The sequence below is a fragment of the Paracoccus lutimaris genome, assembly GCF_003337565.1.
GTDB lineage: Bacteria > Pseudomonadota > Alphaproteobacteria > Rhodobacterales > Rhodobacteraceae > Paracoccus > Paracoccus lutimaris.
This window is the reverse complement of sequence record NZ_QPJL01000010.1, coordinates 112,647-154,968: the sequence shown is the minus strand read 5'-3', so window position 1 is coordinate 154,968 and position 42,322 is coordinate 112,647. Positions and strand designations below refer to the sequence as shown.

Here is a 42,322-nt window from a genome sequence, read left to right as displayed (position 1 = left end):
GACATCAGGTCTCGTGCCAATCTGGTCTCCATTGCAGGTACCAGCTTGAATCACGATCAGGCCACCCTGTGAATCCCTTTTGTCAACACCACCTAGAGTGCCTACTGCACACGCACAAGGGAGTTTGTTGATTCTGTAAACACTCGCGGGTTGAGCGACTCCGGAGAGATATGAAGAGATGAGCCGGGGCCTACCCCCGAACTTCCGCCCCATGTCGGCAACCGGCGGGGGGAGGCACGCGCAAGACAGGCGGAATATAACTTTTTCTGCTGGTTGTGATGTGATAACATAACACTATGTTATGAGTGCTGTGTTTTACGAGTGACCCGCTATGCCGATCCCTGCTGCCCTTGTCCGGGCGCATCTGAACTTTCTGCCCGATGAAACTGCCGACGACACGATCCTGACCCATTATGGCAACGTCGCCGAGGCGTGGGTGGCGTCCTATACCGGCCTGCCGTTTGACGCGGGCAACGTGCTGATGGTGCAAGCCGTGCTGCTGTTGGTGGCGCATCAGTATGAGGCGCGCGAGGCCGTCACCTTCGCCAGCGCCTACCAGCTTCCGTTCGGCGTGACCGACCTGCTGTCTGGCGTGAAGCGGCAGGTTGTCGGCTATGTGCCCGAGCATGAGGCCGCGCCCAATGGCTGATCTGGTGCAAGGCTCCAAGGAACTGACCCGGAAACTGCAAGCGATGCGCGATGCCGCAGCGCCTATCCTGCGCCCGGAACTGGTGAAGGCTGGGAACGAGATCGCCGCCGACATGCGGGTGCTGGCCGAGGCATCGCGGCGCACGGGCGATCTGATCGAAAGCATTCACGTCACCGGCCCCGGCGAAACCACCCCGCCGCATTCCACCGATGGCGGGCAGCGCGTGGCAGGCGAGTTCGAGGTGCTGGTGACGGCGGGCGATAGCGATGCCCGTCACGCGCATCTGGTCGAGGGCGGCACCGCACCCCGGATGCACAAGGACGGCACCACCACCGGCACCATGCCCGCCGCGCCATTCTTCAACCCAGCATGGCGCTTGAACCGAAAACGCCTCGAACAGCGCATGAACCGGCTGCTGCGCCGCGCGATCCGCGAGGCCAGCCAATGACCCCCGACATGGAATTGCAACGCGCCGTGCGGCTGGCACTGATCGCGACGCCGGATGTTGTCCAGCATGTCGCGCCCGAGCGCATCCGCACCGGCCTTGCCCGTCCCGAGATCATGCCCTGCATCATCATGTCGTCAGCCGAGGTGCATACGGCGATGCTGCCGACCAGCTTCGTCGCCTGTCGGGCGAACTGGACGCGGCGCAACAGGGATTCCGCGACGGCACCATGACCGGCGAGGATTTTGCCGCCAAGCTGGGCGAGATCGAGACCGGCGCGCAGGATGCTTTCGCCAGCCTGTCGGACGTGGATCGCGCGCAGTTCTCGGGCATCATGTCGCAGCTTGGACGCCTCGGGGGCGTGATCGCATCCGTCACCGCGCAGGCATCGGCGCTGGTTGGTGAACTGGCGAAGGCTGCGCAGATCGACCCCGGCACCAAGCGGCTTGAAGCCCTGCGCCAGCAACATGCCGCGCAATCCGCCAGCATGAGCAGTCTCGACGCCATGCGCGCGGCCAATGACCGTTTCGTCGCCAGCGAGAATGCCCGGAACGCCGCCACCAGTGAAAGCCTGAAACTGGACCGCGAGAAGGCCGAGGTGCGCAAGCGCGCATCCGAGGCAGGCGCGACCCTGACCGATGCCGAGATCACCACCGCCGCGCAGGCGGCGCTGGACGGTGATGCGGCCCGTTCCGCCGCCGATGCCGCCGCGCGATCCTCGGGTGGCTCTGGCGGGCGTTCTGGCGGTGCCGGTGGTGCGGCGGCGCTGGACGAATTTGCCCGCGAGGCGCAGGCGATCCGTGACCGGACGCGGGAACTGGAATTTGAATCCGCTGCCCTGATCGCGGGCGCGGCGGCTGGCAAGAGCTATGGCGATGCCGTCGCCCTCGCAGCCGAGAAGGCCAAGCTGCTGCATGCCGCGCAACAGGCCGGGAAGGCGATCACACCCGAACTGACCGCCGAGATCGACAAGCTGGCGCAGAGCTATGCCGATGCCGCGAGCAAGGCCGATCAGGCCGCCGACAAGATGAAGAAGGTCGAGGACGCGGGCCAGAAAGGCGCGCAGGCGCTGTCCGACTTGTTCGGCGGCATCCTGTCTGGTTCCATGTCGGCGGGCGAGGCGCTGGCCGGGCTGCTGCGGCAGATCGCCGCAGCACAATTTCATCGCGTGTTCATGGGCATGTTCGGACAGGGCGGCATGTTTGCCGGTGCCGGGCAATGGCTGGGCGGCCTGCTGGGCTTTGCCGAGGGCGGCTATACCGGCCACGGCGGCAAGCATCAGCCTGCCGGTATCGTTCACGCGGGCGAGTATGTGTTCAGCGCCGAGACGGTCAAGCGCATCGGCGCGGGCAATCTCGAACGGATGCACCGGAGCGCCCGCAGGGGCTATGCCGAGGGCGGGCTGGTCGGTGCTGCCGGAAAGGTCGCGAGGGCCGTCAGCGACTCGCCCAGCGGCTCTGCGAAGGTGTCAGCCCCCGTGATCAACATCACCGGCGGCGCGGTGACGGTGAATGCGACCGGTGGAACGCCCGAGCAGAACAGCGAGCTTGCCAAGCAGATCGCCCGCGAGTCCGAAGCCGCAATGCGCGTGATGGTGCAATCCGAGATGATCCGCCAGATGAGGCCCGGCGGGATGCTGCGCTAGTGCTTCGGGATTTGAGGCTTGCGCATACACTCCATTGATTCCATGCAACTAACCGGTTGCGCGCAGGAACTGATATGCTATGTTGCAAGCAAGTTATCCTTATGAAGTGCTAGGCGAGCGTCTTGTCGCAGACCCTACCCATGAGATCGCATGACACTCGGCTGCACCTAATCAATGCAGCCTTGTTCGATCCTAGCCTTCGGCAAAGATCCCGCAGAACGCCGAATACGAGACGGTGCGCGGAGACGGGTTAGCTAGGAACCCGCAGGTTTGATCGCCCCAGATCGCACCCCGGTGGAGAACATCGGACGCACTGGGACGGTTGCTTCCCGCACATTAGCGAATAGCGCCACAAAAGATTGCGGCTCTGTCAGTGATGACAACCGCTGGATACAGGTCTGGTTGTAGGTAAGCCGCCTGTGTCGCGCAGCCTTCGGGCTGCAACCGCATGGCCGAAAGGCCGGATGCGCCGAATATCGCCGGGACAATGGATGCCGCCCGGTCGCCTTGATCAGCAGGTTCGGTTCACCACTTCGACTGAAAGATTTAGTCGATCAATCCCCCTGACGGATACACAACTAGCCAGAACATCGGTTCTGGCTGAACTATGGCTGTGTATCCGTCAGGGGGAATAGTCATCTCCTGAAAGGGGATTACACAAACAGATGACAATCTTCCGGTCATGATAAAGAGAAACGTCAATCGAGCGCGAAGCGCGAGATGGCAAGGAGCGAAGCGACGCGCAGGGAGGCGCGAAGCGCCGAGTGTCTCGCGTATTCCTAGACACGCGGCGCGCAGATCATAAACGCAGACATGGTTCGCCTTCGGCTTCGACGTCACCTGCGTTGTGGCCGGAACCGGAAGGGTTGGGGGAGCACACATTCCGGTTAAGACCGGCAGTTTTTTATTGAGAATCATTCTCATCTGATGTAGATAGTCTCTACCGGGAGTGATTACCCGGCTTACCAGACCCGCGCGCAACTCGTTCCTGCGCGCGGGTTTTTCTTTTGCTTTCAAGCCCAGCACATAAGTAAGCACTTACTTACCTTTTATATAATAAAATCATATAGTTGCGAAAGTTTCCTCTTGCACACGGATTCCGTGTCGTCCTAGATTCTGGTTATCCAAATCAGCAACGAGCAATACCATGACCACCTTCATTCCCGATTCTGCCTATGAAACTCTGATCGACGATCTGGCGGACGCGTTCATGGCCGCTGCGACCGGCATGGGCGACCTGCGCGGCAAACTGGCCGAGGCGCTGGTCGTCGCTGGTGTGCTGCCGGAAGCCTGCCGCGAGGATGCAGGGGCGGCGCTGGCTGCGTAATCACGAATTTGTGAGGAATGCATTTGTCAGTTGCATTACTATATACACAGTAATAGTAATGATCGGGAAGGAGACGCAGACATGCCAAATGCAAACGCAGAAGCGCAGCGCCGTTGGAGGCAGCGCCAGAAGGAAAAGAAGCAAGAGGAGCTTGTGCAGGCCGTAGCGCCGGCAGGTGTCTTCCGCAAACCGTTCTTTGAGGTGTTCACACCCGACGATCAGGTGGGTTCGCAATATTGTCAGGCGCTTGAATTGACCGGAATTGCAGCGCCACTGTTTGAGGACGACAGAGGCCCGGAAGCATTCACGCTAGACGATTTGCAGGACCACAATCCCTTTGGTGAGGATTCCAGCACGTCGCTAGGCCGTGCCGAGGTGATGATAGGCTGCCTGATCAAAGCAGCGCAGGGCTTGGCCGATGAGGTGAATGCATACAAGCGCACCGAGATCAAAGCCCGCCTTGCCGAAGTCGAGGCTTCCGACCTGTCGGATCCGGCCAAGAAAAAGGCGGCGCTGAAAGAGGCCGCGCGCCTCAACAAGATGCTGGACCAGCTTGATAAGCAGGTCCGCTGGACCTTCCCGGCGTGGAAGGTGACGGGCTGAGCCGACAATCTGCGCCCGGTTCAGATGCAACAAAGGCGGTTGATGTTCCACGACCACCGCCCTTGTCACCTAGCAGTAATATTTGGAGATACCTACCAATGAAGAGCAGTGTCAAGACCACCCCGGTGGCGGCAAGCGTCACCGGTCGCGATGGCTACATCGTCGTTAAGGCGCTTATATATGCAATCGCACGCATCCAGTCTCTGCCCGAGGACCGGCAGGAATACAGCGACATGCTGGATATGTGCACAGTCTTGCACGACCTGGATTTTCCGCAGTCGATGCTTGACATGATCCATTCCGATGTTGAGCACCACATGCAGCGTGAGGTCGATCTATATCCCGGTGAAGGAATGGAGGCCGAACGGAAGGCGACACGCGCCCGGATCGACGCCGAGCGCGCCCGGATCGACGCCATGAAGTCGGATCATGCTGAGGCGCTACGGTGCTTCAACGAGAGCGACGAGGCTGTGTAATGTTGTCATCCATGCATTCGATGCAGCGTCAGCATGTTTTGGCCTATCTTGAAGCGAACTATACCCCGAGCAAACAGGCAGTCACATACCGGTTACATGCCGACATGGTATCGTCAGTGTTCAGGCAGAAGCAGAAGGAACTTCATGCCGCAGAACGGAGCCTTGCCGATCTCAGGTTGAGGTATGAGCGCATGAAAATGAAGGTGATGCATCTGCGCGAGGAAGTCGAAAACGCAGAGAAAGCGCGCTTGAACTATAGCCTCAACTTGGACGAGGCGGATTGGATGCGGCGACAAGAAGAACTTTCGACGTTTACCCCCTGATCCCATGAGACAGATCACCGCGCCAGCCGTAAGGACAATGTATAGGGCTGGCGCGGCCCGGTGGACTTACTCCACCACCGAATGCGCTGCGATTAGACGGTGAGTGCGCGGCCTGCATTAGCCAAACCCCGTCATGGTGCGGCGACCCACTCCTTTTGGTCGCGCGGCACCGGGCGCGACCAATCCGCGCCCCACAGCCTGAATTGTGGTGAAAAATTGAAAGGGCGGGGGGCGATCCCCGCCCTTTCTGCTGGGCGGATGACGTGGGTTCGTGCTTGCCTTTCGGACCTATCTAACGCAACGTCATTTAGGTCATTTTTAGGGGCGTCACATTGTTACAAAACTTCTCATAAGGTATTGATTTACAATGAGTCATTCACGGTTCGAGTCCCTCACCGCCCACCATTTCCCCAGTCAATCGGACCCCTGTCCATGACCGGCGCGCTTGCCTCGCTGCGCGTGGTCGAGATCGCCGGGCTTGGCCCGACACCCTTTGCGGCGATGTGGCTTGCCGATCACGGCGCCCGCGTGATCCGCATTGCCCGGCCCGGCGCGCGCCATGTGCTGGGATTGGAGCGCGACGTTCTGGATCGCGGCCGCGACTGGCTGGAGCTGGACCTGAAATCGCCCGAGGGGCAGGCCACCGCCCGCGCCCTGATCGGCCAGGCCGATGCGCTGATCGAGGGCATGCGCCCCGGCGTGATGGAGCGGCTGGGCCTTGGCCCCGACGACTTTCCCGGGAACCCGCGTCTGGTCTATGGCCGCATGACCGGTTGGGGGCAGGCGGGGCCATTGGCGCATTCGGCGGGCCATGACCTGACCTATCTGGCGATCACCGGCGCCCTGCATGCCATCGGTCCGGCCGATCACCCCTTGCCGCCCATGAACCTGCTGGGCGATTTTGCCGGGGGCTCGATGTATCTGGTCGCGGGCATGCTCGCCGCGGTCCTGAAGGCGCGCGAAAGCGGGCAGGGGCAGGTGGTCGATGCGGCGATCAGCGACGGGGTCGCGCATCTGATGGCGATGATCTCGGGGATGCGGATGGCCGGAGCGTGGCAGGACCGGCGGCAGGCCAATATCCTTGATGGCGCGGCGCCCTATTACGGCTGCTATGAATGCGCCTGTGGCGGGCATCTGGCCATCGGCGCCATCGAGCCGCAATTCTGGGCCGAGCTGCTGATGCGGATCGGGCTTGATGCCATGGGCCTGCCCGACCGCCGCGATCCCGCGCAATGGCCGGCACTGCGCGCAATTCTTGCGGCGCATTTCAGGACCCGCAGCCGCGACGACTGGGCGCGTCTTCTGGAAGGCAGCGATGCCTGCGCAGCGCCCGTCCTTTCGATTGACGAGGCCCCGGCACATGCCCATAACCGGGCGCGCTGGGTCCATGGCGATAACGGACCCAATCCGGCGCCACTGTTGTCGCGCACGCCCGGAGTGCTGCGGCCGGGGCGGAAACTGCAACCGGCCGAGGCGCTGGAAATCTGGTGCGCGCAGCCCTGACTGCGGGGCCAATCGGTGCGGTCAATCCGGTTGACTTCATGGCGCGAATCCGCGATATAGCCGCGACCGGCCGGGTTTCTGCCCGTTGCCGGTGCGTTATTTTGAACCTCACCCATATCCAGGGTGCGCTGTCCGAAGGCGGGGCCAACCCACAAACACCTGCGATCGCAGGGGCCAAAGGACGCGGCAGAACAAGGAAAGACGGAATGTTCGCAGTTCTCAAGACGGGCGGCAAGCAATACCGGGTTCAGGCCGGTGATGTGCTGCGCGTCGAAAAACTGAACGCCGAAGCCGGCGACAAGGTCCAGTTCAACGACGTGCTGATGATCGGTGCGACTGTCGGTGCGCCGCTGGTTGCCGGTGCCGCCGTGCAGGCCGAAGTCATCGACACGATCAAGGCCGACAAGGTCATCACCTATGTCAAGCGTCGCCGCAAGCACAGCTCGCAGCGCACCCGTGGCCATCGCCAGCAGCTGACCCTGCTGCGCGTGACCGAGCTTCTGGAAAAGGGCGGCGACAAGACCGACGTGAAGGCTGCCGTCGGCGCCCGCACCAAGGTCGAGGCGGCCCCCACGAAACCGGCGAAAGCCACGAAAGCCAAGGCCGCAGCTGCGGCTGAAGCCGCCAGCGAATAAGGAGACTGACCCATGGCACATAAGAAAGCAGGCGGTTCGTCCCGCAACGGTCGCGACTCGGCCGGTCGTCGTCTTGGCGTCAAGCTGTTCGGTGGCCAGTCGGCCGTCGCCGGCAACATCATCGTGCGTCAGCGCGGTACCACCTGGTGGCCGGGCCAGAACGTCGGCATGGGCCGCGATCACACGCTGTTCGCGCTGACCGACGGTCACGTGACCTTCCGCAAGGGCCTCAAGGGCCGCACCTATATTTCGGTGCTGCCTGCCAATCTCGAGGCTGCCGAGTAAGCCGATTCTTAACACTCGGGTGCTAAAGGGGGATCGGCCAAGGCCGGTCCCCTTCGCATTTCCAAGGACCGCACCCATATCTATTGCGAGCAAGACGGGGAGAAGAGCATGACGACCGGATCCATGGCTTCGGAGCTGGCGCGGCAAGAGGAGATCGTCGCCGAACGGCTGGTGCTGCGACCGCTGCGCCTGTCGGATGCGGGGCTGATTGCGCATTACACCGCCGACCGCCGCGTGGCCGAAGGGACGCGGTCCATTCCGCATCCCTTGCCGCCGGGCGCGGCCGAGGCCTATGTCAAGCGCGCCATGTCCTCGGATCGTGACGAGGATGTCTGGGCCATCGACGGCTCGGACAACAAGCTGGCCGAACTGCTGGGCGTGGTCTCGCTGACCCGGATGGAGGCAGAGCAGTCCGAACTGGGTTTCTGGATCGGGGCGGGGTTCTGGAATACCGGCTTCGCGACCGAGGCTGTCGCTGCGCTGGTCGCTGCCAATCCGCATGGCTCGCGCACGCTTTTCGCCGAGGCGTTTCAGGACAATCCCGGCTCGGCCCGGGTGCTGACCAATAGCGGCTTCGAATATCTGGGCGATGCGGAAAGCTGGTCGGTGGCCCGCAATGCCCGCGTGCCGACCTGGACCTATCTGCGCAAGATGGGCTGAACCCGTCGGGAACACGTTAAGAATGAAAAAGGGCGCCCTGATGGCGCCCTTTGCATATCTGGCCTGGCCGGTTCAGGGGCGAAGCGTGACGGCATTGCCGGCGCCGGTGATCACCACCTCGCGCAGGTTGGCCATGCTGGCATGGGACAGCGTCATGCCGACGGTGATCGTGTCGCTGGCCGGGTTCGGCGGGTTTGCCGCCGCGAATGTGTCGGGCGGCGGCGGATAGCCGACCAGGCGCAGGCGCAGCACGCCGTTCTCGTCGGGGCGGATGCGGCCCTTGGGCATCGGCACCTCGGTCACCAGCGCCACGTCCCACCAGCCTTTGGTCTGCGCAAGGCCGGTCACCACCAGCAGCCGGCCCTCGTAAAGCGGATCCCATTTGGCGCTGACAACACGGGCCAGCGGCGCGCGGCCATCCGTCTGCGTGGTCGGATAACCTCCCTCGGGTGCCAGCGTCTGCGGCTCGGACGAGCCGCCATCGAACCATCCCAGCGGGCTCCATCCGCTGCCCGGCCCGCCGCATCCGGCCAATACGAGCATCGCACAGCCGAAAAGGGCCAATGTTCTTGTCCGCATGGGTTGCTGTCCCTGTTTTCCTTGTTCCTGCGGCAGTGATAGGGCAAGTCGTGCGGGGGCGAAAGCCTCTTTGACCGCGCGGGCTTGCCGCGCTATGCCAAGCCCGCCCGCAGGCCCGCGGGAGTGAAAGGATGCCCATGGCCACGCCCGCTTTTGAAGAGATCGCCGAAACCTTCGATTTCCTCGATGACTGGGAGGACCGCTATCGCCATGTCATCGAACTGGGCAAGGCCATGCCGCCGATGGATGCGGCCCTGCAAGTGCCCGCGACCAAGGTCGAAGGCTGCGCCAGCCAGGTCTGGATCATGCCCCGGATCGCCGAAGGGCGCTTTGACTTTCAGGGTGACAGCGACGCGCTGATCGTGCGCGGGCTGATCGCCATCCTGCATGCGCTTTATTCCGGCGTGCCCGTGGCCGAGGTCGGCAAGATCAATGCCCCGGCCGAGCTGGGGCGGCTGGGCCTGCAGGAGCATCTGTCCTCGCAGCGCTCGAACGGTTTGCGGGCCATGGTGGAGCGCATCCGGCTGCTGGCGGCCGCCGCCTGAACTCAGCCGCCGCGGCGGTGCGAGATCCAGCCGCCGCCCAGCACCCGCGTGCCTTCGGTCGCGTAAAAGACGCAGGCCTGCCCGGGGCTGACGCCCTCTTCGGGGTCGAGAAGTTCGATCTCGGCGCGGCGGTCGCCGGTGGCGCGCAGGATCGCCGGGCGCGGCGGCCGGGTCGAGCGGATGCGGGCATTGATTGCGATCTCACCCTCAAAGGGTTGATCTCCCAGCCAATTCACCTCGGTCACTGGCACGATTTTCGTAGCCAGCGCCTGTTTCGGGCCGACGATGACGCGGCGGTTGTCGGGATCAAGGCGCACAACATAAAGCGGATCGCCCAAGCCGCCGATGCCCAGCCCGCGCCGCTGGCCGATGGTGTAATGAATGACGCCGCGATGCTCACCCAGCACGTTGCCGTCCAGATCGACGATTTCGCCCGGATCGGCCGAGCCGGGGCGCAGCTTTTCGATGACGCTGGCGTAATTCCCGTTCGGCACGAAGCAGATGTCCTGGCTGTCGGGCTTGTCGGCGACCGCCAGCCCGTATTGCGCGGCCAGTGCCCGCGTCTCGGCCTTGCTGGCAAGCCCGCCCAGAGGAAAGCGCAGGAATTCAAGCTGTTCGCGCGTGGTCGAGAACAGGAAATAGCTTTGATCGCGGTTCGGGTCGGCAGCCATATGCAGCTCGGCCCCCGCCTTGCCGTCATGGCGGCGGATGTAATGGCCGGTCGCCATGCAATCGGCGTCCAGCTCACGCGCGGTTTCAAGCAGATCGCGGAACTTCACCCGCTCATTGCAACGGATGCAAGGTACGGGGGTTGCGCCGGCCAGATAGGCATCGGCGAATTCCTCGATCACGGATTCGCGGAACTTGTTTTCATAATCAAGGACGTAATGCGGGAATCCAATGCGCTCGGCGACGCGACGCGCATCATGGATATCCTGCCCGGCACAGCAGGCACCCTTTTTCGCCAGCGCCGCGCCATGATCGTAAAGTTGCAAGGTGACGCCGATGACATCATAGCCCTGTTCCGCCAGCATTGCCGCCACGACCGAGCTGTCGACACCGCCCGACATGGCAACGACCACGCGCGTCTGCGCCGGCGGCTTTGGAAAGCCCAGCGAATTCACAGGCATGTCTTGCGCGGTCTTGCGCAGGTCGGTTCCGGGCATTGTCATGGATCGTCCTTTCGCGGCGCCGATCCGGGGCGCTGCATTTCCAGACATTTATAGGAAAAATCCACGAATTCTCAAGGGGCGCGCGGCAAAAATGCAGCTAGACTTCACCTCGGCTTAAGAACTCTGTGACAGAAACGACGCAAGAAAGACAGGAACTTGCCGATGTTTTTGAAGAAAACTCCGGGACCGCGCACGGTCATTTTGTCAGATGGCACCATTCTGACGCTGGCCGATCTGCCCGATCCGGCGACGCGATGGGTCGCCAGCCGCAAGGCGGTGGTGGTCGATGCGGTGAACCACGGCCTGATCACCCGCAACGACGCGATTCTTCGCTATGGCCTGACCGAGGAGGAGTTCGACGCCTGGGCCAGCGCGGTGCGCAAGCACGGACGGAATGGGCTGAAGATCACGCAATTGCAAAAATTTAGACAATTTTAAGTTGTGCAATGTCTGTGATTTCTCCGGTAACGTGATATTAACCTTTCGCTGACATCATCGTCGCGATACCGGTTAGCAAGGGGAAATGACATGCGAATCCTTCTTGTGGAGGATGATCCTACCACGGCACGCAGCATCGAGATGATGCTGACCCATGCCAGTTACAACGTTTACCGGACGGATATGGGCGAGGAAGGGATCGACCTTGCCAAGCTCTATGACTACGATCTGATCCTGCTGGATTTGGACCTGCCGGACATGCACGGGATGGAGGTTTTGCGCCAGATCCGCATGTCCCGTGTCGATACGCCGATCCTGATCCTGACCGGCTCGGACGATACCGAAAGCAAGCTGCGCGGTTTCGGCTTCGGCGCCGATGACTACATGACCAAACCCTTCAACCGTGATGAGCTGATTGCCCGCATTCAGGCGATCATCCGGCGGTCGAAAGGTCACAGCCAGTCGGTGATCCGCACCGGCGAGATGGTGGTCAATCTGGACGCGCGTTCGGTCGAGGTGGCCGGACGCACGATCAATCTGACCGGAAAGGAATACCAGATCCTGGAGCTGCTCAGCCTGCGCAAGGGCACGACGCTGACCAAGGAAATGTTCCTGAACCACCTTTACGGCGGCATGGATGAGCCGGAGCTGAAAATCATCGACGTTTTCGTCTGCAAGCTGCGCAAGAAACTTGCGGCGGCCATGGATGGCGAAAGCCATATCGAGACGGTCTGGGGGCGGGGCTATGTGCTGCGCGATCCGGTCGGTCCGGCCCAGAATGCCGAGCGTATGGCGCTGCGCGCCTGATCCGCGGCGATTGCCGGTGCTGGACAACCAAGCCCCGGCGCCGCTATCACCATTCTCCTGATTGCGGCCGGTTCGGGCCGGCTGCTGACGGAGGGCATGATGAGTACAGACGGCCGAAAGGACGTGTCGGAAACCGGGTCAGGACCGCGTGGGAATGGTGCGAATTTCCCCGATCTCCAAGCTGTATCGGCCGAAGCGGCACAGCTGGCCGAGGAGCTTTCGCGCGCCAATCTTGCCTATCACAACGACGATGCGCCCTTTCTCAGCGACGCGGAATATGATGCGAAAAAGCGCCGCCTGGAGGAAATCGAGACGCACCACCCCGAGCTTGCCCGGGGCGACAGCCCGACAGGCCAGGTCGGCGCGGCTCCAGACGGGCGGTTCGCCAAGGTTGCCCATCGCCAACCGATGCTGTCGCTTGAGAACGGGTTTTCGCGCGACGATGTCGAGGCATTCGTTCAGCGTGTGCGCTCATTCCTGAATCTGGCTCCGCAGGCGCCGCTTGATTTCACAGCCGAGCCCAAAATCGATGGCTTGTCTCTGGCCTTGCGCTATGAAGGCGGCGAGTTGGTTCTCGCCTCGACGCGGGGTGATGGCGCGGTGGGCGAAAACGTGACCGCCAATGCGCGCACCATTTCGGATATCCCGCAAAAGCTTTCGGGCAGGGATTTCCCCGAGGTGCTTGAAATCCGCGGCGAATGCTACATGTCGCATCAGGATTTCGAGGCGCTGAACCAGTTGGAGACCGGCCGGGTCTTCGCCAATCCACGCAATGCGGCCGCCGGATCCTTGCGCCAGCTTGATCCCGCGGTGACGGCGTCGCGGCCCCTGCGATTTTTCGCCTATGCCTGGGGTGAGGTCAGCACCAGTTTCGCGGCCACCCAGTCCGAGGCGGTGGCGCGGATGCACGATTTGGGCTTCCAGACCAATCCGCTGATGCGACTTTGCACCTCCCCCGATGAGATGATCGCGGTCTGGGAGCAGGTCGAGCAGATGCGCGCGACGCTGGGCTATGACATCGACGGCGTGGTCTACAAGGTCAACGATCTGGCCTATCAGGTGCGCCTTGGCATGCGTTCGACGACGCCGCGTTGGGCGCTGGCGCATAAATTTCCGGCCGAACGCGCCTGGACCCGGCTTGAGGCCATCGACATTCAGGTCGGGCGCACCGGCGCGCTCAGCCCGGTGGCGCGGCTGCATCCGGTGACGGTGGGCGGGGTCGTCGTCTCGAACGCGACCCTGCACAATGAGGATTATATCGCCGGACGCGGGGCCGATGGTCAGGACATTCGCGGCGGCAAGGATATCCGCGTCGGCGACTGGGTCGAGATCTATCGCGCCGGCGACGTTATCCCCAAGGTGGCCGATGTCGATCTGGCCAAGCGCCCGGAGGGTTCGCAGCCCTATGCCTTTCCGACTGTCTGCCCGGAATGCGGCTCGCCCGCCATCCGCGACGAGGGGGATTCGGCGCGGCGTTGCACCGGCGGGCTGATCTGTCCTGCGCAGGCGGTCGAGAAACTGCGCCATTTCGTCTCGCGCGCGGCATTCGACATCGAGGGGCTGGGCACCAAGCTGGTCGAGGAGCTGTTCCATGACGGCTGGATCCGCGAGCCGGCCGATATCTTCACCCTGCAGGAACGCTATGGCCCCGGCCAGATCCAGCAATTGAAGAACCGCGACGGCTGGGGCGAGAAAAGCGCTGAAAGCCTGTTTCTGGCCATCGACCGGCGCCGGGATATCGCGCTGGCGCGGCTTTTGTTCGCTCTGGGGATCCGCCATGTCGGCGAGGTCGCGGCACAGGACTTGGCGCGGCATTTCCAGAACTGGCAGGCGCTGGAACATGCGCTGGATATCGGCCGCCCGGCGGCGCTGGCGCATCGCGCGGCCGATGATGCGGCGCAAGCCGAACGCGCATTGGCCGCGAGCGAGGGGCGTCGCGCCCGGATTGCCGAGGCCCGCGCAGCGGCCATTACCAATACCAGCCCGCCGCACGCTGCCTCTGATGCCTGGTCGGACCTGATCGCTGCGGACGGGATCGGGCCGGTCATGGCGCTGTCGCTTTCGGACGCCTTTGCCAACCCGCCCGAGCGCGCGGCGATCGACCGGGTCTTTGCGCAATTGCGAACCGTCATCCCGCCCGAGGCGCGTGCCACCGACAGCGCCATCGCGGGCAAGACTCTGGTTTTTACCGGCACACTGGAAAAGATGACCCGGGCCGAGGCCAAGGCGCGGGCCGAGGCGCTGGGGGCGAATGTGGCGGGCTCGGTCTCTGCCAAAACCGACCTGCTGATCGCGGGGCCGGGCGCGGGCTCCAAGGCGAAAAAGGCCGCCGAACTGGGCATCGAGGTCATCGATGAGGACCAATGGCTGGCGCTGGCGCAGGGATGACGCCGGGCCGTCCGCCGGCACTGTTTCCGCTGTTTGCGGGGCTTGAAACCCTGCCCGGCATCGGTCCGCGTGCGGCCGAGGCCTTTGAGCAGATGGGCGTCACCCGGCCACGCGACCTGATCCTGACCCTGCCGCATTCCGGCGTTCGTCGGCGCCCGATCACGCGGCTGGCCGAGGCGCAGCCCCCCGAAATCGTCACCGTCACGGTGACCGTCCAGCGCCACACCCCGCCCACCGCAAAGGGGCGGCCGTGGCGGGTGCAGTGCTCGGACGGGGTGCAGGACCTGCAGCTCGTGTTCTTTCATCCCCGCCGCGACTGGATCGAAAGCCAGCTGCCGATTGTCCAGCGCCGTATGGTCTCGGGCAAGATCGAGCTTTTCGACGGCATGGCGCAGATGGTCCATCCCGACCATATCGCCGCTGAGGGAACGCCCGCGCCTCCGGAGTTCGAGCCGGTCTATCCGCTGTCCGGGCGGCTGACGCAGGGCGTGGTGCAAAAGGCGGTGGCGGCGGCAATGACGCGCCTGCCCGAGGTCGACGAATGGATCGACCCTTCGGTTCTGACGCGCGAGGGCTGGCCTGCATGGACCGAGGCCCTGACCCGCGCCCATGCGCCCGACGGCCCGCAGGGGCTGTCGCCCACCGATCCGGCCCGGGCACGGCTGGCCTATGACGAGCTTTTCGCCCATCAGATGACGCTGGCGCTGATGCGGCGCGACCGGCGGCGGCAGGCGGGCTTGCAGACACTGGGCAATGGCGCCTTGCGGGCGCGGGTTCTGGCCGGGCTGCCCTGGCCACCAACCGGCGCGCAAAGCCGCGCGGTCGAGGAAATCGCCGCTGACATGGCTGCGCCGCGCCGGATGAATCGCTTGCTGCAGGGCGATGTCGGCGCCGGCAAGACGCTGGTTGCCTTTCTTGCGCTGCTGGTCGCGGTCGAGGCGGGCGGGCAGGGCGTGTTGATGGCCCCGACCGAGATCCTTGCCCGCCAGCATTTCCGCGCGCTGGAGCCGCTGGCGAAACTGGCCGGCATCCGCATCGAGGTGCTGACCGGCCGCGACAAGGGCGATGCCCGGACCAATATCCTGACCGATCTGGCCGAGGGGCGCATCGACATCCTTGTTGGCACCCATGCCGTGATTCAGAAGGCGGTCGAATTCAACGACCTGCGGCTGGCCATCGTCGATGAGCAGCACCGCTTTGGCGTCAATCAGCGGATGGAACTGGGCACCAAGGGCAATCACCTGCCGCCCGACATGCTGGTGATGACCGCGACGCCGATCCCGCGTTCATTGGCCCTGGCGCAGTTTGGCGACATGGATCTGTCGGTCTTGGACGAAAAGCCCGCCGGGCGGCAGCCGATCAGGACGACGGTGATCTCGGACACGCGCATGGGCGAGGTGGTCGATCATCTGGCCCGGGCGCTGGATGGCGGCGCGCGCGCCTATTGGGTCTGCCCGCTGGTCGAGGAAAGCGAGCTGATCGACCTGACCGCCGCCGAGGCCCGTTTTCAGGAATTGCGCGCGCGTTTCGGCGATGAGGTGCGGCTGGTCCATGGCCAGATGCCCCCGGATGAGCGCGACGCCGCCATGGCCGATTTCGCCGCCGGTCGGGCGCGGATACTGGTCGCGACCACGGTGATCGAGGTCGGCGTCGATGTGCCCGAGGCCACGATCATGGTCATCGAGCGCGCCGAAAGCTTTGGCCTTGCGCAGCTTCATCAGTTGCGCGGCCGGGTCGGGCGCGGGACGGGCGCCTCAAGCTGCCTCTTGATGTATCACGAGCCGCTGTCGGAAAGCGGCCGCCGCCGCCTTTCGATCCTGCGCGAGACCGAGGACGGCTTTCGCATCTCGGAGGAGGATCTGGCGATGCGCGGCGCGGGCGACGTGATCGGCACCGCGCAATCGGGCCTGCCACGGTTCCGCATCGCCGATCTGGAGCGGCAGGGTGCGCTGATGGCGCTGGCGCGCAAGGATGCGCAGGCATTTCTGGAACGCGACCCGGGCATGGAAAGCGAACGCGGCCGCGCCGTGCGGCTGCTTTTGTGGCTGATGGAGCAGGACCGCGCCATCCGGCTGGTCACGGCAGGCTGACAATCCTGCGGGTTAACAATTCGGCAAATGTTCCTAAAAAGTTCTTTACTTTGTTCCGCTGAAATGAGAACAAAGTATAAACAAACTGTGGAGAACGCCCATGACCCGCGAATCCCTGTCTGACCTGCTTGGCACCGTCGCCATTTCGGTGACCGCCATCATCCTGTTTTCGCTGCCTTCGATTCTGGCGGCCTGATCCCGGCCTTTACAGCCTGTCTGCCCCTCACTGCCCCGCGCATTTCGACATGACTTGCCTGTCCTGTCACCGTTTCCCCCGGATGATCATGCGCGCACCTGCCGGCCCCTTTGAGGGCCGGTTTTTTCATGCGGGCGAGGCCTCGATGGCGCCCAGAAGCGCCTCCCATGCCAAAAGGATCGAGGCGTGGCGATTGGGGAATTCGCGCGCGGGCAGCAGGACCTCAAGCGCGTCAAAAGGCGCGGCGGGGACCGGGCCGTTCGATTTCAGCATGGCCTGCAATTCGTCGCGGGCGCGGGCGATCTCGTCGCGCGAATGCCCCAGCGCCACCCGGCCCAGCACCCCGGCCGAGGCCTGACCCAGGGCGCAGGCTCGCACCTCTTGCGAGAAATCCGCAACCCGCCCGTCCCGCATCACCACGTAAGCCGTCACCGATGATCCGCATTGCGGTGAGCGCTTATGCGCGCTGCCGGTCGCATCCTCAAGCTTTCCCAGATGCGGGATGTCCGAGGCCAAGGCCAGGATGCGCTGCGAATAAAGCTGCATCAGGTCGTTGTCGGACATGGTCTTTCCCCCGGGGCTTGCGCGCATTAGATAGGCATCGTCCCGCCGAAAGGAAAGCCGATGTTCGACGTAACCAGCCTGAAATACGACGCCAATGGGCTGATCCCTGCCATCGCGCAGGATCACCTGGGCGGCGAGGTGCTGATGATGGCCTGGATGAACGCCGATTCCCTGCGCAAGACGCTTGAGACAGGTCAGGTCACCTATTGGTCGCGCTCGCGCCAGTCCTTCTGGGCTAAGGGCGAAAGTTCGGGCCATGTGCAGAAACTGGTTGAGTTGCGCGTCGATTGCGACCGCGATTGCCTGCTTTTGCTGGTCGATCAGATCGGTCCGGCCTGCCACACCAACCGCCGCAGCTGTTTCTATACCGCGATCCGCGATGATGCCGAGGTGGTGATCATGGCGCCTCAGAACCCCAGCATCTGACGGATCTCGTCGGGGCTGCGGCCTTCGTCACGGTAAAGGCCAAGCGCGCGGGCATCGTCGCGCTTGGCCAGACGCTTGCCGGATTCGTCGCGGATCAGCCGGTGATGATGATAGCGCGGCACCGGAAGTTGCAGCAGTTTCTGCAAAATGACGTGGATATATGTTGAATCGAAAAGATCTTTTCCGCGCGTGATCAGTGTGATCCCTTGTGCCGCATCGTCCACCACCACCGACAGGTGATAGCTGCTCCCCATGCCGCGCCGCGCCAGCACGACGTCACCGATGCCCTGAATGATGTCTGAGGCCGACAGCCGGTGCGGGATGCCGGGGGTGATGTTCTCGTCGAGGAACGCGATTTCATCGGTGCCGAGATGTTGCAGGGCACGGGCCATGTTCAGGCGAATGGCGTCCTCGGGGCCGGCATCAGTCATGGAACGGTGGCGGCAGGTGCCGGGATAGACCGGGCCGTCCGGGCCGATGATGGGGGCCGCGCCCTCTTGCGGGGCGGACAGGGCCGCGCGGATATCGGCGCGACGGCACTGGCAGGGATAGGTCAGGCCAAGCGCCGCCAGCCGGTCCAGCGCATCCTGATAGGCAGGCAGGCGCTCGGATTGGCGCATCACCGGTTGTGGCCAGTTCAGGCCCAGCCAATGCAGGTCACGGGCGATCAGCGTTTCATATTCCGGGCGGCAGCGGCTTTGGTCGATATCCTCGATCCGCAGCAGGAACTGGCCGGGATCGGCAAGGCGGGCGGCGGTCAATGCCGCAAAGGCATGGCCCAGATGCAAGGGGCCGGTCGGCGAGGGGGCGAGCCGCGTCCGGTTCAAATCTGCCCCGCAAGCCATTGGCTGAAATCGGCTTTTGCGCGATCGGTATAGGCGGGATAGCGGTCCTTGCGGCCCTTGCGGCCGCCGAGCATTTCGTCCAGCGGCGGATACAGGCCAAAGTTCACATTCATCGGCTGGAAGGTTTTCGCATCCGCACCGCCGGTGATGTGATTGACCAGTGCCCCCATTGAGGTCGTGACGGGTGGCGGTGCCAGATCGCGGCCCAGCGCCTCGGCTGCTGCCATTCGTCCGGCCAGCAGGCCCATTGCGGCGCTTTCGACATAGCCCTCAACGCCCGTGACCTGACCCGCGAAGCGCAGATTGGGGCGGCTGCGCAACCGCAGCCGGTCGTCGATCAATCGCGGAGAGTTCAGGAAGGTGTTGCGATGAATGCCGCCCAGCCGTGCGAAACTGGCGTTCTGCAAACCGGGAATGCGCTTGAAAACATCGGTTTGCGCGCCATATTTCATCTTAGTCTGGAAGCCGACGATATTGTAGAGCGTGCCCAGCGCGTTATCCCGGCGAAGCTGAACCACCGCATAGGGCTTTTCGGTCGGGTTGTGGCTGTTCGTCAGGCCGACGGGCTTCATCGGGCCATGGCGCAGGGTTTCGCGGCCACGTTCTGCCATGACCTCGATCGGCAGGCAGCCGTCGAAATAACCCGCCGTCTCGCCTTCGTGGAACTCGGTCTTGTCGGCGGCCAGAAGCGCGTCGATAAAGCCTTCGTAATCGGCGCGGTTCATCGGGCAGTTGATATAGGCGGTGCGCTCTTCCTCGGTCTCGCCCTTGTCATAGCGGCTTTGCAGCCAGCAGATCGACATGTCGATGCTGTCGGCATCAACGATAGGGGCGATGGCGTCGAAGAATGCCAATGAGCCTTCGCCGGTCGCCGACAGGATTGACCGGCCCAAAGCTTCCGAGGTCAGCGGCCCCGTCGCCACGATCCAGCGCCCATCTGTTGGCAGCTCGCGGATTTCACCGGGGGCAAAGCTGACCAGCGGATTATCCTGCAGCGCCTGTGTCACCGCCTGCGAAAAGGCGTCGCGGTCCACGGCCAGTGCGCCGCCAGCAGGCAGGCGGTGGCGATCGGCCATGGCCATGATCAGGCCGTCCGCTGCCCGCATTTCCCAATGCAATTGCCCGACCGCGTTCATCTGGTCGTCGTCCGAACGGAAGCTGTTCGAGCAGACCATCTCGGCGCAATCGCCGGTGCGGTGGGCGAAGGTTTCGACCTTGGGACGCATTTCATGCAGCACCACCGCCACGCCTGCGCGGGTGATCTGCCAGGCGGCTTCAGAGCCGGCAAGGCCTGCGCCGATGATATGGATGGCGTCGGTCATCTTGATCTACCTGTCGGTTGCAGGGGCTGGGGATAGCAATGCCGGCGTGCTACGGCAAGAGCGGGAAACGGAAACGGGCGGTATCCGCTGGGGATACCGCCCGTCCAATTCCGGGGCACTGGGCCCGCGAAGGATCAGTCCTCGGCTGCTTCGGCGGCAGCTTCTTCGTTATCGGACGAGCGCAGGCCCGAGGGCGCGGCGATATTGGCGATGACGAAGTTGCGGTCGATGGTCGGCTTGACGCCGGCCGGCAGCGTGATGTCGTTGATGTGGATCGAATCGCCGATCTGGCGACCGGTCAGGTCGACGGTGATGTGATCGGGGATCTCCGACGCGGTCACCATCAGCTCGACCTCGGGACGGACCACAACCAGCGTGCCGCCGCGCTTCAGGCCCGGGGCTTTCTCGTGGTTTTCGAAGTCCACATGGATGAACAGGTTCACGCGGGTGTTGCGGTGCAGGCGCATGAAGTCGATATGCGTCGGCAGGTCCTTCACCACGTCGCGCTGAACGCCGCGGCAGACGACGCGCACGTCATCCTGACCGTCGACTTTCAGGTTCCACAGCGTGGACATGAAGCGACCGGCGCGCAGTTTGGTCAGAAGCGAGTTGAACTCGATCTGAATGGGCGAGGGCTCTTTGCCGTCGCCATAGACGATGCCGGGCACCTTGCCTTCGCGGCGAGCTTGGCGGGCGGCCCCCTTGCCTGTCCCCGCGCGTGCCTCAGCCACCAGATCAGGGATCTCTTTGGCCATTTTGGTAATCCTTTGTTAACGATTTGCGGCCATCCTCCAAGGGTGCATGGCCGAATGGGCGCCTATAACGTGGAGATGGCGTAATGTGAAGCTGGAAAAGGTCGAATGCCCGGTAAATAATGCTTGCGACGAAGTGGAGAGGTTTACTAACCCTTGCATGGGCGAGGAAAGAGAGACGCGTTGAACCGGATTCATTCGCTGGATTATCTGAAGCTGGCGCTGGCTGTGCTGGTCGCCTTTGGGCATACCTATTGGTTGCAAAGCCATATGTCTGCGCTGGTCTTCATGATCGGCAACGGGCTGATGCGGGTCATGGTGCCGACCTTCTGCATCGTGGTGGGGTATTTCCTGTTCTCGGCGGTGGCGCGCGGAAAAAGCGGAAAATGGCTCTGGCGCGTGCTGGCGCTCTACATGTTCTGGATGCTGGTCTATCTGCCGTTCTGGCTGAATGAAGTGCATGGTCCGGTGTCGCTGATCAAGACCTTGCTGCTGGGTTTCTTCCATCTTTGGTTCATGGCCGGCATCGTCGTGGCGGGGACCATCGTGATCGGTTTGCGGCTGCTGGTCCGGGCCATAAGCCCGGCTCTCGAGGTGCCCGCTCTGATCGTGACCTCGGCGATCTGCGCCGCCATCGGTGTCGCAATGCAATATGCCAGTCTGGCCGGCCTGGCCGAGATCGGCGTGCGCAAGTTCGAGAATGGCGTTTTCATGTGCTTCCCCTTCGTTGCCATCGGCTATCTGATCGGGCGCCGGGTCGCGCAGGGCGGGATGCAATCCTTGCCCGCCCGCCCGCTGGTGCTGGCGGCGACGGTGCTGGGGGCGGGGCTTCTGATGATCGAAGCCCGGCTCGTGGAACTGCGCTGGGGCGACGCGGTCATGCTGGACATCCCGATCAGCGCCTATGTCGCGGCACCGGCGCTGTTTCTGCCCACGCTGGGGACGCGCCTGCCGCAGCCGGCGATCCGGCTCGATCCGATTTCGGCGGCGATCTATTTCATGCATGTTCTGGCGTTGAAACTCGCCGGTGCGCTGGGGGTGACGGATCTGGCCGGGCTGATGCTGTTCGCGATCGGCCTGCCCACGCTGCTTGCCGTGATCGGCGAAAGGCTGGCCATTCCCATTCTGAGCCGAGGCGGCAAGAACCGCGCGGCTGGCGAATATGACAGCCGCGCGAGGGCACCTCGAACCTGATCCGCAGTGGCCGCCTCAGGCGTAAGGCTCAAGGAAATCCTTGGGGATCAGCAGGTTGTGGCGGCCAAGATGCTTGACATCCTTTTCGCCGCAAAGCGCCATGGTCACGTCCAGTTCCTTGTGGATGACCTCGAGCGCCTTGGTGACGCCGGCCTCGCCCATGGCGCCCAGCCCATAGATGAAGGCGCGTCCGATCATCGTCGCATGCGCCCCCATGGCCAGCGCCTTCAGGACGTCCTGGCCCGAGCGGATGCCGCTGTCGAGATGGATCTCGACCTGGTCGCCCACGGCCTGAACGATCTCGGGCAGCATGCGGATTGAGCTGACGGCCCCGTCCAGCTGACGCCCGCCATGATTGCTGACCACGATGGCATCGGCGCCGAAATCAGCGGCCATGCGGGCGTCGTCAGGGTCGTTGATGCCCTTGAGGATCAGCTTGCCGCCCCAAAGGTCGCGGATACGTGCGATCTTGTCCCAATCCAGCTGCGGATCGAACTGCTCGGCGGTCCAGCTCATCAACGAACGCGTGTCGCCGACGCCCTTGGCATGGCCGACGATATTGCCAAAGCTGCGGCGCTTGGTCTGCAGCATCTCAAGACCCCAGGACCATTTCGTCGCCAGGTCCAGCATCACCGGCAGCGTCAGCTTGGGCGGCGCGGACAGGCCGTTTTTCAGGTCCTTGTGGCGCTGGCCCAGAATTTGCAGATCCAGCGTCAGCACCAGCGCCGAGCAATTGGCCTTTTTCGCGCGTTCGATGATGTTCTCGACGAATTCCTGATCACGCATGACGTAAAGCTGGAACCAGAACGGATGGCCGGTGGCCTCGGCCACATCCTCGATCGAGCAGATGGACATCGTGGACAGCGTGAAGGGGACGCCGAATTTCTTGGCCGCCGTCGCCGCCTTGATCTCGCCATCGGCGGATTGCATGCCGGTCATGCCGACCGGCGCCAGCGCCACCGGCATGGTCACTTTTTGCCCGATCATCGTGCTTTCGGTCGAACGGCCGGACATGTCCACGGCGACCTTCTGGCGCAGCTTGATGCGCTGGAAATCGTCGCTGTTGGCGCGGAAGGTGCCTTCGGTATAGCTGCCGCTTTCGGCGTAATCGTAAAACATGCGCGGCGTGCGCCGGCGGTAAATCTTTTTCAGATCGTCAATGCAGGTGATGACGGGCATCGGTAAATCTCCTTTGTCAGTCCTGAGCGGATTGGCCGGCGCAATCCGGCTGGTCGGCGGGGCAGTCCGGGTCGTCAAGCGATTGTTGCGACAGGATCGCGGCGCGGGCGCGCAGCGCATCGGCGCGCGATTGCAGATCGGCATTGCTGGCCATGGGCGGTCCGCCTGCACGTCCGGCCAGCGCCTTGCCGCGGGCGTCCAGAGATGCGCCAAGGCTGTCGTCTCTGGCGGCATCGCCGGCATGGGCGGGGATCGCGGGGTCGGCCAGGATCTGTGCCGTCGGCAGCAATGCGGGATAGTCATGCGTGCGGTCGCCACAGGCGGTCAGCGCAATCAGCGTCAGCGCGCCTCCGATCAGCCGCAAGCTCATGCCCATATCCCCCGAACGCCTGCCATCCCGTTACATAGGACCAGCCGGGACGCAGGGGCAAGATGCGGTCTTCCTGCGGGCGGCTTTCCCGCCTAGAAGGCGGCATGGCAAGGACGCAGGGCTCAAAGGCGGAAATCACTGGACCTCTGGTTCGCGACGCGGCGCGCAGGCTGTTCGCGCGCCATGGTTTTGCCGCCGTCTCGATGCGCCAGATCGCGGCCGAGGTCGGGCTGCAGGTCGGCGCGCTTTATACCTATACGCCCGACAAGCAGGCGCTGCTGGCAGACCTGATGCACAGCCATATGGAGGATTTGCTGGCGGCCTGGCAGGATGATCCCGCCCGCCCGGCGCTGGAGCGGCTGGAGCGTTTCCTGCGCTTTCACATCAAGACCAGCCTTGAACGCCCCGAGGCGGTGTTTCTGTCCTATATGGAGCTGCGCAACCTTGCGCCCGGGAACCGCCGCGTCATCGCCGAGCTGCGCCGCCGCTATGAGGACGCGCTGGAGGCGATCCTGATCGCGGGCGAGGCGCAGGGCACCATGTCCGTACCCGACAGCCGCCTGACCACCATGGCGCTGATCGCCATGCTGACCGGCGTCACCAACTGGTATCGCGAGGGCGGGCGCCTGGATCAGGATCGGGTCGTCGCCATCTATTGGGACCTCGTGCGCGGGGCGGTCGGCGCGTGACGCGCGATTGTCCTTTGCATCAGCCGCCCCCGACCCGATATAAGACCGCATGAGCCTGCCGCCCCAGTTCCTCGACGAGATCCGCGCCCGCGTGCCTTTGTCGCGCGTGATCGGGCGCAAGGTGGTGTGGGATCTGCGCCGCTCGAATCAGGCCAAGGGTGACTGGTGGGCGCCTTGCCCGTTCCACGGCGAAAAGACCGCGTCCTTTCACGTCGATGACCAGAAAGGATTCTATTATTGCTTCGGCTGTCACGCCAAGGGCGACGCGCTGACCTTTCTGCGCGAGGCCGAGGGCATGGGTTTTATGGAGGCGGTCGAGCTGCTGGCCTCGGAGGCCGGGTTGCAGATGCCCGAGCGCGATCCCCGGCAGGCCGAACGTGCCGACCGCCGGACCGGGCTGGTCGAGGTCATGGAACAGGCCGCGCGCTGGTTCCGCCTGCAATTGCAGGGCGGCGCTGCGGCGGATGCCCGCGCCTATCTGGCGCGGCGCGGGCTGGACGATGCCGCCTGCGAGCAGTTCGGCATCGGCTTCGCCCCCGACCAGCGGCAGGGGCTTTTCAACGCCTTGCGCGGCAAGGGCATTGATCCGGCGCTGATCATCGAGGCCGGGCTGGTCGCCAAGCCCGATGATGGCGGCGCGCCATTTGACCGCTTCCGGGGCCGCATCACCTTTCCGATCCGCGACGGGCGCGGGCGCTGCATCGCCTTTGGCGGCCGCTCGATGGACCCGAATGCGCGGGCGAAATATCTGAACAGCCCGGAAACGCCGCTGTTTGACAAGGGGCGCAACCTTTACAACGTCGGTCCCGCGCGGGCGGCGGTGGCCAAGGGCAAGCCGCTGATCGTGGCCGAAGGTTACATGGACGTGATCGCCCTTGTTCGCGCAGGCTTCGAGGGGGCCGTCGCCCCCCTTGGCACTGCCATTACCGAGGATCAGTTGCGCCTGATGTGGCGCGTCTCGCCCGAGCCGGTGATCGCACTGGATGGCGATGATGCCGGTCTGCGCGCCGCTCTGCGGCTGATCGATCTGGCGCTGCCGATGACCGCGCCGGGGCAGGCGCTGCGCTTTGCATTCCTGCCGCAGGGACAGGACCCGGACGACCTGATCCGCGCCAAGGGGGCAGGGGCCATGTCCGCCGTGCTGGACGAGGCGCGGCCGCTGGTCGATCTGCTCTGGCGGCGCGAGACCGAGGGCCGGGTCTTTGACAGCCCCGAACGCCGCGCGGCCCTGGACAAGGCGCTGGGGGATGCGATCGCGAAAATCCCCGACAAGGACACGCGCGACCATTATTTTCAGGCGCTGAAGGACCTGAAATGGCAGCTTTTCAACAATCGCCGCCGCCGCGACGAGGCCCCGGCACGTCCCGCGCGCCCCATGCGCGAGGGGGGCGGCAAGGGCCGCGACCGCGATGCGCGCTTTCAGCCGGTGGCGCCGGTGGCACCGACGCGGGCCTCGCGGCTGTCCTCGCCCGATGCCAGCGAGCATGACGCCGAGGTGCTGATCGAGGCCATGGTTCTGGCGATCTGCGCCACCCATCCCGAGCTGATCGCGCCGGTGGAATCGCGGCTGGAACGGCTTGAGCCGCAAGACACCGACCGCGCCGCGCTGGTCCATGACCTGCTGTCCGGGACGCAGTCGCAGGCCGGGCAGCGCGCCCTTGAAAGCATTCTGGCCGACCCCCATGTGAAGGCGGCTCCGGCCATTTTGCGCCCGCATGAGGGGGATGCCGCCTCGGGCATCCTGACCAATGCGCTGGACCGCATCGAGGCCCGCCGCGCCGCCCGCGAGGAAATCGCCCGCGCCGAGGCCGAGATCGAGGGGATGGCCGATGAGGGTCTGACCTGGCGCATGGCGCAATCGGCGCGTGCGCGCCAGCAGGCCGATCATCCCTCGCTCGCCGACCTGTCGGACCTGGGCGAGGACAGCGAATCCTTTCGGGCCGTCCTTGAGGCGGCCCTGAAAAACGAAATCTGGCGCAAGCCGCGCCGCTAGACCGGGCGCGAATCACCCGCGCCGAATCACTCGGCTCCGCCGACCGTCATGGGCTATGAATCGGCCCGTGATTCGGCTAGAACCGAACCCAAACCCGATCCCGATTCGCCCAATTGCGAATCACCGCTTCAAGGGAACCAGCATGGCAGCCAACGACGACGACCAGAAGCCCGACACCAAGGATGACGATCATTCGCTGGACATGTCGCAGGCTGCGGTCAAACGCATGATCGCCGAAGGGCGTGAGCGTGGCTTCATCACCTATGACCAGCTCAATGCCGTCCTGCCGCCCGAACAGGTCAGCTCGGACCAGATCGAGGACGTGATGTCCATGCTGTCCGAAATGGACATCCGCGTGGTCGAAAGCGACGAAGAGGCGGAAGAGGGCGAACAGGGCGGCGAGATCGTCGCGACCGGTTCCGGCTCGCGCGAGATCGCGGTCGCCGCGACCGAAACCGAAAAGCTGGACCGCACCGACGACCCGGTGCGCATGTATCTGCGCGAGATGGGCTCGGTCGAGCTGCTTTCGCGCGAGGGCGAGATCGCCATCGCCAAGCGCATCGAGGCCGGCCGCAACACCATGATCGCCGGCCTGTGCGAAAGCCCGCTGACCTTCAAGGCCATCACCATGTGGCGTCAGGAGCTTCTGGACGAAGACATCCTCTTGCGCGACGTGATCGACCTTGAAACCACCTTCGGCCGCTCGATGGACGACGAGGGCGATGACGAGGTGGTGCTGGACACCGATAGCGCGCGTCCGGCCACGTCTTCGGGCGGCGGTCAGGACCAGGAAGAGCTGGACGCCGACGGCAATCCGATGTCGCGCGGCGATGAAGACGACGAGGATGACGACGGCCAGAACCTGTCGCTGGCGGCGATGGAGGCCAGCCTCAAGCCGAAGGTTCTGGAAACGCTGGAATCGATTGCGCAGGGCTATGAAGAACTGGCGCATATGCAGGACAACCGCATGTCCGCGACCCTGAACGAGGACGGCACCTTCTCGGCCACCGACGAGCTGGCCTATCAGGTGCTGCGCTCGCGCATCGTCGGGCTGGTCAACGAGCTGCATCTACACAACAACCGCATCGAGGCGCTGGTTGACCAGATCTATGGCATCAACCGCCGCATCGTGACCATCGACTCGGGCATGGTGAAGCTGGCCGATGCCGCCCGCATCAACCGCCGCGAATTCATCGACGTCTATCGCGGTGCTGAACTCGACCCGACCTGGGTCGATCGCATGGCCGAGAACAAGGGCCGCGGCTGGCAGTCGCTGTTTGAGAAATCGCGCCCGCAGGTCGAAGGTCTGCGCGGCGAAATGGCCATGGTCGGTCAGCATGTCGGCGTCGATATCGAGGAATTCCGCCGCATCGTGAACCAGGTCCAGCGCGGCGAAAAGGAATCGCGTCAGGCCAAGAAGGAAATGGTCGAGGCGAACCTGCGTCTGGTGATCTCGATCGCCAAGAAATACACGAACCGTGGCTTGCAATTCCTTGATCTTATTCAGGAAGGCAATATCGGTCTGATGAAGGCCGTCGACAAGTTCGAGTATCGTCGCGGCTACAAGTTCTCGACCTATGCGACCTGGTGGATCCGTCAGGCGATCACGCGAAGCATCGCCGATCAGGCCCGCACGATCCGTATCCCGGTCCACATGATCGAGACGATCAACAAGCTGGTCCGCACCGGCCGCCAGATGCTGCACGAGATCGGCCGCGAGCCGACGCCGGAAGAACTGGCCGAAAAGCTGCAGATGCCGCTGGAAAAGGTCCGCAAGGTGATGAAGATCGCCAAGGAGCCGATCAGCCTCGAAACCCCGATCGGGGACGAGGAGGACAGCCAGCTTGGCGATTTCATCGAGGACAAGAATGCCGTCCTGCCGCTGGATTCGGCCATTCAGGAAAACCTCAAGGAAACCACGACCCGGGTTCTGGCCAGTCTCACCCCGCGCGAGGAACGGGTTCTGCGCATGCGCTTCGGCATCGGCATGAACACCGACCACACGCTGGAAGAGGTCGGCCAGCAGTTCAGCGTCACCCGCGAACGCATCCGTCAGATCGAGGCCAAGGCGCTGCGCAAGCTCAAGCACCCCTCGCGCTCGCGCAAGCTGCGCAGCTTCCTCGACCAGTAAGGGTAGGGCGCCCGCGAGTTCAAAGGGCCGCGCGAAACCGCGCGGCCCTTTTTCGTTTCGTCCCTGCGGCGCTCAGCCGTGCTTGTCGATCCAGGCGATGAAGCGGTCGACAAAGCCCTGCAGGAAATTCCGGGTCGACTCGTCGGTGACGCTGCCATCGGGGGCATAGGCGTCGGGTTTCCACTGGATATAGGCCTCGGGCATGGTCATCACGATGGCCCCGACCGAGATCAGGTCGCTGCGCAGATGCGCCTGCGCGACCGCCGTGCCGACCGCGCCCGGCGAGGTGCCGGTGACGGTGGCGGGCTTGGCCGCCCAGCTGTTCTGGCCATAGGGCCGTGTGCCCCAGTCGATGGCATTCTTGATCACGCCCGGATAGCTGCGGTTATATTCCGGCGTGATCGCCAGCACCGCGTCGGAATTGTTCAGCCGATCCTTGAACCGGGCCACCGCCTCGGGGATGTTGTCCCACAGATCGTCGTTGTAATGGGGCAGGTCGCCGATATGCAGCTCATGGAACTGCAGGCGGTCTCCGGCCAGTTTCTCCAGAGCTTTGGTGTATTTCCGGTTGATCGATTCCTTGCGAAGCGATCCGATCATCACAGCGACGGTCTTGGCCATGCGAGATCTCCTGTTTGCGATGGTTCTGAAAAGCTAGGCCGCGTTCCGGCATGATGGAAGAGGTTTTGCGATGCTGGTGAAGGGGTGCGGCCATCTTCTTCGTTATGATATAATAATAATCAATATGTTATGTAAATAAATTAGATATTTTCTATATACAGTCGCGGAAATTCATACACTCCAGAACGTTGACCTCTTGGCCGAGCGCCGGGCGATGTTCCGGGCGGATCCAGCGAAATATGCAACTACAGGGCGTCCTTGAGGCCCCGTTTTCGCCGCGGGCTGTTGCGTTTCGTTGCCCTCAGGGCTTGCAAAATCGGTACAAAAGGGAAACATTGGCCGGTATAGAACAGGCAGGTGAGCAATGCCCGAAAACTGGGCCACGCGCCTTGAGGCGTGGACAGGCGATCTTTCGACGATGCAGAATGCCTTCGCCGTGACGGCGGCCGGGCTGATCGTCATGCTGCTGGTCTATTGGTTCCAGCGCCGGCGCGAGGGCGCCCTGCGCGCCGATCTGGACTGGCTGCAGGCCGAGGGGCGACGCCAGACCGACGAACTGGCCCGCCGCGCCGAACGCATCGCCGAGCTTGAGCCGCAATTGCGCGCCGAGGCGCAGACCGCCCGCGAACAGGCCCTGCGCGCTGGCCAGCTGGATGTGCGGTTGGACACGCGCGAGGCCCGGCTGGCCGAACTGCTTGAGGAACGTGACGGGCTGACCGACGCTCTGCACCGCGAACGCCAGTCCGTTTCGCGGCTTGAGCGTGAGCTGGCCGAGACCCGGCTGGCTGCCGACAAGGACCGCGAGACCGCCGCCCGCGACATCGAGACCCTGCGCCAGCTGCGCGAGGAAATGACCGGCCAGTTCCGCCTGATGGCCAATGAGACGCTGAAATCGCAGGGCGCCGAGATGCAAAAGGCCCATGGCGAACAACTGCACGCGCTGCTGAACCCGTTCCGCGATCAGGTCCACCGCTTTCAGACCGAATTGCAAAGCCGCAACAAGGTTCTGGACGAAGAGGGCGCGCGGCTGCGCGAGCAGATCGAATATCTGCACAAGCGTTCCGAGGATATCTCGCGCGAGGCGGTGGCGCTGACCCGCGCGCTCAAGGGCGACAGCCAGAAGCGCGGTGCCTGGGGCGAGATGATCCTTGAACGCATCCTTGAGGATTCGGGCCTGATCGCCGGCACCCATTACGAGGTGCAATCCAGCCAGCGCGACGCCGAGGGCCGGCGCTGGCGGCCCGACGTGATCGTCAAGATGCCGCAGCGCAAGCTGTTGGTGATCGACAGCAAGGTGTCGCTGAACGCCTATGAAGAGGCGGTGAATGCCGAGGACGGCCCGACCCGCGACGCCGCCCTGCGCCGCCATGTCGCCGCGATCCGCACCCATGTCGCCCAGCTTGCCGCCAAGGGCTACCAGGCGCTGGACGAGGGCTCGGTCGATTATGTGCTGATGTTCATCCCCATCGAAGGCGCGTTTTCCGAGGCGCTGCGCGTCGATCCGGACCTTGCGCGGCATGCGATGGAAAACCGCGTCGGGCTGGCGACGCCCACGACCCTGATGCTGACCCTGCGCACCGTCGATCACATCTGGACGGTCGAGCGGCGCGAGTCGAACGCCATGGTCATCGCCAGCCGCGCGGGCCAGCTTTACGACAAGCTGCACGGCTTCGTTTCGGCCATCGAGGATGTGGGGCTGGCGCTGGACCGCGCGCAGAAAAGCCACGCCACCGCCATGGACCGCCTGACCCGCGGCCCCGGCAATGTCATCCGCCAGGCCGAGATGCTGCGCGAACTGGGCGCGCGCACGCAAAAGCGGCTTGAGGTCGATCATGACGGCGTTGAAGCATTGACTGCGCCCGAAGACCCCGATGCCTCCAGCGAGGCCGCAGAATAGCGCGGGGCCGGTCCGATCATGTCCCTGCCGCGCGGTCTGGGCCGGTCCGCTGCCCCGCCGTCAGAGGTGCCGAAAAACACTTCCCCTTGTCGCGCGGATATGAAAGCTTGGCGACAGAAAAGCACGCAGTTTCAGGCGCGGGACAGGGATGGCATCAGGAAACCGATCGCAGGCGGTGCAGGGCTATAGCCTGATCGCGCCGCCCTTTGGCTATGCGCTGCTGGTGCTGATGGCGCCCCTGCTGACCATTCTGGCCTATTCCTTTTTCAAGGATGGCTACCTGACCATCATCCGCGAATTCACGCTGGAAAACTATGTCGCGGTCTGGGGTGACCCGATCTTTCACAAGATCATGCTGCGGTCTCTGGGGGTGGCGGCGCTGGTGACGCTGGTCACGGTGGGGCTGGCATTCCCGGTGGCCTATTTCCTCAGCTTTGCCGTCTCGCCGCAGCGCAAGGGCATGTGGCTGTTTCTGATCACCATTCCCTTCTGGACCAGCTATCTGGTGCGGGTGTTCCTGTGGAAGGTGATCCTGGGCTATAACGGTGTCATCAATTCGGGCCTGAAATCGCTGGGCATCATCGAAGAGCCGCTGACCTTCATCCTGTATAACGTGAACTCGATCGTCATCACGCTGGCGCATGCCTATGCGCCCTTCGCGATCCTGCCGATCTTCATCGCGCTGGAAAAGATCGACCGCTCGCTTCTGGAGGCCGGGCGGGATCTGGGCGAAAGCCGGGCGATGACCTTCTGGCGGGTGACGCTGCCTTTGGCGATGCCGGGCGTGGTCGCGGCCTCGCTGATCGTCTTCATCCCGACCATTGGCGACTATGTCACGCCGACGCTGATCGGCGGCGGCAAGATCCCGATGATCGCCAACATGATCCAGGCGCAGATGCTGGATCTGGACAACCGGCCGATGGGCTCGGCCCTGGCGGTCACCGCCATGCTGATCGTCGCCATCCTCAGCCTGATTTTCGTCGCCCTGAACCGGCGTTTCCTGAAGGTGCGGCAATGAAGGGTCGGGGTCTGCATGTCTATGCGCTGTGCTATCTGCTGTTTCTCTACGCGCCGATCCTGCTCTTGCCGATCTTTGCCTTCAACAATGGCACGGTGATTTCCTTTCCGCTGAAAGGCTTCACCACCCAGTGGTTCGTGCAGGCCTTCGAGAACGCGACGCTGCGCCGGGCGGTGATGAATTCGCTGATCATCGCGGTCTCGTCCTCGGTCTTTGCGACCTGTCTGGGGATATTCGCCGCCCGCGCCTCGACCCGGTTCGAGTTCCCGGGCAAGGGGCCGATGATGGGGCTGATCATGCTGCCCCTGGTCCTGCCCGAGATCATCGTCTCGATCTCGCTTCTAGTGGTGCTGCTGTCGATGGGCATCACGCTGAACATCTTCACCGTGATCATCGGCCATACGCTGATCTGCATGCCCTATGCGACGGTGATCCTGACCACGGCCTTCAACTCGCTTGACCGCTCGCTGGAGGAGGCCGCCTACGACCTGGGCGAAACGAAATGGAGCGCATTTCGGCTGGTCATCCTGCCTCTGGTGATGCCGGGCGTGATCTCGTCCCTGCTGATGAGCTTTACCATCAGCCTTGACGAATTCATCATCGCCTTCTTCCTGGCCGGGAACGAGCCGACCTTGCCCACGTATATCTTCAGCCAGTTGCGCTTTCCCAAGCAGACGCCGACGATCATGGCGCTGGGGACGGTGCTGGTGGTCATGTCGATCATCCTGCTGACTTTCGCTGAATATTTCCGTCGTCGCGGCAATGCCCGGACCGGCGCCAATAATACCGGAGGCTTCCTGTGACCCCATCCCGCTATGACCGGCTGGAAGCCGCAAAGCCGATGATCGAGTGCCGCGAGGTGCACAAGTATTACGGCGATTATCACGCGCTGCGCGGCATCGACCTGACCATCCGCGCGGGCGAGTTCTTTTCGCTGCTGGGTCCGTCCGGCTGCGGCAAGACCACGCTGTTGCGCACCATCGCGGGGTTTGAGGACATCACCTCGGGCGTGGTGCTGATCGACAACAAGGACATGGCCGGGGTGGCCGCGAACCACCGTCCGACCAATATGGTCTTTCAGTCCTATGCGATCTTTCCGCATCTGACCGTGGCCGAGAATGTCGGCTTTGGCCTGCGCCGCGATCCGCGCTCGCGCGCCGAGAAAGCCGCCGCCGTCGAAGAGGCGCTGGCCATGGTCGGGCTGAAAGGCTATGGCGCGCGCGCCAGCCACGCCCTGTCGGGCGGTCAGCGCCAGCGGGTCGCGCTGGCCCGGGCGCTGATCCTGAAACCCAAGGTGCTGCTTCTGGACGAGCCCTTGTCGGCGCTGGACCGCAAGATGCGCGAGCAGATGCAGGTCGAACTGATCAAGCTGCAACGTCAGGTCGGCATCACCTTCGTTCTGGTGACCCATGATCAGGAAGAGGCGCTGGTCATGTCCGACCGCATCGCCGTCATGTTCGAGGGCCAGATCGCCCAGCTTGACGGCCCCGAGGCGCTTTATGCCCGCCCGGCCAGCCGCCGCGTCGCCGATTTCATCGGGGTGATGAACTTCCTGCCCACCCGCATCATCGGCGACACTCCGAACGGGGTCGAGGTCGATCTGCCCGGTTTCGGCCGGGTCGAGATCCCGGCCGCCAATATCAGCCGCGCCAATCCCGATGACGAAGGGCCGACCGTCGGCTTCCGCCCCGAGGCGGTCTCGATCGTCAGCACCGGCGCGCCCACCCAGTCCCGCGTGACCGAGGGCACCATCGACGAGGTCGTCTATTACGGCGACATGACCTATTACGACGTGCGGCTGGACGGCTCGGACGGGTTCGGGGCCAAGGTCCGCCCGATCCGCATTGCCATGCGCAACGTCTTTGGCCGCGAGGTGCAAGAGGTTGGTGCACGCGCCAATGTGAGTTGGTCGCCCGGGTCGCTGGTGCTTTTCCGCTGACCCTCTCCGGGCCGGGGCGGCATTTCGCCGAAGCGATTTGCGGCATGCCGCGCCCCGTGCCACAGTCCCCGTGTTTTGTTAACCAACGGAGATCGATATGATCACACGTTCCGCTTTCCTGACCGCATTCGCGCTTTCGGGCCTGACCGCCGCTGCCGCATTCGCGCAAGAAGCGACGCCCGCGGCACCTGCCGCCCCGGCCGCGACCACGGAAGCACCGGCTGCCGCGCCCGCGGCGGATATGGGGGCCGCCTATGAAAGCGCGCGCAACCAGCTGGGCGTCCTGATCTATTGCCAGGACAAGGGCCATATCGACGGCAAGGCGGTCGAGACCCAAACCAAGCTTCTGGCGATGATCCCGGCCGGCGACACCGCCAAGGGCGACGCCGCCGAGGCCAAGGGCAAGGAAGGCACCGTTTCGGCCATGGGGGTCGAACGTTCGCTGGCCGATGCCGCGACCGAGCAGAAGACCACCGAGGATGCGCTTTGCAAGCAGATGGACGCGTTGTTGCAACAGCTCGCGGCGCAGGTTCCGTCCTGATCGCAGGCTTGCGGGGCCGGATGCCGGTCCCGCAGGCGCCTATTCGGCGGGCCGCTCGACCATCGACAGCGGCGGCAGCTCGGCTTGTAATTTCTTGGGCAGGGCGGCGCGGATCAGCCGATAGGAATGGCGCACGCGATGCGCCAGCTCATCGGGGGCCGAGTCCAGCGGCAGGGCCACCCAGCTTCGATGCAGATAGGGTGCGCGTTCGGCGACGCCGGTCTGGATCAGCAGCTCGGCGATCTCTGTGCCGCTGGTCTTGACCGCGACATGCGTGCCCTCAACTCCGATCAGGGCAAAGATCTTGCCCCCGACCTTCCAGCAATCATGCCCTCCGCCCCAGGGATCCGACCATTCGGCCCCCGGCTGCGCGGCACACATTTCGTTAACCAGTTCGCGGCTCATGACGCCAGTTTTGCAGCCTCTCTTGGCAGAGGCAAGACAATGCGTTAAGCGGAACGCATGAAGGTGAAAACCGCCACCCTCCGCTGCATCATTACCGGCTGAAATTTCAGGCGGGCGGTTTCTTGTGACCAGATGACGCCCGCAAAGGGGAAGTCATGGTCGAGATCAGACTGACGAACACGAAGACGCGCGGCAAGGAAGCTTTTGCCCCGATCGACCCGCAGAACGTGCGGCTGTATCTGTGCGGCCCGACCGTCTACGACCGCGCGCATCTGGGCAATGCCCGCCCGGTGGTGGTGATCGACGTTCTGGTTGCCCTGCTGCGCCATGTTTACGGCGTGGATCATGTGACCTATGTGCGCAACTTCACCGATGTCGATGACAAGATCAACGCGACCGCTTTGTCCCGGCAGCAGGCCGGCGCACCCGGCACGCTGGAGGATCTGATCCGCGAGCGGACGCAGGAAACCATCGGCTGGTATCACGCCGACATGGACGCGCTTGGCGCCGCGCGCCCCGATCACGAGCCGCGCGCGACCGACTATATCGCCCAGATGATCACCATGATCGAAAAGCTGATCGCGGATGGCCATGCCTATGCGCGCGACGGCCATGCGCTGTTTCGGGTGCGCTCTTACAAGGATTACGGCAAGCTGTCGGGGCGTTCGGTCGATGACATGATCGCCGGTGCCCGGGTCGAGGTCGCGCCCTTCAAGGAAGACCCGATGGATTTCGTGCTGTGGAAGCCCTCGGATGCGGAATTGCCGGGCTGGGACAGTCCTTGGGGCCGGGGCCGTCCGGGCTGGCATATCGAATGCTCGGCCATGTCTTATGAGCTTTTGGGCGAAAGCTTTGATATCCATGCCGGCGGCATCGACCTGCAATTCCCCCATCATGAGAATGAGATTGCGCAAAGTGCCTGCGCCCATCCCCATGGCGATTTCGCCCGCGTCTGGCTGCACAATGAGATGCTGCAGGTCGAAGGCAAGAAGATGGCCAAGTCGCTTGGCAATTTCTTCACCGTCCGCGACCTTCTGGACAAGCGCGTTCCGGGCGAGGTGATCCGCTTTGTCCTGCTGTCCACGCATTACCGCAAGCCGATGGACTGGACCGACGAAAAGGCCCGCGCGGCCGAGGATGCGCTGTGGGAATGGCGTGTGCTGACCAAGGGCGTCGAACCCGCCGCCGAGCCCGATCCGCGCGTGATCGAGGCCCTGGCGGATGACCTGAACACGGCGGGGGCGATTTCGGTGCTATATACGCTCAAGGACGATCCGGCGAAGCTTCTGGCATCGGCGCGGTTTCTGGGGCTGCTGCGCCCCGATATGGGTGCGTGGATGACGCAGGATCTTGCGGCCATCGACAGCGTATCGGTGCCGGTGGCCGATGTGCTGGCCGGATTGACCCAGCAACTGACCGATCTCAGGATCGCGGCGCAGGAGAGCAAGGACTATGCGGCGCTCGATGCGCTGAAATCGGCGCTGACCGAGGCCGGTATCGAGGTGCGCATGTCAAAGACCGGCGTCGAGCTGGTCGCCGGCCCTCGCGTCGATGCCCAGAAACTGGGAACGCTGCTGTGACGGATCGGCTTTATCTTTACGACACCACCCTGCGCGACGGGCAGCAGACACAGGGCGTGCAGTTCTCGGCCAGCGAAAAGGTCGAGATCGCCGAAATGCTGGATGCCCTCGGCGTCGACTACATCGAAGGCGGCTGGCCCGGCGCCAATCCGACCGACAGCGACTTCTTTGCCGCTGCGCCGAAAACCCGCGCCACCATGACCGCATTCGGCATGACCAAGCGCGCGGGCCGCTCGGCCGAGAATGACGACGTGCTGGCGGCGGTGACGAATGCGGGCACGGGCGCGGTCTGTCTGGTCGGCAAGACCCACCCCTTTCACGTCCGCGAGGCGCTTGGCATCCCGCTGGATGACAACCTTGAAAACATCCGCGCCTCGGTCGCGCATCTGGTCGCCCTCGGCCGCGAGGCGCTGTTTGACGCCGAGCACTTCTTCGACGGCTATGCCGAAGACCCGGATTATGCGCTGACCTGCCTGCGCACGGCCCTTGCGGCAGGGGCGCGTTGGGTTGTCTTGTGCGACACCAATGGCGGCACCTTGCCCAAACGCGTGGCCGAGGTGACACGCGCGGTGATCGCGGGCGGCATTCCGGGCGACCGGCTGGGCATCCACTGCCATGACGATACCGGCAATGCCGTCGCCTGCACGCTTGCGGCGGTCGATGCGGGGGCGCGTCACATTCAGGGCACGCTGAACGGTCTGGGCGAGCGCTGCGGCAATGCAAGCCTGACCAGTCTGATCCCGACCCTGCTGCTGAAGGAACCCTATCGCAGCACGCTTGCCATCGGTGTCAGCTCCGAAGCTCTGGCGGGGCTGACCCGTATCTCGCGCCGTCTGGACGAGATCCTGAACCGTGCCCCCTTGCGCAGCGCGCCCTATGTCGGGACCTCGGCCTTTGCGCATAAGGCCGGGCTGCATGCCAGCGCCATTCTGAAAAACCCGGCGACCTATGAACATGTGGACCCCGCGCTGGTCGGCAATGAGCGCATCATCCCGATGTCCAATCAGGCCGGGCAGTCGAACCTGCGCGCCCGCCTGTCTGATGCGGGGATCGATGTCGGGCGCGACGATCCGGCGCTGGCGCGGATCCTTGATCTGGTCAAGGCGCGCGAGGATGCGGGCTATGCCTATGACGGCGCGCAGGCCAGCTTCGAGCTGCTGGCCCGCACTGAACTGGACCAGATGCAGGACTATTTCTCGGTCGAGCGCTACCGCGTCACCGTCGAGCGGCGCAAGAACGCGCTTGGCAAGCGCATCTCGGTCTCCGAGGCGGTGGTGGTCGTCGAGATCGGCGGCCAGCGCATGCTGTCGGTCAGCGAAAGCGTCGATGCCGAGGGGCACGATCAGGGGCCGGTCAACGCTTTGTGGCGGGCGCTGGCCAAGGATCTGGGGCCCTATCAGTCGGCCATCGACGACATGCATCTGGTCGATTTCCGCGTCCGCATCACCGGCGGCGGCACCGAGGCCGCGACCCGCGTCATCATCGACAGCGCCGATGGCCACGGGCATCGCTGGTCCACGGTCGGCGTCTCGCCCAACATCGTCGATGCCAGCTTCGAGGCGCTGGTCGATGCGATCCGCTGGAAGCTGATCCGCGACAAGGTGGCCCCGGCATGAGCCTGGCCGAGATCGCCGAAAGCCTGCGCGAAACCGAGCCGGACCGTTTTGGCGCCAGCCTGCTCGCGCCGCAGCCGGCGCGCGAAAAGCTGTGGACGCTTTTCGCGCTGAGCCACGATCTGGCCCGCGCGCCACTGCAATCGAATGAGCCGCTGATCGCCATGATGCGCGTGCGCTGGTGGATCGACCAGCTTGAGGCCATAGGCCGTGGGAATGAGCCGGGCAATGAGCCGCTGGAATCCCTGGTCGCGACCTGGGGCCGGGATGCGGCGGCCCTGGTCGATCTGGCCGAGGCGCGGCAGCGCGATTGCGAGCGCGAACCCTTTGGCGACGCGGGTGAGGTCGAGGCCTATATCCGCGCCACCGCCGGCGCCCTGATGCGTCATGCGCTGGTGGCGCTCGGCGTGCCGGATCGCCGGGACGTGGCGCAGGATCAGGCGCTTGGCTGCGGGCTGGCCCAATGGCTGGCGGCGCTGCCGGAACTGGATGCGCTGCGGCTGGGACTGGCGCGGCCCGATCCGGCGCTGATTTCCGAACTGGCGCGGCGTGGCCTTGCTGCGCTGGAGCGCGCCCGTGCCGGCCGCCGCGAATTGCCGCGCACCGCCGCGCCAGCGCTGTTTCGCGGCATGGGCCATGTCGCGGCGCTGAAGGCGATGGCGGCAGAGGGCAAGCCCGTCGCCGTCACCGCTTCCGAGTTTTCCCGGCGCTTTGCCCTTGGCCGTCTGGCCCTGACCGGGCGCTGGTGGGAGTGACGGCGGCACCATATCCCGCCTCATGCGCGCCTATTGTGCCGCATCTTTCCGTTGCGACAGCGCGTTTCGGATCGCCCGCCATGGTCTTCCGTCGATGGCCGCCAGCCCGGCGCCGATCAGCGCCATGCCCGCGATCTGGCGGGGCAGCAGAACCTCGCCAAGAAACAGCGTGCCAAGAAGGATTGCGCTGACCGGGATCAGGAAGGTCACCAGCAACAGGTTCGTCGCCCCCGCCGTCGCCAGAATGCGAAAGTAAAGCACATAGGCAAGCGCGGTCGAAATCGCGGCCACGCCGATCAGCGCGGCGATGGCGGAGATGCCGGGCGCGGCAAGCGTCCAGGGCCGATCAACCACCATGACCAGCGGCAGCATGATCAGGCTTGACGCGATGACCTGCCCGGTCGCTGTGCTCATCGGGCTGATCCCCATGGCGCGGAACCGGCGCCCGTAAATCCCCGCAAAGGCATAGGAGGCCGCCCCGGCGACGCACATCGCCTGTGCCGTGACGCCGACGCCCAGATGCCGCAACGCGTCCGCCCCAATCATCACCGCGACACCAAGAAAGCCGATCACCACCCCGGCGAATTTTCCGCCGGTCATGCGCTCGTCATTGGTCAGGAAATGCGCAAGGACGACGGTGAACAGCGGCGTCGATGCGTTCAGGATCGACGCCACCCCCGAGGCGATATGCTGCTGGCCGGCGACGATCAGCGAAAAGGGGATCACGTTGTTCAAAAGCCCCATGCCGAAGAATGCGGTCCAGACCCCGCGCCCCCGTGGAAGCCTCTCGCCACGCAGGCGCATGACCACCGCAAGGATGATCGCGGCCAGCACCACGCGCGACACGACCACGGTAAAGACCGGCAGCTCCCGCAACGCGATGCTGTTGAAAAAGAACGACCCGCCCCAGACCACGGCAAGGGCAAGCAGCATTGCCCATTCTTTCGGGGTCATGGGCCGGCTGGTCGATGGGGATGCGGACACGGGTATTTCTCCGGCTAGGCCATTGCGTTCATTCATGACAGCGAATTTGCCACGGCGGACAGGCGACCGGCGATCCGTTTCTTGCTTTTGAAACGCAAGGGGCGGGGGCTTGGTCGGGGCTCTCGCCCGCGCTTGGCGCGACAACCTTCCTGCGCCAATGAAAAAGCCCGCGCCTTGCGGCGCGGGCTTTCCTGTTCTTTCGGCGTGCCGGACTTAGCCGCGCAGGATCGAGCGGCCAGCATATTCGGCGGCGGCGCCCAGCATTTCCTCGATGCGGATCAGCTGGTTGTATTTCGCCAGCCGGTCGGAACGCGCCAGCGAGCCGGTCTTGATCTGGCCGCAATTGGTGGCAACGGCGAGGTCGGCGATGGTGGCGTCCTCGGTTTCGCCCGAGCGGTGCGACATGACCGAGGTATAGCCGGCGCGGTCGGCCATGCGCACGGCGTCCAGCGTCTCGGTCAGGGTGCCGATCTGGTTGACCTTGACCAGCAGGCTGTTGGCGCAGCCCTGCGCGATGCCATCGGCCAGACGCGCGGGGTTGGTCACGAACAGATCGTCGCCGACCAGCTGCACGCGGTCGCCCAGCGTCTCGGTCAGAAGCCGCCAGCCCTCCCAGTCATCCTCGGCGCAGCCATCCTCGATCGACAGGATCGGATAGCTGTCGCAAAGCGCGGCCAGATAAGCGACGTTCTCGGCCGAAGTCAGCGACTTGCCCTCGCCCTTCATCTCGTATTTGCCGCCCTTGAAATATTCGGTCGAGGCGCAGTCCAGCGCCAGCATGATGTCGTCGCCGGGCTTGTAGCCGGCCTTTTCGACCGCCTTCAGGATGAAATCCAGCGCGTCGCGGGTGCTGGAGAGGTTCGGCGCAAAGCCGCCCTCATCGCCGACGCCGGTGGCCAGACCCGCCGCCGAAAGTTCCTTTTTCAGCGTGTGAAAGACTTCGGACCCCATGCGCACGGCGTCGCGGATGTTTTCCGCGGAAACCGGCATGATCATGAATTCCTGAATGTCGATCGGGTTGTCGGCATGTTCGCCGCCATTGATGATGTTCATCATCGGCACCGGCAGGATGCGGGCATTGGTGCCGCCGACATAGCGGTAAAGCGGCTGCGCGCTGGTCTCGGCGGCGGCTTTCGCGGCGGCCAGCGACACGCCCAGAATGGCATTGGCGCCAAGGCGGCCCTTGTTCGGGGTGCCGTCCAGTTCGATCATCAGCCGGTCGATGCCGATCTGGTCGGTCACGTCCTCGCCGATCAGGTTCTCGGCGATCTCGCCATTGACGGCGGCGACGGCCTCCAGAACGCCCTTGCCCATATAGCGCGACTTGTCGCCGTCACGCTTTTCCACCGCCTCATGCGCGCCGGTCGAGGCGCCCGAGGGGACGGCGGCGCGGCCCATGGTGCCGTCCTCCAGCGTCACGTCGACCTCGACGGTCGGGTTGCCGCGGCTGTCCAGGATCTCGCGCGCGTAGATGTCGATGATGGCCGTCATGTTCTCCGTCCCTCTTGTGAGAATGAGTGGGTGGCAATGCTTGGCTGATGTTTAACGGCCTTCGCCGGGGGGTAAAAGCGTCATTCGCCCGGATAGTCGGCGATGCGGCCGGAAATTCCCGCCTCGGGCGCGGCCGAGCGCGGCTCAAAGGCGATATCGGCCCAGACCGGCAGATGGTCCGAGGCCTGCCGAGCAAAGTCATTGTCCCAGACGCCGCTGCCCAGCACCTCGATCCCGCGCGAGACGGCGAAACGGTCATAGCGCAGGCGTGGAAAGGGCGCGGGCCAGCTGGGGCCGGGGGCGATGATGTGCAAAGGCTCCAGCGCCTCAAGGCCGCGATCGATGCGCCATTCGTTGAAATCGCCGGTCAGCACCAGCCGGTCATGGCCCAGCCGTCCGGCCTGCGCGACGATGCGCTGCAACTGCGCCCGGCGCGAGGACCGCGCCAGCCCCAGATGCATGGCGATCAGCGTCAGCCCGGGCAGGCGCAGGGCCAGCGCGCCGCGCGGCTCGATCCCCGGCAAGGGCAGGCGGCGGACCTGCGCCTGCGCCATCAGCTCGGGGCGCAGCAGGATCGTCTGGCCGTGCCAGCCCAGCGAATTCTGCCCGGTGCCGTTGAAGACCGCCGGCACCATACCGGTCGCGGCCTCGATCTGGGACCGGGGCAGGGCCTCGGGGCGGCTGCCATGGCGAAAGTCCACCTCTTGCAGGGCGATGACATCGGCGCCCATCTCGGCGATGACCTTCAGATTACGCTCGGGCGCATAGGGGCCCGTCATGCCGCGACATTTGTGCAGGTTATAGCTGGCCAGTCGCAGGCTGTCGGGGCGTTTCGACATGGGACCCTTTGCTAGTCAGGTGCCGCAAAAGGTGCGGCGCACGATCTCGTCCGGTTGTGGGGCGCGGGCCAGATCGGCCCAGTCCGCCCGTTCATCGAACGGCGCGCGCAGCGCAGAGTCAAGCCGTTGGAAGGGTTTGTAATCACCTTCGCGGGCCGCTTCGATCGCTTCCTCGATGCGGTGGTTTCGCGGGATGCGGCGCGGGTTGGCGCGGGCCATGGTGGCAGCCGCATCGGGCAGGGCTGCAATGCGGTCCTGCCAGCCTGTGGCCCATGCGTCGAACGCGGCGCGGTCGGTGAATTCGTCCCGGGCGCTGCCATCCGAAAGCCCGGCGAAGGTCCGGGTGAAATCGGCCCGCTCGCGCGCCATCAGGTCCAGAAGGCTGCGGATCAGCGCCTCATCTTCGGC

At 64.2% G+C, this 42,322-nt stretch carries 44 protein-coding genes (1 of these 44 running past the window's edge); 30 read left to right on the top strand and 14 right to left on the bottom strand.

The genetic code is table 11. The features are described from left to right. Positions 1 to 331: 331 nt before the first annotated feature. The 12 genes from DFP89_RS11190 (at position 332) to DFP89_RS11135 (ending at position 8,551) form a co-directional block, all read left to right on the top strand. Positions 332 to 649 carry a head-tail connector protein gene (locus DFP89_RS11190; protein WP_114349468.1) on the top strand — a complete coding sequence of 106 codons (318 nt, stop codon included), beginning with the start codon at positions 332 to 334 and terminating at the stop codon, positions 647 to 649. Continuing rightward, positions 642 to 1,097, top strand: a complete 456-nt coding sequence (locus tag DFP89_RS11185; protein ID WP_114349467.1) for an HK97 gp10 family phage protein — start codon at positions 642 to 644, stop codon at positions 1,095 to 1,097. The genes DFP89_RS11190 and DFP89_RS11185 overlap by 8 nt, the downstream gene beginning before the upstream one ends. 8 nt (positions 1,098 to 1,105) lie before the next feature. Next, positions 1,106 to 1,327: a hypothetical protein gene (locus tag DFP89_RS11180; RefSeq protein ID WP_114349466.1), complete on the top strand. Its 222-nt coding sequence runs from the start codon at positions 1,106 to 1,108 to the stop codon at positions 1,325 to 1,327. Beyond that, positions 1,324 to 2,739, top strand: coding sequence for a phage tail tape measure protein (locus DFP89_RS11175; protein WP_114349465.1), 1,416 nt, complete (start codon positions 1,324 to 1,326; stop codon positions 2,737 to 2,739). Before DFP89_RS11180 ends, DFP89_RS11175 begins: the two co-directional genes overlap by 4 nt. Before the next feature lie 1,147 nt (positions 2,740 to 3,886). Next, a complete protein-coding gene (locus DFP89_RS11170) occupies positions 3,887 to 4,066 on the top strand; it encodes a hypothetical protein (RefSeq protein ID WP_114349464.1) in 180 nt (59 codons plus the stop codon). 81 nt (positions 4,067 to 4,147) lie between these two features. Further along, positions 4,148 to 4,669 carry a hypothetical protein gene (locus tag DFP89_RS11165; RefSeq protein ID WP_114349463.1) on the top strand — a complete coding sequence of 174 codons (522 nt, stop codon included), beginning with the start codon at positions 4,148 to 4,150 and terminating at the stop codon, positions 4,667 to 4,669. A 98-nt stretch (positions 4,670 to 4,767) separates the two neighbouring features. Then, positions 4,768 to 5,145 (top strand): hypothetical protein, encoded by a 378-nt coding sequence (locus tag DFP89_RS11160; RefSeq protein ID WP_147273305.1) that lies wholly within the window; start codon positions 4,768 to 4,770, stop codon positions 5,143 to 5,145. Positions 5,146 to 5,156: 11 nt separating this feature from the next. Further along, positions 5,157 to 5,468 carry a hypothetical protein gene (locus DFP89_RS11155; protein ID WP_147273304.1) on the top strand — a complete coding sequence of 104 codons (312 nt, stop codon included), beginning with the start codon at positions 5,157 to 5,159 and terminating at the stop codon, positions 5,466 to 5,468. 432 nt (positions 5,469 to 5,900) lie between these two features. Continuing rightward, positions 5,901 to 6,971, top strand: a complete 1,071-nt coding sequence (locus DFP89_RS11150) for a CaiB/BaiF CoA transferase family protein (protein ID WP_114349460.1) — start codon at positions 5,901 to 5,903, stop codon at positions 6,969 to 6,971. Between the two features lie 206 nt (positions 6,972 to 7,177). Continuing rightward, the gene (gene rplU, locus DFP89_RS11145; protein WP_114349459.1) at positions 7,178 to 7,606 is read left to right on the top strand and encodes a 50S ribosomal protein L21; all 429 of its coding nucleotides are present in this window, start codon (positions 7,178 to 7,180) and stop codon (positions 7,604 to 7,606) included. A gap of 12 nt (positions 7,607 to 7,618) precedes the next feature. Then, positions 7,619 to 7,891, top strand: a complete 273-nt coding sequence (gene rpmA / locus DFP89_RS11140) for a 50S ribosomal protein L27 (protein ID WP_114349458.1) — start codon at positions 7,619 to 7,621, stop codon at positions 7,889 to 7,891. A 108-nt stretch (positions 7,892 to 7,999) separates the two neighbouring features. After that, entirely contained in the window at positions 8,000 to 8,551 is a 552-nt protein-coding gene (locus tag DFP89_RS11135) for a GNAT family N-acetyltransferase (protein ID WP_114349457.1), read from the top strand. Between the two features lie 72 nt (positions 8,552 to 8,623). Here the strand turns inward: DFP89_RS11135 and DFP89_RS11130 are convergent, their stop codons facing one another. Further along, positions 8,624 to 9,094 (bottom strand): hypothetical protein, encoded by a 471-nt coding sequence (locus DFP89_RS11130; protein ID WP_114349456.1) that lies wholly within the window; start codon positions 9,092 to 9,094, stop codon positions 8,624 to 8,626. 173 nt (positions 9,095 to 9,267) lie between these two features. Between DFP89_RS11130 and DFP89_RS11125 the strand changes: the two genes are divergently transcribed. Continuing rightward, positions 9,268 to 9,675 (top strand): SufE family protein, encoded by a 408-nt coding sequence (locus DFP89_RS11125; protein ID WP_114349455.1) that lies wholly within the window; start codon positions 9,268 to 9,270, stop codon positions 9,673 to 9,675. Between the two features lie 2 nt (positions 9,676 to 9,677). Here the strand turns inward: DFP89_RS11125 and mnmA are convergent, their stop codons facing one another. Then, the gene (mnmA, locus tag DFP89_RS11120; protein WP_425452661.1) at positions 9,678 to 10,847 is read right to left on the bottom strand and encodes a tRNA 2-thiouridine(34) synthase MnmA; all 1,170 of its coding nucleotides are present in this window, start codon (positions 10,845 to 10,847) and stop codon (positions 9,678 to 9,680) included. Between the two features lie 162 nt (positions 10,848 to 11,009). Between mnmA and sciP the strand changes: the two genes are divergently transcribed. The 4 genes from sciP to recG all read left to right on the top strand — a co-directional run bounded on the left by sciP (position 11,010) and on the right by recG (position 16,570). Then, on the top strand, positions 11,010 to 11,285 hold the full coding sequence (gene sciP, locus DFP89_RS11115) for a CtrA inhibitor SciP (RefSeq protein WP_114349454.1): 276 nt from the start codon (positions 11,010 to 11,012) through the stop codon (positions 11,283 to 11,285). Positions 11,286 to 11,375: 90 nt separating this feature from the next. Further along, on the top strand, positions 11,376 to 12,092 hold the full coding sequence (ctrA, locus tag DFP89_RS11110; protein WP_114349453.1) for a response regulator transcription factor CtrA: 717 nt from the start codon (positions 11,376 to 11,378) through the stop codon (positions 12,090 to 12,092). 99 nt (positions 12,093 to 12,191) lie between these two features. Beyond that, entirely contained in the window at positions 12,192 to 14,480 is a 2,289-nt protein-coding gene (ligA, locus tag DFP89_RS11105; RefSeq protein WP_114349452.1) for an NAD-dependent DNA ligase LigA, read from the top strand. Then, positions 14,456 to 16,570 carry an ATP-dependent DNA helicase RecG gene (recG, locus tag DFP89_RS11100; RefSeq protein WP_245948665.1) on the top strand — a complete coding sequence of 705 codons (2,115 nt, stop codon included), beginning with the start codon at positions 14,456 to 14,458 and terminating at the stop codon, positions 16,568 to 16,570. The genes ligA and recG overlap by 25 nt, the downstream gene beginning before the upstream one ends. A gap of 322 nt (positions 16,571 to 16,892) precedes the next feature. Here the strand turns inward: recG and DFP89_RS11095 are convergent, their stop codons facing one another. Beyond that, positions 16,893 to 17,330, bottom strand: coding sequence for an iron-sulfur cluster assembly scaffold protein (locus DFP89_RS11095; protein ID WP_114349451.1), 438 nt, complete (start codon positions 17,328 to 17,330; stop codon positions 16,893 to 16,895). A gap of 60 nt (positions 17,331 to 17,390) precedes the next feature. On the opposite strand from DFP89_RS11095, the gene hisI reads away from it, so the two are divergent. After that, complete coding sequence (hisI, locus tag DFP89_RS11090) at positions 17,391 to 17,756, top strand: phosphoribosyl-AMP cyclohydrolase (RefSeq protein WP_114349450.1); 366 nt, start codon at positions 17,391 to 17,393, stop codon at positions 17,754 to 17,756. Here hisI and gluQRS read toward each other — a convergent pair. From gluQRS to DFP89_RS11075, 3 genes are all read right to left on the bottom strand, one after another. Then, a complete protein-coding gene (gene gluQRS, locus DFP89_RS11085) occupies positions 17,738 to 18,601 on the bottom strand; it encodes a tRNA glutamyl-Q(34) synthetase GluQRS (RefSeq protein WP_114349449.1) in 864 nt (287 codons plus the stop codon). The two genes, hisI and gluQRS, sit on opposite strands and share 19 nt — an antisense overlap. After that, complete coding sequence (gene trmFO / locus DFP89_RS11080) at positions 18,580 to 19,923, bottom strand: methylenetetrahydrofolate--tRNA-(uracil(54)-C(5))-methyltransferase (FADH(2)-oxidizing) TrmFO (protein ID WP_114349448.1); 1,344 nt, start codon at positions 19,921 to 19,923, stop codon at positions 18,580 to 18,582. The genes gluQRS and trmFO overlap by 22 nt, the downstream gene beginning before the upstream one ends. A 134-nt stretch (positions 19,924 to 20,057) precedes the next feature. Next, a complete protein-coding gene (locus DFP89_RS11075) occupies positions 20,058 to 20,678 on the bottom strand; it encodes a 50S ribosomal protein L25/general stress protein Ctc (protein WP_114349447.1) in 621 nt (206 codons plus the stop codon). Positions 20,679 to 20,858: 180 nt separating this feature from the next. Here DFP89_RS11075 and DFP89_RS11070 point away from each other — a divergent pair, with 180 nt between their 5' ends. Beyond that, positions 20,859 to 21,869 carry an acyltransferase family protein gene (locus DFP89_RS11070; protein ID WP_114349446.1) on the top strand — a complete coding sequence of 337 codons (1,011 nt, stop codon included), beginning with the start codon at positions 20,859 to 20,861 and terminating at the stop codon, positions 21,867 to 21,869. Between the two features lie 15 nt (positions 21,870 to 21,884). Here the strand turns inward: DFP89_RS11070 and DFP89_RS11065 are convergent, their stop codons facing one another. Together DFP89_RS11065 and DFP89_RS11060 are read right to left on the bottom strand one after the other, a co-directional pair. Continuing rightward, positions 21,885 to 23,048, bottom strand: a complete 1,164-nt coding sequence (locus tag DFP89_RS11065) for an alpha-hydroxy acid oxidase (protein ID WP_114349445.1) — start codon at positions 23,046 to 23,048, stop codon at positions 21,885 to 21,887. 16 nt (positions 23,049 to 23,064) lie between these two features. Continuing rightward, the gene (locus DFP89_RS11060; protein WP_245948663.1) at positions 23,065 to 23,418 is read right to left on the bottom strand and encodes a hypothetical protein; all 354 of its coding nucleotides are present in this window, start codon (positions 23,416 to 23,418) and stop codon (positions 23,065 to 23,067) included. A gap of 104 nt (positions 23,419 to 23,522) precedes the next feature. On the opposite strand from DFP89_RS11060, the gene DFP89_RS11055 reads away from it, so the two are divergent. The 3 genes from DFP89_RS11055 (at position 23,523) to rpoD (ending at position 28,231) form a co-directional block, all read left to right on the top strand. Beyond that, complete coding sequence (locus tag DFP89_RS11055; RefSeq protein ID WP_114349444.1) at positions 23,523 to 24,107, top strand: TetR/AcrR family transcriptional regulator; 585 nt, start codon at positions 23,523 to 23,525, stop codon at positions 24,105 to 24,107. 49 nt (positions 24,108 to 24,156) lie between these two features. Next, on the top strand, positions 24,157 to 26,100 hold the full coding sequence (dnaG, locus tag DFP89_RS11050; RefSeq protein ID WP_114349443.1) for a DNA primase: 1,944 nt from the start codon (positions 24,157 to 24,159) through the stop codon (positions 26,098 to 26,100). Between the two features lie 142 nt (positions 26,101 to 26,242). Further along, entirely contained in the window at positions 26,243 to 28,231 is a 1,989-nt protein-coding gene (rpoD, locus tag DFP89_RS11045) for an RNA polymerase sigma factor RpoD (RefSeq protein WP_114349442.1), read from the top strand. 72 nt (positions 28,232 to 28,303) lie between these two features. On the opposite strand, the gene DFP89_RS11040 is transcribed toward rpoD, so the two are convergent. Beyond that, positions 28,304 to 28,852, bottom strand: a complete 549-nt coding sequence (locus DFP89_RS11040) for an NADPH-dependent FMN reductase (RefSeq protein ID WP_114349441.1) — start codon at positions 28,850 to 28,852, stop codon at positions 28,304 to 28,306. A gap of 364 nt (positions 28,853 to 29,216) precedes the next feature. On the opposite strand from DFP89_RS11040, the gene DFP89_RS11035 reads away from it, so the two are divergent. The 5 genes from DFP89_RS11035 to DFP89_RS11015 all read left to right on the top strand — a co-directional run bounded on the left by DFP89_RS11035 (position 29,217) and on the right by DFP89_RS11015 (position 34,247). Then, positions 29,217 to 30,749, top strand: a complete 1,533-nt coding sequence (locus tag DFP89_RS11035; protein WP_114349440.1) for a DNA recombination protein RmuC — start codon at positions 29,217 to 29,219, stop codon at positions 30,747 to 30,749. A gap of 148 nt (positions 30,750 to 30,897) precedes the next feature. Beyond that, positions 30,898 to 31,767, top strand: a complete 870-nt coding sequence (locus tag DFP89_RS11030) for an ABC transporter permease (protein WP_114349439.1) — start codon at positions 30,898 to 30,900, stop codon at positions 31,765 to 31,767. Beyond that, entirely contained in the window at positions 31,764 to 32,570 is an 807-nt protein-coding gene (locus DFP89_RS11025) for an ABC transporter permease (RefSeq protein WP_114349438.1), read from the top strand. Before DFP89_RS11030 ends, DFP89_RS11025 begins: the two co-directional genes overlap by 4 nt. A 38-nt stretch (positions 32,571 to 32,608) precedes the next feature. Further along, entirely contained in the window at positions 32,609 to 33,706 is a 1,098-nt protein-coding gene (locus tag DFP89_RS11020) for an ABC transporter ATP-binding protein (protein ID WP_114349481.1), read from the top strand. 97 nt (positions 33,707 to 33,803) lie between these two features. Beyond that, a complete protein-coding gene (locus DFP89_RS11015; RefSeq protein WP_114349437.1) occupies positions 33,804 to 34,247 on the top strand; it encodes a pore-forming ESAT-6 family protein in 444 nt (147 codons plus the stop codon). 39 nt (positions 34,248 to 34,286) lie between these two features. Here DFP89_RS11015 and DFP89_RS11010 read toward each other — a convergent pair whose 3' ends face one another. Next, a complete protein-coding gene (locus tag DFP89_RS11010) occupies positions 34,287 to 34,652 on the bottom strand; it encodes an MmcQ/YjbR family DNA-binding protein (RefSeq protein ID WP_114349436.1) in 366 nt (121 codons plus the stop codon). Between the two features lie 155 nt (positions 34,653 to 34,807). Between DFP89_RS11010 and cysS the strand changes: the two genes are divergently transcribed. From cysS to DFP89_RS10995, 3 genes are read left to right on the top strand one after another with little or no spacing between them, the layout of a single operon-like run. After that, a complete protein-coding gene (cysS, locus tag DFP89_RS11005) occupies positions 34,808 to 36,232 on the top strand; it encodes a cysteine--tRNA ligase (protein ID WP_114349435.1) in 1,425 nt (474 codons plus the stop codon). After that, entirely contained in the window at positions 36,229 to 37,848 is a 1,620-nt protein-coding gene (gene cimA, locus DFP89_RS11000) for a citramalate synthase (protein WP_114349434.1), read from the top strand. The genes cysS and cimA overlap by 4 nt, the downstream gene beginning before the upstream one ends. Next, a complete protein-coding gene (locus DFP89_RS10995) occupies positions 37,845 to 38,600 on the top strand; it encodes a squalene/phytoene synthase family protein (RefSeq protein WP_114349433.1) in 756 nt (251 codons plus the stop codon). Before cimA ends, DFP89_RS10995 begins: the two co-directional genes overlap by 4 nt. Positions 38,601 to 38,630: 30 nt before the next feature. Here DFP89_RS10995 and DFP89_RS10990 read toward each other — a convergent pair whose 3' ends face one another. From DFP89_RS10990 to DFP89_RS10975, 4 genes are all read right to left on the bottom strand, one after another. Further along, on the bottom strand, positions 38,631 to 39,533 hold the full coding sequence (locus tag DFP89_RS10990; RefSeq protein ID WP_245948661.1) for a DMT family transporter: 903 nt from the start codon (positions 39,531 to 39,533) through the stop codon (positions 38,631 to 38,633). A gap of 264 nt (positions 39,534 to 39,797) precedes the next feature. Continuing rightward, positions 39,798 to 41,075 (bottom strand): phosphopyruvate hydratase, encoded by a 1,278-nt coding sequence (gene eno, locus DFP89_RS10985; protein WP_114349431.1) that lies wholly within the window; start codon positions 41,073 to 41,075, stop codon positions 39,798 to 39,800. 80 nt (positions 41,076 to 41,155) lie between these two features. Beyond that, positions 41,156 to 41,914 carry an endonuclease/exonuclease/phosphatase family protein gene (locus tag DFP89_RS10980; protein WP_114349430.1) on the bottom strand — a complete coding sequence of 253 codons (759 nt, stop codon included), beginning with the start codon at positions 41,912 to 41,914 and terminating at the stop codon, positions 41,156 to 41,158. Between the two features lie 15 nt (positions 41,915 to 41,929). Beyond that, positions 41,930 to 42,322, bottom strand: partial view of a protein adenylyltransferase SelO gene (locus DFP89_RS10975; RefSeq protein WP_114349429.1) — the 3' portion only. The gene runs 1,023 nt beyond the window's last position; only the last 393 of its 1,416 coding nucleotides appear in the window; its start codon lies beyond the right edge, outside the window; its stop codon occupies positions 41,930 to 41,932.

Coding starts and splice junctions, on each gene's coding strand:
- DFP89_RS11190 (WP_114349468.1), top strand. CDS start 332: ATGCCGATCCCTGCTGCCCTTGTCCGGGCGCATCTGAACTTTCTGCCC.
- DFP89_RS11185 (WP_114349467.1), top strand. CDS start 642: ATGGCTGATCTGGTGCAAGGCTCCAAGGAACTGACCCGGAAACTGCAA.
- DFP89_RS11180 (WP_114349466.1), top strand. CDS start 1,106: ATGGAATTGCAACGCGCCGTGCGGCTGGCACTGATCGCGACGCCGGAT.
- DFP89_RS11175 (WP_114349465.1), top strand. CDS start 1,324: ATGACCGGCGAGGATTTTGCCGCCAAGCTGGGCGAGATCGAGACCGGC.
- DFP89_RS11170 (WP_114349464.1), top strand. CDS start 3,887: ATGACCACCTTCATTCCCGATTCTGCCTATGAAACTCTGATCGACGAT.
- DFP89_RS11165 (WP_114349463.1), top strand. CDS start 4,148: ATGCCAAATGCAAACGCAGAAGCGCAGCGCCGTTGGAGGCAGCGCCAG.
- DFP89_RS11160 (WP_147273305.1), top strand. CDS start 4,768: ATGAAGAGCAGTGTCAAGACCACCCCGGTGGCGGCAAGCGTCACCGGT.
- DFP89_RS11155 (WP_147273304.1), top strand. CDS start 5,157: ATGCATTCGATGCAGCGTCAGCATGTTTTGGCCTATCTTGAAGCGAAC.
- DFP89_RS11150 (WP_114349460.1), top strand. CDS start 5,901: ATGACCGGCGCGCTTGCCTCGCTGCGCGTGGTCGAGATCGCCGGGCTT.
- rplU (WP_114349459.1), top strand. CDS start 7,178: ATGTTCGCAGTTCTCAAGACGGGCGGCAAGCAATACCGGGTTCAGGCC.
- rpmA (WP_114349458.1), top strand. CDS start 7,619: ATGGCACATAAGAAAGCAGGCGGTTCGTCCCGCAACGGTCGCGACTCG.
- DFP89_RS11135 (WP_114349457.1), top strand. CDS start 8,000: ATGACGACCGGATCCATGGCTTCGGAGCTGGCGCGGCAAGAGGAGATC.
- DFP89_RS11130 (WP_114349456.1), bottom strand. CDS start 9,094: ATGCTCGTATTGGCCGGATGCGGCGGGCCGGGCAGCGGATGGAGCCCG.
- DFP89_RS11125 (WP_114349455.1), top strand. CDS start 9,268: ATGGCCACGCCCGCTTTTGAAGAGATCGCCGAAACCTTCGATTTCCTC.
- mnmA (WP_425452661.1), bottom strand. CDS start 10,847: ATGACAATGCCCGGAACCGACCTGCGCAAGACCGCGCAAGACATGCCT.
- sciP (WP_114349454.1), top strand. CDS start 11,010: ATGTTTTTGAAGAAAACTCCGGGACCGCGCACGGTCATTTTGTCAGAT.
- ctrA (WP_114349453.1), top strand. CDS start 11,376: ATGCGAATCCTTCTTGTGGAGGATGATCCTACCACGGCACGCAGCATC.
- ligA (WP_114349452.1), top strand. CDS start 12,192: ATGAGTACAGACGGCCGAAAGGACGTGTCGGAAACCGGGTCAGGACCG.
- recG (WP_245948665.1), top strand. CDS start 14,456: ATGGCTGGCGCTGGCGCAGGGATGACGCCGGGCCGTCCGCCGGCACTG.
- DFP89_RS11095 (WP_114349451.1), bottom strand. CDS start 17,330: ATGTCCGACAACGACCTGATGCAGCTTTATTCGCAGCGCATCCTGGCC.
- hisI (WP_114349450.1), top strand. CDS start 17,391: ATGTTCGACGTAACCAGCCTGAAATACGACGCCAATGGGCTGATCCCT.
- gluQRS (WP_114349449.1), bottom strand. CDS start 18,601: ATGGCTTGCGGGGCAGATTTGAACCGGACGCGGCTCGCCCCCTCGCCG.
- trmFO (WP_114349448.1), bottom strand. CDS start 19,923: ATGACCGACGCCATCCATATCATCGGCGCAGGCCTTGCCGGCTCTGAA.
- DFP89_RS11075 (WP_114349447.1), bottom strand. CDS start 20,678: ATGGCCAAAGAGATCCCTGATCTGGTGGCTGAGGCACGCGCGGGGACA.
- DFP89_RS11065 (WP_114349445.1), bottom strand. CDS start 23,048: ATGCCCGTCATCACCTGCATTGACGATCTGAAAAAGATTTACCGCCGG.
- DFP89_RS11060 (WP_245948663.1), bottom strand. CDS start 23,418: ATGAGCTTGCGGCTGATCGGAGGCGCGCTGACGCTGATTGCGCTGACC.
- DFP89_RS11055 (WP_114349444.1), top strand. CDS start 23,523: ATGGCAAGGACGCAGGGCTCAAAGGCGGAAATCACTGGACCTCTGGTT.
- dnaG (WP_114349443.1), top strand. CDS start 24,157: ATGAGCCTGCCGCCCCAGTTCCTCGACGAGATCCGCGCCCGCGTGCCT.
- rpoD (WP_114349442.1), top strand. CDS start 26,243: ATGGCAGCCAACGACGACGACCAGAAGCCCGACACCAAGGATGACGAT.
- DFP89_RS11040 (WP_114349441.1), bottom strand. CDS start 28,852: ATGGCCAAGACCGTCGCTGTGATGATCGGATCGCTTCGCAAGGAATCG.
- DFP89_RS11035 (WP_114349440.1), top strand. CDS start 29,217: ATGCCCGAAAACTGGGCCACGCGCCTTGAGGCGTGGACAGGCGATCTT.
- DFP89_RS11030 (WP_114349439.1), top strand. CDS start 30,898: ATGGCATCAGGAAACCGATCGCAGGCGGTGCAGGGCTATAGCCTGATC.
- DFP89_RS11025 (WP_114349438.1), top strand. CDS start 31,764: ATGAAGGGTCGGGGTCTGCATGTCTATGCGCTGTGCTATCTGCTGTTT.
- DFP89_RS11020 (WP_114349481.1), top strand. CDS start 32,609: ATGATCGAGTGCCGCGAGGTGCACAAGTATTACGGCGATTATCACGCG.
- DFP89_RS11015 (WP_114349437.1), top strand. CDS start 33,804: ATGATCACACGTTCCGCTTTCCTGACCGCATTCGCGCTTTCGGGCCTG.
- DFP89_RS11010 (WP_114349436.1), bottom strand. CDS start 34,652: ATGAGCCGCGAACTGGTTAACGAAATGTGTGCCGCGCAGCCGGGGGCC.
- cysS (WP_114349435.1), top strand. CDS start 34,808: ATGGTCGAGATCAGACTGACGAACACGAAGACGCGCGGCAAGGAAGCT.
- DFP89_RS10995 (WP_114349433.1), top strand. CDS start 37,845: ATGAGCCTGGCCGAGATCGCCGAAAGCCTGCGCGAAACCGAGCCGGAC.
- DFP89_RS10990 (WP_245948661.1), bottom strand. CDS start 39,533: ATGCTGCTTGCCCTTGCCGTGGTCTGGGGCGGGTCGTTCTTTTTCAAC.
- eno (WP_114349431.1), bottom strand. CDS start 41,075: ATGACGGCCATCATCGACATCTACGCGCGCGAGATCCTGGACAGCCGC.
- DFP89_RS10980 (WP_114349430.1), bottom strand. CDS start 41,914: ATGTCGAAACGCCCCGACAGCCTGCGACTGGCCAGCTATAACCTGCAC.